Raw genomic sequence first — 57,671 nt, 5'->3', positions numbered from 1 at the left:
CCGAACTGACCGGTCGAGGTGATCGCGCCGGTCAGGAAGCCGCGGCCCAGCGGGGAGAACGGCACGACGCCGACACCGAGCTCCGCGCAGGTGGGGGCGACGGAGGCCTCGATGTCACGGGTCCAGAGCGACCACTCCGACTGCACCGCGGCCGGCGGGTGCACCGCGTGCGCGCGGCGCAGCGTGTCCGCACCGCACTCGGACAGGCCGTAGTGGCGGATCTTCCCCTCCTCGATCAGCCCCACGAGCGCGCCGACGGTCTCCTCGATCGGCGTGTCCGGGTCGACCCGGTGCTGGTAGTACAGGTCGATGTGGTCGACGCGCAGGCGCCGCAGCGACTCCTCGACGCACTGCCGCACGTAGCCGGCGTCGCCCCTGGCGCCCTGGTTGCCGTCCCCGTCGCGGGTGATGCCGAACTTCGTGGCCAGGACCACGCGGTCGCGCCGGTCGGCGATCGCGGCGCCGACGAGCTCCTCGTTGGCGCCGTCGCCGTAGACGTTCGCGGTGTCGAGCAGGGTGACGCCCAGGTCGAGGGCGCGGTGGATCGTCGCGATCGACTCGGCGCGGTCCCCGGAGCCGTAGCTCTGGCTCATGCCCATGCAGCCCAGGCCCTGGGCGGAGACGGTGAGATCGCCGAGGCGACGGGTGCCGAGGCTCATTCCGGTAGCCATGCCAACCAACCTAGACGCGAGCGGCCCCGGTCCGCAGCGGAGCGGACCGGGGCCGGCGGGCCTGCCGGGTCAGGGGATGCGACGGACCGCCCCGGTGTCGGCGCTGGTCGCCATGTGGGCGTAGGCGCGCAGCGCCTTCGACACGACCCGCTGCCGGTCCACGGGCTGCCACGGCCGCTCGGAGGACTCCATCTTGGCGCGCCGGTCGGCGAGCACCTCGGGGTCGACGAGCAGCTCCAGGGACCGGGCGCGGACGTCGAGCCGGATCCGGTCGCCGTTCTCGACCAGGCCGATCGTGCCGCCGGCGGCCGCCTCGGGGGAGACGTGGCCGACCGAGATGCCCGACGAGCCACCGGAGAACCGGCCGTCGGTGATCAGGGCGCAGACCCTGCCCAGCCCGGCGCCCTTGAGGAAAGCGGTCGGGTGCAGCATCTCCTGCATGCCCGGCCCGCCTGCGGGACCCTCGTAGCGGATGACCAGCACGTCGCCGGGCTTGATCTCCTTCTTGAGGATCGCCGAGACGGCCTCCTCCTGGCTCTCCAGCACCACGGCCGGGCCCTCGAACTCCCAGATGTCCTCGGGGATGCCCGCGGTCTTGATCACGGCGCCGTCGACCGAGAGGTTGCCGCGCAGCACGGCCAGGCCGCCGTCGGCGGAGTAGGCGTGCTCGATGTCGCGGATGCAGCCGCCCGCGGCGTCGGTGTCGAGGCTCGACCAGCGGTTCTCGGTGGAGAACGCCTGCGTGGTCCGAACCCCGCCCGGCGCGGCGTGGTAGAGCTCGATCGCGGTCTCCGACGGCGCCGACGACCGGATGTCCCACTCGGTGAGCCACTGCTCCAGCGAGGGGGAGTGCACCGAGTGCACCCCGGTGTTGAGCAGCCCGGCCCGCCACAGCTCGCCCAGCAGGGCGGGGATGCCACCGGCCCGGTGGACGTCCTCCATGTGGTAATCCGAGTTCGGCGCGACCTTGGACAGGCACGGCACCCGCCGGGAGATCGCGTCGATCGCGGCCAGGTCGAAGTCGATCTCGCCCTCCTGCGCGGCGGCCAGGATGTGCAGCACCGTGTTGGTGGAGCCGCCCATCGCGACGTCGAGGGCCATCGCGTTCTCGAACGCCTCGCGGGTGGCGATGTTGCGGGGCAGCGCGGAGGCATCGTCGTCGCGGTACCAGCGGGTCGCCAGGTCCATCACGGTGCGGCCCGCGTTCAGGAACAGCTCGCGGCGCGCGGCGTGGGTGGCGAGGGTGGAGCCGTTGCCCGGCAACGAGAGCCCGAGGGCCTCGGTGAGGCAGTTCATCGAGTTCGCGGTGAACATCCCGGAGCAGGACCCGCAGGTCGGGCAGGCCGAGCGCTCGACCTCGGCCAGGCCGGCGTCGTCCACCTCCGACGACGCGGACGCCGAGATCGCGGTGATCAGGTCGGTGGGAGCCTGCGCGACCCCGCCGACGACGACCGCCTTGCCGGCCTCCATCGGCCCACCGGAGACGAACACGGTCGGGATGTTGAGCCGCATCGCGGCGTTCAGCATGCCCGGCGTGATCTTGTCGCAGTTGGAGATGCACACCAGGGCGTCGGCGGCGTGGCCGTTGACCATGTACTCCACCGCGTCGGCGATGATCTCGCGGCTGGGCAGCGAGTAGAGCATCCCGCCGTGGCCCATCGCGATGCCGTCGTCGACGGCGATCGTGTTGAACTCCTTGGCGACCCCGCCCGCCTCCTTGATCGCGCCCGCGACGAGGTCACCCATGTCCTTGAGGTGCACGTGGCCGGGGACGAACTGGGTGTAGGAGTTGGCGATCGCGACGATCGGCTTGCCGAAGTCGTCGTCACCCATGCCGGTCGCGCGCCAGAGCGAACGCGCTCCGGCGGCGTTGCGACCGTGGGTGGTGACGCGGGAACGCAGGGCGGGCATCGGTCTTCTCCAGCCGGGTCTTCCGTGGTGGTTCGTGAGGGGACCCCGGTGGGCGCGTCGCGGAGCGTGGGCGCGAGCCGCCCGGGGTGCGGCGCGACGGCGGCGGGGCGGGTCGCGTCCCGCCGGCCGGCGGGCCGATCGCCCGCAACCGTACGCCCCGTGACGGGCGTCGGTGTCGTCAGTGACCCTCGGCCGGGTCCTCCGGCTCGCTCACCGCGGCCGGGTCGGCGAAGCGGCCGCCGCTGGCGACCGAGAGCGCCGGCAGGTCGCGTGCGTGCACCGCGGGCAGGACGAGGTCGTCGTCCTCGCCCAGCACCGCGCTGACCCGCGAGCGCGAGCCGATCCGCAGACCGCGCACGTCGTCCCAGTCCACGGTGCGGGAGGAGAACGCGCTGCGCACGGACAGCGTCTCCGGGTCCACGGTGGTGCGGACCCGCAGGATCCAGGCGATCGCCGCCACCGGCAGCACGAGCACGACCCAGAACCACAGCAGGCTGAACACCAGCGGCGTCGACCCGACGACCGCGACCAGCATGGCGAAGATGGTCAGCCGGCTCGGCTTGAACACCAGCGCGCGCGGGCCCACGCGGAGCTTGCGGCCCTCGTCGCGGACCCGTGGGGTCCACGCCAGCTCGCTGTCCACCTGCTGGGACGCCGCCGTGGCCCGCGGTGCGGCGGCGGAGGTGGTGTCGGCGGGGACGGCGTGGTCGTCGGTGCTGCTCACGACCCCAGTGTGGCAAACGTGGGCGGGGTGACGGCGGCCCGGACGGGTGGGGTCGTTTGACTCCGTCCGTGGGACGCGTGCTAGCGTCGACGCATGTTCGCCGTTCGAATTCTCGTACTTCTTGGGCGCGTCGTCGCCTGAGTTCGACCATCTCGAACGACGACGCGCTCACCCTCGCAGCGCCCGGAGCAACCGGGCGGCGGGGGTTTTTTCATGTCCAGCCCATGTCCGGCATCTGATCGACACGATCTCCAGCGAGGCAGACCCAGATGACCACCGTCCCCGCCAAGTCCGGCTCGTCCGGCCCGAAGCCGGGCCCGCCGCCCGGCCGGTCCGCCGCTCCGGCCGGCACCACGACGTCCCGTAGCTACACCTCTGCGCTCGCCGACACCGCCGTCCCCGGTCCGCGGATCGTGGACGAGCCCATGACCGGCGCCCAGTCCCTGGTGCGTTCGCTCGAGGAGATCGGCTGCGAGGTCGTCTTCGGGCTGCCCGGCGGGACGATCCTGCCCGCCTACGACCCGCTCCTGGACTCGACGAAGGTGCGTCACATCCTCGTCCGCCACGAGCAGGGCGCCGGACACGCCGCGACCGGTTACGCGCAGGCCACCGGCAAGGTCGGGGTCTGCATGGCGACGTCCGGACCGGGGGCCACGAACCTGGTCACCCCGATCGCGGACGCCCACATGGACTCGGTGCCGCTGGTGGCCATCACGGGTCAGCAGACCCGGCCGCTGATCGGCACCGACGCCTTCCAGGAGGCCGACATCACCGGCATCACCATGCCGGTGACCAAGCACAACATGCTGGTGACCGACGCGACGGAGATCCCGCGCGCGATCGCCGAGGCCTTCCACCTGGCGTCCACCGGCCGGCCCGGCCCGGTCCTGGTGGACATCCCGAAGGACGTGCTGCAGGAGCAGACCACGTTCTCCTGGCCCCCGGAGCTGCAGCTGCCCGGCTACCGGCCGACGACCCGGCCGCACGGCAAGCAGATCCGCGAGGCCGCCCGGCTCATCCGCGAGTCGGCCAAGCCGGTGCTCTACGTCGGCGGCGGCGTCCTCAAGGCCGAGGCCGCCGAGGAGCTGCGGGAGCTGGCCGAGCTGACCGGGGCGCCCGTCGTCACCACCCTGATGGCGCGCGGTGTGTTCCCCGACAGCCACCCGCTGCACCTGGGCATGCCCGGGATGCACGGCACCGTCGCCGCGGTCGCGGCGATGCAGCGCGCCGACCTGCTGGTCGCCCTAGGCTCCCGGTTCGACGACCGGGTGACCGGCAAGCTGGAGAGCTTCGCCCCCGAGGCGAAGATCATCCACGCCGACATCGACCCGGCCGAGATCTCCAAGAACCGGCGTGCCGACGTGCCGATCGTCGGGGACTGCAAGGAGGTCCTGGCCGACCTGGTCGAGGCCGTCCGTGCCGACCGCGCCGAGCACGGCGAGCCGGACCTGTCGTCCTGGTGGAAGCAGGTCGGCGGGCTGCGCGACCGCTACCCGCTCGGCTACGACGAGCCGACCGACGGCGCGCTGTCCCCGCAGTACGTGATCGAGCGGATCGGCGCGATCGCCGGGCCCGACGCGATCTACGCCGCGGGGGTCGGCCAGCACCAGATGTGGGCCGCCCAGTTCGTCAAGTACGAGAAGCCGCGGACCTGGCTGAACTCGGGCGGGCTCGGGACCATGGGCTACGCGGTCCCGGCCGCGATGGGTGCCAAGGTCGGCGAGCCGGACACCGTCGTCTGGTGCATCGACGGCGACGGCTGCTTCCAGATGACCAACCAGGAGCTCGCCACCTGCGCGATCGAGGGCATCCCGATCAAGGTCGCCGTCATCAACAACGGCAACCTCGGCATGGTCCGCCAGTGGCAGAACCTGTTCTACGGCGAGCGGTACTCCAACACCGACCTCAACACCCACAAGCTGCGCATCCCGGACTTCCCGATGCTCGCGCAGGCGATGGGCTGCGAGGGTCTGCGGGTCGAGTCCAAGGAGGACGTCGACCGGGTCATCCACCAGGCGATGGAGATCAACGACCGGCCGGTCGTCGTGGAGTTCGTCGTCGGCGCCGACGCCCAGGTGTGGCCCATGGTCGCCGCGGGGATGAGCAACGACGAGATCAACGTCCGACGCGACATCCGGCCCGAGTTCGAGCAGGACGAGCTGGCCGCCTCGGTGGACCAGGTCGCGGACGTCACCGAGCAGGCTCTGGAGGGCGAGAAGTGAGCGAGCTCCACACCCTCTCGGTCCTGGTCGAGGACAAGCCGGGCGTGCTGGCCCGGGTCTCCGGGCTGTTCTCGCGGCGCGGGTTCAACATCAACTCCCTCGCCGTGGGCCCGACCGAGCACCCTGACGTGTCCCGGATGACGATCGTCGTCGAGGTGGACGAGCTCCCGATGGAGCAGGTCACCAAGCAGCTCAACAAGCTGGTGCACGTCATCAAGATCGTCGAGCTGGAGCCGGACGCCTCGGTGCAGCGCGAGCTGCTGCTGGTCAAGGTCCGGGCCGACGCCACGGTGCGCAGCCAGGTCGTCGAGACCGTGCAGCTGTTCCGAGCCAAGGTGGTCGACGTCTCGCCGGAGGCACTGACCGTCGAGGCCACCGGCTCGGCCGACAAGCTCACCGCGCTCCTGCGCATGCTGGAGCCCTACGGGATCCGCGAGATGGTGAAGTCCGGGATGGTGGCCGTCGGCCGCGGCCCCCGGTCCATCACCGCCGCGGCCGTCCGTTAGACAGACCGCGTAGCCGACGGCTACACACCCCCTGAGAGGAACCGTCCCAGAGCCATGAGTGTCAACATCTACTACGACGCCGACGCCGACCTGTCGATCATCCAGGGCCGCAAGGTCGCCGTGATCGGCTACGGCTCCCAGGGGCACGCGCACTCGCTGTCGCTGCGTGACTCCGGGGTCGAGGTGAAGATCGGTCTGCCCGAGGGCTCCAAGTCCCGGCAGAAGGCCGCCGACGAGGGACTCGAGGTCGGCACGCCGGCCGAGGTCTCCGCCTGGGCGGACGTGATCATGGTCCTGGCGCCCGACACCAAGCAGCGCTCCATCTACGCCCAGGACATCGAGCCGAACCTGAAGGACGGCGACGCGCTGTTCTTCGGGCACGGCTTCAACATCCGCTACGAGCTGATCAAGCCCCCGGCGAACGTCGACGTCGCCATGGTCGCCCCGAAGGGCCCGGGCCACCTCGTCCGCCGCCAGTTCGTCGACGGCAAGGGCGTCCCCGCCCTGATCGCCGTCGAGCAGGACGCCTCGGGCAACGCCAAGGCGCTCGCGCTCTCCTACGCGGCCGGGATCGGCGGTGCCCGCGCGGGCGTCATCGAGACCACCTTCAAGGAGGAGACCGAGACCGACCTGTTCGGTGAGCAGGCCGTGCTCTGCGGCGGTGCCGCGGCGCTGGTCCAGACCGGTTTCGAGGTGCTGACCGAGGCCGGCTACGCCCCGGAGATCGCCTACTTCGAGTGCCTGCACGAGCTCAAGCTGATCGTCGACCTCATGTACGAGGGCGGCATCGCCAACGAGCGCTTCTCCATCTCCGACACCGCCGAGTACGGCGACCTCACCCGCGGCCCGCGCGTCATCACGCCCGCGGTCAAGGCCGAGATGCAGAAGATCCTGGGCGAGATTCAGGACGGCACCTTCGCCCGCGAGTGGGTGGCCGAGGACGAGGCCGGCCGCGGCAACTACACCAAGCTGCAGCAGCAGGGCGCCGAGCACCCGATCGAGCAGGTCGGCGAGAAGCTCCGCGGCCTGATGAGCTGGGTCGGCGAGAAGGCCAAGTGACCCTCCTGTGACCCTCTGCCGGACGCGTCCGGCAGGATGAATCCGCCCGGGCCCCAGACGGCCCGCGGATGCCCGGGTCCGGACGCACCCATCCGGACCAGGCGACGCGAAACCCCCGCACCGGCGACACCGGGCGGGGGTTTCGCGCGTTCGGGGTGTGCCGCGCGACGACCCGTCCGTCCGTCCCGGTCCGCGACGGCCCGCGCGGTCCTAGGATGGTCGACGTTCGCGCACCGACCTCGGGGAGCACTCGCACACCGTGAGCACCGCAGCCACCGACCACCGTCCCGTCGTCCTGCTCGCGGAGACTCTCGCGCCCTCCGCCGTCGAGCTGCTCGGTGACGGCGTCGAGATCCGCCGCGTCGAAGGCACCGACCGTCCGGCCCTGCTGGCGGCACTCGCCGACGCCGACGCGCTCCTGGTCCGGTCCGCCACCCGGGTCGACGCCGAGGCGCTGGCCGCGGCCGGCCGTCTGAAGGTCGTCGCGCGGGCCGGGGTCGGCCTGGACAACGTGGACGTCCCCGCCGCCACCGCGCGCGGGGTGATGGTCGTCAACGCCCCGACCTCCAACATCGTCTCCGCCGCCGAGCACGCCATCGCGCTGCTGCTGGCGACCGCGCGCCACATCCCGGCGGCGGACGCCGCGCTGCGGTCCGGTGAGTGGCGGCGCTCGGCCTACGGCGGTGTCGAACTGGGCGGCAAGACCGTCGGCATCGTCGGTCTCGGCAAGATCGGGCAGCTCGTCGCACAGCGCCTCGCCGCGTTCGGCACGACGCTGGTCGCCTACGACCCCTACATCGCGCCGTCGCGCGCCGCCCAGCTCGGCATCGAGCTGCTGAGCCTCGACGACCTGCTCCGCACCGCGGACATGATCACGGTGCACCTGCCGAAGACCCCGGAGACGCTCGGGCTCATCGGTAAGGACCAGCTCGCGCTCACCAAGCCCGGGGTGCTCCTCGTCAACGCCGCCCGCGGTGGCCTGATCGACGAGGACGCCCTGGCCGAGGCGGTCCGCTCCGGGCACGTCGCTGGCGCCGGGATCGACGTCTACGTCACCGAGCCGACCACGTCCAGCCCGCTGTTCGAGCTGGAGAACGTCGTCGTCACCCCGCACCTGGGTGCCTCCACCACCGAGGCGCAGGACCGGGCCGGGACCGACGTGGCCCGCTCGGTGCAGCTGGCGCTGGCCGGGGAGTTCGTGCCGGACGCGGTCAACGTGCAGATCCACGGCGCCGTCGGCGAGGAGGTCCGGCCCTGGCTGCCGCTGGTGCAGAAGCTGGGCACCACGCTGCACGCCGTCGCCGGGCGGACCCCGACCTCGGTCACCGTCGACGTCGCGGGCGAGCTGGCCAGCGAGGACGTCCAGGTCCTCGGGCTGGCCGCGCTGCGCGGGGTGTTCACCCACGTCGTCGAGGACCAGGTGACCTTCGTGAACGTGCCGCAGCTCGCCGAGGAGCGCGGGGTCGCCGTGGAGATCACCACCAGTCCGGAGAGCGCCAACCACCGCAGTGTGGTGCAGCTGCGCGGCGCCATGCCCGACGGCGAGAAGGTCACCGTGTCCGGCACCCTGACCGGCCGCGCGGAGGTCGAGAAGCTCGTCGAGATCAACGGACGGCACTTCGACCTGCGCGCCGAGGGCGAGGTCGTGCTGCTGGAGTACGCCGACCGTCCCGGCGTGATGGGCCGGGTCGGGTCGCTGCTGGGGGAGGCCGCGGTCAACATCGAGGCCGCCCAGATCTCGCAGACCACCGACGGCACCGACGCCATCATGCTGCTGCGGGTGGACCGCCAGATCGACCCGGCGGTGCTGGAGCCGGTCGGTGCCTCGGTCGGCGCCCGGACGATCCGGCTGATCTCCTTCGACGACTGACGTCCCGGATCGCGGGAACGGACCTGTTACGGCCGGGCCCGGCGTGGGATCGTGTCCGCCGGCCTGTCGAGAGGGAGTTCTCCAGTGAGCTGGCTGCGAGCGCTGGTGCTGGCCGGTGCGGCGATCGGCGTCGCGTGCCTGGTGCTGCTCGGCGTCGGGTTCGTCACCGGGCTGTCGCTGACCGTGCCCTACGTCGTGTCGGTGATGGCGATCGTGACCGGGCCGCCGTCGGCGACGATGACGATCGGCCCCGGCATGCTCGTGGTCCTCGCCGCGCTCGTCGGGCTGATCGAGGCGCCGGGCCGGGTGCGGGCCCGCCGGTCGCTGCCGCGCGCCGGGCACTGAGCCCGGGGCGGCCGCCCGCCGGGACGGGTCAGCCGCGCGGGGACCAGCCCAGTGCCGGTCCGAGCGCGCCGGCGATGTCGGTGACGATCTGGACGTAGTCGTCGTGCGGGAAGCCGAACGGCAGCGCGAACACCGCCTCGTCGACCTCCCGGAACCCGGCGTCGGTCCACAGACGCTCGGCGATCTCGGCGGAGGTGCCGACCAGGTCGCGGGCGAACAGCAGCCCGGCCGGGCCCTGCGGGACGCCGACCCTGGCGTCGCGTTCCCGGGCGTAGGCGGCGTAGCGCTCGCGCTGGGCAGGCGTCGCGGAGTCGGTGGGGACGACGACCAGCCCCTGCGACACCCGTCCCGCCGGGTTCGCCGCGCGGTAGGCGCGGATCTGCCGGGACTGGATCGCGGCGAAGTCGCTCTCTCCGCCGCTGCGGACCACGTTGCTCGTGAGCAGGTTGAGCCCCTGCTCCGCGGCCCAGACGGCGGAGGAGTCGCTGCCCGCGCCGTACCACATGCGTCCGGCCAGACCGGGGGAGTGCGGCTGCACCCGCTCGGAGAAGGACTCGATCCCGACCGTCCCGGAGAAGGTGCTCGCCCGCTCCCCGCGGACCAGGCGCAGCAGCCTCGACACCCGCTCGCGGCCGAAGTCCTCGACGTCGGCGGTGTCCGGGTAGAGCGCGTCCCGCACGTGCTCCCACTGCATCGGCGGCCCGACCGAGACGCCCGGGTTGAGCCGGCCGCCGGAGAGCACGTCGACGGTCGCCAGGTCCTCGGCGAGACGCAGCGGGTTCTCCCAGCCCAGCGGGACCACGGCCGTCCCGAGCTCGATCCGTGAGGTCCGCTGGGTCGCCGCGGCGAGCACCGCGACCGGCGAGGAGATGCCGAACTGCAGGTGACGGTGCCGGACGAAGGCCGAGTCGAAGCCCAGACGCTCGCCCAGGGCGATCATCTCCAGGGTCGTCTCGTGTCCGGGGCGCGGGTCGTCGCCGTCGAAGGAACCGATGGTGAGGAAGCCGAGGCGACGCAGCGGGCGATCGGGCGTGGGCACGTCCGGGGCAACGACGCCGTCGTCGCGCTTCTTCCCCCTCACCCGGACAGGTGACCGTCGCGGTCGTCGGCGTACCCCTCGACACGCGCCGGTGTCCCGGAACGGCCGTGTGTCGGGGGTACTCCGACCGCGTGCGGCGCACACCTCACCCGGACGGGACCACCCCAGTGGGTGGCCGAACGATGACCCTGCGTCGGCAGGCGGTAGCGTGCGGCCAGCAGTACGACGAGAGGACGAGGTCATGCGCCTTGCGGTCATCCCCGGTGACGGCATCGGCCCGGAAGTGATCAACGAGGCACTCAAGGTCCTGGGCGAGGTCGCCCGCGACGTGGAGACGACTGAGTACGACCTCGGTGCCGCCCGCTGGCACTCCACGGGCGAGCTGCTCCCGGAGACGGTGCTGACCGAGATCAAGCAGCACGACGCGATCCTGCTGGGCGCGGTCGGCGACCCGTCGGTGCCCAGCGGCATCCTCGAGCGCGGCCTGCTCCTGCGCCTGCGCTTCGAGCTGGACCACCACGTGAACCTGCGCCCCGCGCGGCTCTACCCGGGGGTGCGCGGCCCGCTGGCCGGCAACCCGGAGATCGACCTGGTGGTCGTGCGCGAGGGGACCGAGGGCCCGTACGTCGGCACCGGCGGCCTGCTCCGCAAGGACACCCCGCACGAGATCGCGACCGAGGTCAGCCAGAACACCGCGTTCGGCATCGACCGGGTCGTGCGCGACGCGTTCGCCCGCGCCCAGCGGCGGCCGAAGAAGCACCTGACGCTGGTCCACAAGACCAACGTCCTGACCTTCGCCGGCGCGCTGTGGTCGAGGATCGTCGAGGAGGTGTCGCTGGAGTACCCCGAGGTGTCGGTGGCCTACCAGCACGTCGACTCGACCACGATCCACCTGGTCACCGACCCGGGCCGGTACGACGTGATCGTCACCGACAACCTGTTCGGCGACATCCTCACCGACCTGGCGGCGGCGGTCACCGGCGGCATCGGCCTCGCGGCGAGCGGCAACATCGACGCCAGCCGTACCCACCCGGCGATGTTCGAGCCGGTGCACGGCTCGGCCCCGGACATCGCGGGCCAGGGCATCGCCGACCCGACGGCCGCCGTGCTGTCGGTCGCGCTGCTGCTCGACCACATGGGCGACCGCGACTCGGCCCGCCGCATCGAGGCCGCGGTCGCGTTCGACCTGGCCACCCGGGACCACGCGGCGACCGGCAACACGTCGTCGATCGGGGACCGGCTCGCCGCGCTCGTGTCGAGCCGCGAGGTCGCCACCAACTGACGCGGTACGGGTGGCCGCCGGGTCCCGGCGGCCACCCACCGGCTCAGACCTGGTTCGACGGCCCGGTCAGCAGGGTCACCCCGGCCCCGGCGAAGTTGTCGAGGTCGGCGACGGCGGCCTGGCCCTCGGGGCCGCCCATCCCGGCCTGGAACGCCGAGGCGTCCGGGAACTCCAGGACCGCCACGAGGTGGTACGGCGGCTGCGCGCCGTCCGGCCCTGGGACCGGACGGGAGATGGTGACCCGGGCCACGCCGGGGATCTTCTTTGCCAGCGGGGCGTGCACCTCGTCGTAGTGCTTGTCGAACGCGGCGGCGTCCTCGGGGTGGTTGTACAGGGCGGTCAGCTGGAACACGGGTGTTCCCTCCTGAGGGGTCGTCGTGCGGCGCCTCGCTGCGCCGCGGCAACCCCCAACCCTGGCCCATCCGCGCCCGCGTGCACCACCCCTCCGGACGGGGTCGATACGCTGGACCGACCATGAGTACTCCAGCCCAGGTCCGGGTGCGGTTCTCCCCGTCGCCCACCGGTACCCCGCACGTCGGTCTCATCCGCACCGCCCTGTTCAACTGGGCCCACGCCCGTCACCACGGTGGGGCGTTGGTGTTCCGGATCGAGGACACCGACGCCTCCCGTGACTCCGACGAGTCCTACCGGTCCCTGCTCGACGCGCTGGAGTGGCTCGGCCTCGACTGGGACGAGGGCGTCGAGAAGGGCGGTCCGCACGGGCCGTACCGGCAGAGCGAGCGCGGCGAGGTCTACGCCGACGCCCTGCGCCGGCTGATCGACGGCGGGGAGGTCTACGAGTCCTTCTCCAGCGCCGAGGAGATCGAGGCCCGGCACCGCGCCGCGGGCCGCGACCCGAAGCTCGGCTACGACAACGCCGACCGCGACCTCACCGACGAGCAGCGCGCCGCCTTCCGTGCCGAGGGCCGGGCGCCGGTCTACCGGCTGCGCATGCCCGACCACGACATCACCTTCACCGACCTCGTCCGCGGCGAGATCACGTTCAAGGCCGGGCAGGTGCCCGACTTCGTGCTGGCCCGTGGTGACGGCACGCCGCTGTACCCGCTGACCAACCCGGTCGACGACGCGCTGATGGAGATCACGCACGTCCTGCGCGGGGAGGACCTGCTGGCGTCCACCCCGCGGCAGATCGCGCTGCTGGAGGCGCTGGCCCGGGTCGGCATCGGCCACGGCCCCTTCACCTATGCCCATCTCCCGCTGGTCACCGGTGAGGGCAGCCGCAAGCTGTCCAAGCGGGACCCGCAGTCGAACCTGTTCCACTACCGCGACCGCGGGTTCGTGCCGGAGGGGCTGCTCAACTACCTCGCGTTGCTCGGCTGGTCGATCGCCGAGGACCGCGACGTGTTCTCCCTCGACGAGATGGTCGCCGCCTTCGACGTGTCCCGGGTGTCGAGCAACGCCGCCCGCTTCGACCTGAAGAAGGCCGAGGCGATCAACGCCGCGCACCTGCGCCTGCTCGCCCCCGACGACTTCGCCGAGCGGGTCGTGCCCTACCTCGCGGCCGAGGGGATCACCGACCCCGACCGCTCGGTGCTCGCCGCCGCCGCGCCGCTGGTGCAGGAGCGGAGCCAGGTCCTGTCCGACGCGGCCCGGATGCTGGCCTTCCTCTTCCGCGACGAGGAGGCCTTCGCCCCCGACGACGACGCCGCTGCGAAGAACCTCGGCTCCGACGCGGCCCCGGTGCTGGAGGCCGCGGTCGCCGGGCTCGCGGACCTGCCGGAGTGGTCGGCCTCCGCGATCGAGGAGTCGCTCAAGACCTCGCTCGTGGACGGTCTGGAGCTCAAGCCGCGGAAGGCGTTCGCCCCCGTCCGCGTCGCGATCAGCGGCCGCACGGTGTCCCCCCCTCTCTACGAGAGCATGGAGCTGCTGGGCCGCGAGCGGTCGCTCGCCCGCCTGGGGGCCGGTGTCCGACGCTCCCGGAGCATGGGTTAGAGTACTGACATCAACGGAGAGCGGGCCTCGCTCCGGAACGAGGCCCGCTTTTCGATGGGGTATGGTGTAATTGGCAGCACGACTGATTCTGGTTCAGTTAGTCTAGGTTCGAGTCCTGGTACCCCAGCGGAAATCGCGACTTCTTCGGAATGACGATTTCTGACAATCGGCACGGTCTCGTCCAAGGTCCCGTCGTCTAGCGGCCTAGGACGCCGCCCTCTCAAGGCGGTAGCGCGGGTTCAAATCCCGTCGGGACTACCACGGACTCCATGCGCAGGGGTCCGCAATCGAGACCGAGCCGACTGTCCTGGTCCCGTCGTCTAGCGGCCTAGGTGTGATGTCCATGGACGTTGTTCCAGGTTGAGCTGATGACGGCCTGTCGCTGAGACAGGCGAGGACCCCCGGTTGTGAAGTGGAGCTGTCTAGGAACCGCTTCACCAACCGGAGGCCCTTGTGACCCACGCTAACGCTGCGCTGACTCCGCGTGCCCGGCTACGGCTGGCCCGTCTGATCGTCGACCAGGACTGGACCTGCTCCACCGCGGCCAGAATGTTCATGGTCGCCCCTCGCACCGCCCGAAAGTGGGCTGACCGCTACCGCGCCGAGGGCCCGCCCGGGATGGTCGACCGCAGCTCCCGACCACGGTCGATGCCGGCCAAGACCCCGCCGAGGCTGGTGAAGCAGATCGTGCGACTGCGGTGGCACCACCGACTCGGACCAGTACAGATCGGCGGCCGACTCGCTCTCGCCGCCTCGACCGTGCACGCGGTCCTGCGCCGCTGCCGGATCAACCGGCTCTCCCACATCGACCGGGTCACCGGCGAGCCCCTACGCCGCTACGAACACCCACACCCCGGCTCGTTGATCCACGTCGACGTCACCAAGTTCGGCAACATCCCCGACGGAGGCGGACACCGCTTCGTCGGACGCCGACAAGGCGCCCTGAACAAGCGGTCCACTCCCGGACTGCCCAGGGGAACCGACTACAAGCCGCGCACCGGCAGAGCGTTCGTCCACACCGTCATCGACGACCACTCCCGCGTCGCCTACGCCGAGATCCACAGCGACGAGAAAGCCGACACCGCCACCGGTGTGCTACGCCGGGCCGTGGACTGGTTGAACGCCCGCGGCGTGACCGTCGAACGGGTCCTGTCCGACAACGGCAGCTGCTACCGCTCACACGCCTGGCGTGACACCTGCAGCGAACTGGGCATCACCCACAAGCGAACCCGGCCCTACCGGCCTCAGACCAACGGCAAGATCGAACGTTTCCACCGCACCCTCGCCGACGGGTGGGCATACGCCCGCTTCCACCCCTGCGAAACGGCTCGGCGAGACGCGCTCCCCGGCTGGCTGCACTTCTACAATCACCACCGGCCCCACAGCGCAACCAACGGCCTACCGCCGATCAGTCGCCTGACCAACCTGCCTGGACATCACACCTAGGACGCCGCCCTCTCAAGGCGGTAGCGCGGGTTCAAATCCCGTCGGGACTACTCCACGAAGGCCCCGCTCTCCGGTGCGGGGCCTTCGTCGTGTCCGGGTCGGGCCGCGTCGAGCAGCCCGGAAGCCGGTCGGTCGGTCACGACGGTGCTCCTTCCGGCCCGGCGAGCCGGGCCAGTGAACGGTCGGCGAGGGTGAGCAGGACGAACAGCGTCGAGGCGACGAGCATCACCGCGGCGAGGACCGGCAGGCCGTCGCCCGCCGTACTGCCGCCGAAGGCGATCCCGCCCGCGGCCGAGGCGGCGATGGCGCCCAGGTAGAAGAAGGTGCGCATCAGCCCGGCCGAGGAGGCGACCCGCTCCGGGTCGGCCTGCCGGTAGACCGCGTTCTGCACGGCGAGGTTGTTCAGGCCCTGTGGCAGCCCGGCGAGCAACGCGACCACGACGATGACCCAGACAGGGCTGGCCGGCCCGAGGGCGAACAGCAGGGCGGCGAGCAGCACCTGCGCCACCCCGCCGACGAGCAGCTTGCCCCGGATCGCGCGCCGCCTGCCGGTCAGCGCGGTCACCCCGATCCCGGTGACGAAGATCGGCAGCAGGACCAGCCCGGCCGTCGCGGGGGTGAGCCCGCGGTCTTGCTCCAGCCACTGGGTGAAGCCGTAGAGCACGCAGTAGGAGACGGTCGCGGTGAGCAGCGCCCGGACGAACGTCAGCAGCAGCGGCAGGTTCCCGCCGAGCACCCGCAGGTCCAGGAGCGGCTCGGGGGTCCGCAGCTCGCGCACCACCAGCGCCGCCCCGGCGGCGACGGCCACCAGTGCGGGGGCGACCGCGCCGGCGTCGGGGTGCAGCAGGGCAAGCAGCAGCGCGACGGTGGTGACCGCGAACAGCGCGATGCCCGGCGGGTCGACCCGGCGCAGCGCGGCCCGCACGCCGCGGTGGGCGACCCGGGTACGGGGGAGCCGCAGCGCACCGAGCACCAGGCACAGCAGAGCCAGCGGGATGTTCACCACGAACACCGCCCGCCAGCCCGAGACCCCGAGGAGCAGACCTCCCAGGCTCGGCCCGACGACGGCGATCGTCGACGTCGCGATCGAGAGCACCGTCAGCACGCCCTCCGGGCTGTCGGTGCCGGTGCGGTCGGCCTCGCCGCGGATCAGCGCCATCGCCGCCGGGTAGCCCGCACACGTCCCGAGCCCGATGACGACCCGCGCCGCGACCAGCCACCAGATGTCCGGGGCGAGCGCTCCGAGGGTCCCGCCGACACCGACCAGCACGGCGCCGGCCAGGTAGAGCGGCCGCGGCCCGTACAGGTCGACCAGGCGTCCGGTGACGGGCTGGCCGACCGCGGTCGCGAGGTAGAGCCCGGACACCAGCCAGGCGGTCTCGGTCGCGGGGGCCCCGAGGGCGAGCCCGATCGGCACCAGCGCGACCGCGATCAGCGACGAGTTCACCGGGTTCAGCACGGCCCCGCCGATCATGGGGAGGAGCAGCCGGCGGTCGAACGTGGACGGCCCGGTACGGCGGCCCCGGCGCGGCGTCATCGCTCGGTCACCCGTTCCAGCAGCCGCATGGCCTCGTCGACGGTGCGCAGCTCGTCGGCGCTGAGCCGGTCGGCGAGCGCCCCGGCGAGCCAGTCCTCGCCGGCGGACCGGGCGTCGGCGGTGAACCGACGGCCGAGGTCGGTGGCCGAGACGATCTGCCGGCGCCCGTCGGACGGATCCGGGCGGCGCTCGACCATGCGCCGCTCCTCCAGGGCGGCGATCGACATCGCGACCGACTGTGGGCGGACGCCCTCGGCGGCGGCGAGCGCGGCGGCGGTGCTGGGTCCACCGCGGTCGAGGCGGCCGAGCAGCGCGATCTGCGACGCCGTCAGCTGGTCGCGGTCGTAGTGCTCGCGCATGCGGCGGCGCAGCCGGCCGACGCCGATCCGGACCGCGCGGGCAGTGGAGGCGGCGGTCCCCACAGGTGGTTGCGACATGCAACCCACGATAGGTCGACAGTCCAGATTCATCAATCTGGACTGTCGATCTGTCGGTGGGATCAGGTTCCCGGCGGGCCCGGGATCCCCTCCGGCGGGTTCGGCGTCGAGCTGCTCGGCGGGGGCGGTGCCGAGGACGACGAGGACGACGAGCTCGGCGGAGGCGGAGCGGACGTCGTGGTGATGACGACCGGCGGCGGCTCGGGGATCGGCGCGTCGGTCGTCGTAGGGACGGCCTCGGTCGGCCGCTCCCGGGTCCGTTCCGGCTGCCGCACCGGCTCGTGATCGACGGTCGTCGGGGGCGGGGCCTGGGTCGTCGTCGGGATCGCCGGCAGCTCGGGGGTCGCGTTGCTGATCGTGCGGTCCTGCGGCCAGAAGAACACCGTGCCCAGCACGGCCAGCGCCGCGACGACCCCGCCGGCGCCGATGAGCAGCGCGGGGGAGCGGCGGACGGGTGCCGGCCCGGGGGCGATGGTGGTCTCGCCGTCGTCGTAACCGCCGTACCCGCCGTATCCGTGCACGGCGGTCTGGTCGTAGCCCACCGGCGGGACGACGGGGAGGCGGTCGGTGGGCGGGTCGGCGCGGGCGCTGTCCAGGTAGGCGGTGCGGTCTCCGTCGAGCTGGGTCGCGCCGCCGGTCGGCATCCGGTCGGTGACCGGGTCCGGGTTCTCCCAGGGCAGCGGGCCGGGGTCGGGGGCCAGCGCGAGACCGCTGCTCGTCGACACCGCGCCGAATCCGCCCGAGCCGGTGCCGGGCACGGGGTCGGGCCGCCCGAGTGCGACGACGGCGCCCTTCGCGATGGTGTTCTTCGGGTCCGCGTCGACCTGTACGGGACGCCCGAGGCCGGTGGACACCAGCTCGGCGACCAGCGGGACCCGCGAGGACCCGCCGACGAGCAGCACCACCGACGGCCCGGAGGCGGCCAGCCCGGCCGAGGCGATCGCGCGCTGCAACGCCTCGACCGACTCCTCCAGGCGGGGCCGGATGCGCTCCTCGAAGTCGCTGCGGTGCAGGCGCACCGTCGTGCGGACCTCGCTGAGCCACACCGGGATCGAGACCTCGGTGTCGGCCGACAGGGCCTCCTTGGCCTCGCGGCAGTCGCGGCGCAGCCGGGCCATCGCGGACAGGGCGTTCGGGTCGGTCTCGTCGAGGCCCTCGAAGGCGGCCGGGACGGCGTCGCGCACGTGGTCGACGACGGCCTGGTCGAAGTCGGCGCCGCCCAGCTGCTCGACGCCCTCGGGCCTGCCGAGCAGGGTGAACCCGCCGCCCGCGGCCTCCTTGCGGACGACGGCGGCGTCGAACGTCCCGCCGCCGAGGTCGTAGACGGCGACCGTCGCGCCGGGCTCGACCCGCTCGTTCGTCGCGTAGTGCAGGGCGGCGGCCTGCGGCTCGGTGAGGAAGGTGACGGTCAGGCCGCGCTCGGCCAGGGCGGCGGCGAACAGGTCGCACTTGTGCATGCCCCAGGACGCCGGGTGGGTCACCGCGATGCGGTCGGGGGCGCCGCCCTCGGTACGTGCGACGACGTCGACGACGTGCTCGGCCAGCAGCGCGGACAGCTGCTCGGGGGCGAAGGACTGCTCACCCAGCGGGATCGGCGTCGGGTCGCCGATGCGCCGCTTGAACTCGCGTGCGACGCGGTCCGGCTCGGTCAGGGCACGGCGTTCGGCGGCATCGCCGAACAGCAGCCCGCCGTCCGGTGCCACGTAGACCACGGACGGGATGTCGACCGAGTGGTCACCGAGCGTGACCATCTCGACGGTGCCGGCGTGGATGACCGCGGCCGCCGTCCGAGTGGTGCCGACGTCGATGCCCAGCAGGTAACCCATCGTCTCCCCGGTGTGCCGACCATGTCCGAAGGGTCCGGCCCGGTGCCGGACCACCACACGGTAGTGGAGCCCGGAACCGCGACCTCGACCGACTCGGGACGTGGCAGGGGGTGCGGCTCGGCAGGGGGCGCCCCCCTAGGTGTGATGTCCAGGCAGGTTGGTCAGGCGACTGATCGGCGGTAGGCCGTTGGTTGCGCTGTGGGGCCGGTGGTGATTGTAGAAGTGCAGCCAGCCGGGGAGCGCGTCTCGCCGAGCCGTTTCGCAGGGGTGGAAGCGGGCGTATGCCCACCCGTCGGCGAGGGTGCGGTGGAAACGTTCGATCTTGCCGTTGGTCTGAGGCCGGTAGGGCCGGGTTCGCTTGTGGGTGATGCCCAGTTCGCTGCAGGTGTCACGCCAGGCGTGTGAGCGGTAGCAGCTGCCGTTGTCGGACAGGACCCGTTCGACGGTCACGCCGCGGGCGTTCAACCAGTCCACGGCCCGGCGTAGCACACCGGTGGCGGTGTCGGCTTTCTCGTCGCTGTGGATCTCGGCGTAGGCGACGCGGGAGTGGTCGTCGATGACGGTGTGGACGAACGCTCTGCCGGTGCGCGGCTTGTAGTCGGTTCCCCTGGGCAGTCCGGGAGTGGACCGCTTGTTCAGGGCGCCTTGTCGGCGTCCGACGAAGCGGTGTCCGCCTCCGTCGGGGATGTTGCCGAACTTGGTGACGTCGACGTGGATCAACGAGCCGGGGTGTGGGTGTTCGTAGCGGCGTAGGGGCTCGCCGGTGACCCGGTCGATGTGGGAGAGCCGGTTGATCCGGCAGCGGCGCAGGACCGCGTGCACGGTCGAGGCGGCGAGAGCGAGTCGGCCGCCGATCTGTACTGGTCCGAGTCGGTGGTGCCACCGCAGTCGCACGATCTGCTTCACCAGCCTCGGCGGGGTCTTGGCCGGCATCGACCGTGGTCGGGAGCTGCGGTCGACCATCCCGGGCGGGCCCTCGGCGCGGTAGCGGTCAGCCCACTTTCGGGCGGTGCGAGGGGCGACCATGAACATTCTGGCCGCGGTGGAGCAGGTCCAGTCCTGGTCGACGATCAGACGGGCCAGCCGTAGCCGGGCACGCGGAGTCAGCGCAGCGTTAGCGTGGGTCACAAGGGCCTCCGGTTGGTGAAGCGGTTCCTAGACAGCTCCACTTCACAACCGGGGGTCCTCGCCTGTCTCAGCGACAGGCCGTCATCAGCTCAACCTGGAACAACGTCCATGGACATCACACCTAGTACTCCAGCCGCACTTCGTTAGCTGGGCTGTCTTCGTCGTCGGTAGTGGCTTTCGCGGGCTCGGTGTTGGTGACGGCGACGCCAGGTCGACCAGGCCCAGCCCACGGTGCGGGCGGGGATGTGGATCAGAGATGCCAGGAGACGTCGGATCTCGGCGAGGGTGAGCGGGATGAGCCCGCTGCCAGGTCTTTTGGGGCGATCGCCGCGGTGACCGAGAGGTAGGCGTGGGCGAGCATGGCCAGGGTGATGTGGCGGTACCAGGCGTCGTAACGCCGCACCTGGTACTGGTCGAGCCCGACCTCGTTCTTCGCGGTCTGGAAGCACTCCTCGATCGCCCACCGGGCGCCGGCGACCCGGATGAGGTCGTCGTCACTGGTGCCGGGCGGGCCTGCGCACAGGTAGTAGGCCAACTCCGGCTCGTCACCGGCGGCGATCTGGGTGTCGGTGAGGATTGACGGCGCACCAGCAGCCAGCGCCCCCACCCGGCGGGCGCCTCCGGTGGCGGAGACAGGCTGGCCACGGCCCAGTCGTAGAGCCGCTCACCCTTCGCCCCGTCCCCCGCCGAGCGGCGCTTCCACGCCTGCTCCGGCGCGCGAGCGACCAGGTCGTCGGCGCGTCGTGACCCGGCCAGCCCGGCGATGTCAGCCTCGAGCGAGAGCGGGATCGACTGACTGCGGGGCACGGCGACGACGTAGCCGATCCGGCGCTTCTCGCACCAGGAGCGGAACTTGTAGTCCTGACCGTAGGCCTCGTCCGCAGCCACCCACGACGCCGGGACACCAGCGTCGAGGGCCCGGCCGAGCATCTGCTTGGCCAGCACGGTCTTGGTGGCGAACTCGACCTCGTCGGGCACCGCCGCAGCCCGGCAACGTTCCCGATCACCGGTCCACGACCTGGGCAGGTAAAGCTCACGATCGATCAACGTGCGGCCCCTGCCGCTGGCATAGGCGCAGAACACCCCGAGCTGGCAGTTCTCCACCCGGCCCGCAGTGCCGGAGTACTGGCGCTGCACCCCGGCCGACTTGGCCCCCTTCTTCAGGAACCCGGTCTCGTCGACGATCAGCACCCCGCCGGGCTCGCCGAGGTGTTCTGTGACGTAGTCTCGCAGGTCGTCGCGCATCCCGTCGGCGTCCCAAGCCGCCGAGTTGAGCAGCCGCTGCATCCCGTCCGGCGTCGTGTCACCGGCGACCTCGGCCAGCGTCCACCCGTTCTTCCCGGCCAACGGCGCCAACAATCCACGCACATACGCCCGCGCCCGACGCCGCGGCTCCGTCCGGAAGAACCGCCCCGCCACCAGCCCGAACAACCCGTCCAGGCCGCCGGCCCACGCCTCTAGGTCCTCCTCCACCTGCACAAGATCAAAGCCTAGCGCAGACCCACATCACGAAGTGCGGCTGGAGTACTAGACGAGCCGGTGCTGCAGGGCGTCCGCGGCGGCCAGCAGGTCGGCGGCCCAGCGGACCCCCGGCCGGCGCCCGATCCGGTCCACCGGTCCCGACACCGAGACCGCGGCGACGACCTGTCCCGCCGCGTCGCGCACCGGAGCCGACACCGACGCCACACCGGCCTCCCGTTCGGCGACGCTCTGTGCCCAGCCGCGGCGGCGGACGTCGACGAGGACGCGTTCGGAGAAGCTGGCGTCGGCGAGGATGAGGCGCTGGGTGGCCGGGTCGCACCAGGCGGCGAGCACCTTGGCCCCCGAGCCCGCGGTCATCGGCAGCCGGGAGCCGACGGGCACGGTGTCGCGCAGCCCGGACGGCGGCTCGGCGTGCGCGATGCAGATCCGGTGGATCCCGTCGCGGCGGTAGAGCTGCACGCTCTCGCCGGTGATGTCGCGCAGCCGGGGCAGGACCGCGGCCGCGGCGTCGAGCAGCGGGTCCGGCCGCCCGCCGGCGAGCTGGCCGAGGGTGGGTCCGGGGTGCCAGCGCCCGTCCGGGGTGCGCAGCAGCATCCCGTGTGCCTCCAGGCCGACGGCGAGCCGGTGTGCCGTCGCCCGGGGCAGCCCGGTGCGCTCACAGAGCTCCGCCAGGCCGCACGGCCCCTCCGCCGTCGCCCGGAGAACCCCCACGGCCTTGTCGAGCACGCCGATCCCGCTAGACTGTCCCACGTTCCGATACTAACTTCCCACGATCTGGGAAGTCCACCGCGATCAGATCACAGAGGGAGGCGGGCGTGACCACCGCAGACAAGCCGCGCACGCTGGCCGAGAAGGTCTGGGACCGGCACCTCGTCCGCAAGGGCGAGGGTGACGAGCCCGATCTGCTCTACATCGACCTGCACCTGGTGCACGAGGTCACGAGTCCGCAGGCGTTCGACGGGCTCCGGCTCGCCGGCCGCCCGGTCCGGCGCCCGGACCTCACCATCGCGACCGAGGACCACAACGTCCCCACCCTCGACGTGCTCGCCCCGATCGCGGACGAGGTGTCGCGGGTTCAGGTGGAGACCCTACGGCGCAACTGCGCGGAGTTCGGCGTCCGGCTGCACCCGATGAACGACCCCGAGCAGGGGATCGTGCACGTGGTCGGCCCGCAGCTGGGGCTGACCCAGCCGGGCACCACGGTGGTCTGCGGGGACTCCCACACCTCCACCCACGGCGCGTTCGGCGCGATGGCCTTCGGCATCGGCACCTCCGAGGTCGAGCACGTGCTCGCCACCCAGACGCTGCCGCTCAAGCCGTTCCGCACGATGGCGATCGAGGTGACCAGCTCCGACGGCACGCTGCGTCCGGGCGTCACCTCCAAGGACGTCATCCTCGCGGTGATCGCGAAGATCGGCACCGGCGGTGGGCAGGGCCACGTGCTGGAGTACCGGGGCAACGTCATCGAGAACCTCTCGATGGAGGCCCGGATGACGATCTGCAACATGTCGATCGAGGCCGGTGCCCGCGCGGGCATGATCGCCCCCGACGAGACGACCCTCGCCTACCTAGCGGGCCGCGAGCACGCCCCGGCCGGCGCGGGCTGGGACGCCGCCGTCGCCGACTGGCGCACCCTGCGCACCGACGCCGGCGCAGAGTTCGACCGGGTCGTGCACATCGACGCCGACGAGCTCACTCCGTTCGTCACCTGGGGCACCAACCCCGGGCAGGGCCTGCCGCTGGGCGAGTCCGTGCCGGACCCGGCCGCCATCACCGACGACGGCGAGCGCGCCGCGGTGGAGAAGGCACTGTCCTACATGGGCCTGACCGGCGGGACCCCGCTGCGCGAGGTGCCGGTCGACGCGGTCTTCGTCGGGTCCTGCACCAACGGCCGGATCGAGGATCTCCGCTCGGTGGCCGATGTGCTGAACGGGCGCACGGTCGCGAAGGGCGTGCGGATGCTCGTCGTCCCGGGGTCGATGCGGGTCCGCTTCCAGGCCGAGGAGGAGGGGCTGGACAAGGTCTTCCTCGACGCCGGCGCGGAGTGGCGCTCGGCGGGCTGTTCGATGTGTCTGGGCATGAACCCCGACCAGCTCGCGCCCGGTGAGCGCTGTGCGTCGACCTCGAACCGCAACTTCGAGGGGCGGCAGGGCAAGGGCGGTCGTACCCACCTGGTGTCGCCGCTCGTCGCGGCCGCGACGGCCGTGCGCGGCACCCTGAGCAGCCCGGAGGACCTGGACTGATGGAGAAGTTCGAGACCCACACCGGGATCGGCGTGCCGCTGCGCCTGTCCAACGTGGACACCGACCAGATCATCCCGGCGGTCTACCTCAAGCGGGTCACCCGCACCGGCTTCGAGGACGGTCTGTTCTCGGCCTGGCGCCAGGACCCGTCGTTCGTGCTCAACACCGAGCCCTACGCCCGCGGGTCGGTCCTCGTCGCCGGACCGGACTTCGGCACCGGGTCCTCGCGCGAGCACGCCGTCTGGGCGCTGATGGACTACGGCTTCCGGGTCGTCATCTCCTCGCGGTTCGCCGACATCTTCCGCGGCAACTCGGCGAAGGCCGGTCTGGTGGCGGCCCAGGTCGCCCAGCCCGACGTCGAGCTGCTCTGGAAGAAGCTGGAGAACGAGCCCGGCACGCAGGTCACCGTCGACCTCGGCGAGAAGACCGTGCAGGCCGGCGACCTGACCGTGCCGTTCGAGATCGACGACTACGCCCGATGGCGGCTGCGCGAGGGCCTCGACGACATCGGACTCACGCTGCGGCACGAGGCCGACATCACCGCGTTCGAGGGAACCCGGCCCGCCCGGATGCCGCGCACGCTGGCCTGAACCGAACACGGGTGGTCACCATGACCTGACAGAAGTCGTGGCGATCACCCGTTCGGACCTGTACTAATGGAGGGTATGCGACCTGGACTCGCGCCCGGATCTGGTGCGCGGCAGGGCGCAGCCCTACCTTTCGTGACCATGAACAAGGCTCAGCTCGTCGACGCGCTGACCGCCCGGCTCGGAGACCGTCGTGCCGCCACGGCGGCCGTCGACGCGATGGTCGACGTGATCGTGGACGCGGTCGGCCGCGGTGAGACCGTCACCCTGACCGGGTTCGGGGTGTTCGAGCCGCGTCGACGCGCTCCTCGCACCGCCCGCAACCCGCGCACCGGGGAGACGGTGCCCGTCGGGGAGACCGTGGTGCCGTCGTTCCGGCCGGGTGCGGCCTTCAAGGAGCGGGTGGCCGCCAGCGAGGCCGCCGCCGCGAACGCGACCAGCGCCCCCCGCCGCGCCGAGCGGGCCGCGGCAGCCGCTCCGGTCGCCGCAGCCGCTCCGGTCGCCGCAGCCGCTCCGGCCGGCGCAGCCGCCCCCGGGAAGAAGGCGACCGCCCCGGCGAGGACAGCAGCTGCCCCGGAGAAGAAGCCGGCCGCTTCCGCGAAGAAGGCGGCTGCTGCGGAGAAGAAGCCGGCCCGACGGAAGACCACCGCGGAGAAGTAGCCGCGCCCCCGCGCTCCCCGCCCCGCCCGCCCAGCGCTGCCTGCGCGTGTCGATCAGTACGTGAGTGCTGATCGAGCGGGTGCGGACAGCACTCACGTACTGATCGACGGGCTTCCGGCGGTGTCCGCCCGGGGCTCGGGGTGGCCCGGCGAGCGCGCCGGTGTGGGCGGGTCGAGCTGCGTGCGGGCAACCGGGCGGCTCCAGGCCGGTGGGGTCGCGTGCGGCTCGCCCTCTGCCTCGCGGCGTTGCCCGACCGAGCCGGGGAGGTGCGGCGCGGCGACGGTGCGGGTCAGCGGGACGCGAGGCGGGTCCGTTGGGCGAGCAGGGCACGGACCGTCCCGACGGTGCGACGGGCGTTGCGGGTGAGGCCGTCGGCGGTGATCCGCAGGGTCTGCCATCCCAGCGCCGCGGTGCGGGCGTCGCGGACGCGGTCGAGCGGGTCGTCGTGCTCCGCGCCGTCGTACTCGATCGCCAGCAGGGCGTCGGGGTAGGCCAGGTCGAACCGCACCCAGGGGCGGCCCCGGTCGTCGTACAGCGGGAACTGGACCTGCGGGACCGGGAGCCCGGAGAGCACGAGCAACAGCCGTAGCCGGGTCTCGGGCGGGGACTCCGCACGCGGGTCGGCGAGCGCGACGACCCGGTCCAGCCGGGCCGAGCCCCGCCCGTGCGGGTACAGCGACCGCAGGACCAGCAGGTCGGCGGGGTCGAAGCCGGGACACGGCGCCCGCATCCGGGACAGTTTCCGCTGCTCGGGCGCCGGTGTGCCCCGCAGCGGGACGAACACCGGCCGGTCCCGTCTCCGGGCGGCGAGCGCGTCGAGGGCGACGACGGCGTCGACGAGTTCGAGGCGCCGACACAGCTCCCACGCCGTGGCGCGGGGCGAGGTGACCCGGACGCCGTCGCAGAGCCCGGGTTCGAGCGGGACACCCTGGTGGGCGAGCAGGTCCGGGCGGGGCCGGATCCGCCGTGGCGCGACGAGCTCGGCCGGTGCACCCCACGGTCCGCAGGACGCGCCGAGGATCTCGGCCGCCGAGTAGGCCGACGCCGCCCCGGGCGGCCCGGCGTAGATCGACGCGGCCCGGGCCCGGAGCACCGGCGTCACGGGGACCGCGGCGGACGCGTACACGTCGGGGAACAGGCGCACGAACCGTGGCCCGCGCAGCCGCGCCGGCGTGACGATCCCGCGCGCGACGGCGTCCGACCCCCGGAACGGCTCCTCCACCCGCGCACCCTGCACCTCTGCCCACGTCCGCCGGGCCGGAACCGGTGCGCCCGTTCGCGATCGCACAGACCGGCATCAGGAGGGCACCTCCGAGCTCCGGGGTCGATCAGCGCATCAGCGCTGTCGGTCCGGGGCCGAACAGCACTGGTGCACTGATCGACGAGTGGCGCGGCACCGGGGATGCCGGGAGGTGGGCGGAGCGGGACGGCGAGGCGGGTCAGGCGGGCGGGCGGCGGTAGTAGTCGGCCGACAGCAGGGCGCCGTCGTCGCCGAAGCCCAGGACCCAGGTGCTGGCCTTGTGCGAGGGCAGGTCGGGGTCCGGGGACCTCCCCGCGTCGGCCAGCAGGTGCCCGACGACGTCCGGGATGACCCCGCCCTGGCTGCACAGCAGCGTCACGCCGGGCTGGGCCGCGAGGGTGCGGAAACGGGCCAGGCCGTCGGCGGGCGAGACCCAGTAGCCGTGCTCGCCCAGCAGCGGCTCCACGTCCGGCTCGCCCGCACCGGACGCCCGTGCGTAGGGCTCGATCGTCTGGCCGCAGCGCAGCGGCGGGGCGGTCGTGAGCCGGTCCGGGCCGAAGCGGGCGAGGAAGTCCGCGAGCCGGTCGGCCTGGGTGAACCCGGTGCCGGAGAGGGGGCGCAGGTCGTCGTCGCCCTCCCAGGCGGTCCGGCTGCCCGCCTTGGCGTGCCGCACGAGCACCACCGTCGACGACGGCGGCCCCACCTGGTCGAGCCGGTCCAGCAGGTCGGCGTCGGCCGGGCGGCTGAGCAGCGTGGCGGCCTCGTCGCGGGGCAGCCACCGCAGCTCGTCGGTCTCGTCGGTGGCGGTGAAGCCGGGATCGCGGACGACCTCGGCGGCCCAGTAGTGCACGACCTTGTGGCCCTTGCCGGGCACGTCGTACGCGGTGTGGCCGAGCCGCGCGCCGAGGCGGCACTCCAGGTGCGCCTCCTCGACGGTCTCGCGCAGCGCGGTCGACGTCAGCGCCTCGCCCGGGTCCTGGTGGCCCTTGGGCCAGGACCAGTCGTCGTAGCGGGGGCGGTGGACCAGGGCCACCTCGACGGTTCCGTCGTCCGCGCGGCGCCACGGCACCGTCCCGGCCGCGACGACGCCGGCGATCCCCGCCGGGTCGACCTCGGCCCCGTCGGTCCGGAACTGCGCGGAGAGCATCAGTCCTCGCTCTTCCCTCGCCGGGAGTTCATCATCTCCATCTGGTGGTCGCGGACCCGGATGTTCTCCGATCCCGGCGCGGGGGACGGCGACCAGGTCCCGTCCGGGCCGAGCGTCCAGCAGCGCGTCGCCGGGTCCAGGCAGGAGTCGAACATCGCGCCGAGCTGGTCGGCGAGCTTCGGGTCGGCGACCCGCAGCATCACCTCGACCCGGCGGTCCAGGTTGCGGTGCATCATGTCCGCCGAGCCGATCCAGTACTCGTCGGCCGAGCCGAAGTGCAGCACCCGGGAGTGCTCCAGGAACGGCCCGAGGATCGACCGGACGGTGATGTTCTCGCTGAGCCCCGCCCGCCCGGGGACGATCGCGCAGATGCCGCGCACCACGATGTCGACCGGCACGCCCGCCTGCGACGCCCGGTAGCAGGCGTCGATGATCGCCTCGTCGACGAGCGAGTTCGCCTTGATCTGCACCCGCGCGCCGGCCTCGCCGGACAGGTGCGCCTCGATCTCGTCGTCGATGCGGCGGACGATGCCGCGGCGGATCCCGTACGGCGCCACGAGCAGGCTCCGGTAGGAGGTCTGCCGCGAGTAGCCGGTGAGGGAGTTGAACAGGTCGGTGAGGTCCGCGCCGATCGTCGGGTCGGCGGTGAGCACGCCGACGTCCTCGTAGAGCCGTGCGGTCTTCGGGTTGTAGTTGCCGGTGCCGATGTGGCAGTACCGGCGGATCTCCGCCCCCTCCTGGCGCACGACCAGGCAGGTCTTGCAGTGGGTCTTGAGCCCGACGAGGCCGTAGACGACGTGCACGCCGGCCTTCTCCAGCTCGCGCGCCCAGCGGATGTTGGCCTGCTCGTCGAACCGGGCCTTGATCTCCACCAGGGCGACGACCTGCTTGCCCGCCTCGGCGGCGTCGATCAGCGCGTTGACTATCGGGGAGTCGCCGGAGGTGCGGTAGAGGGTCTGCTTGATCGCGAGCACGTTCGGGTCCGCGGCGGCCTGCTCGATGAAGCGCTGCACCGAGGTGGAGAACGAGTCGTAGGGGTGGTGCACGAGCACGTCGCCCTCGCGCAGCGTCGCGAACACGCTGCGGGGGGTCTCCCGCTCGGCGAACGCGGGGTGCGTCGCGGGGCGGAACGGCTCGTCCTTCAGGTCGGGGCGGTTGACCCCGTGCACCTGCCACAGGCCGGTGAGGTCGAGCAGCCCGGGGACGGTGACGACGTCGTTGGGGTCGACGTCGAGCTCGCGCAGCAGCAGCTCCAGCACGTGCTCGGACATCGTGTCGAGCACCTCGAGGCGCACCGGCGGCCCGAACCGGCGGCGGGCGAGCTCGCGCTCCAGGGCCTGCAGGAGGTCCTCGTCGCGGTCCTCCTCGACCTCGAGGTCGGCGTTGCGGGTGACCCGGAACGGATGGACCTCGGTGACCTCCATGCCGGTGAACAGGTCACCGAGGTGCGCGGAGATCAGGTCCTCGATCGGCAGGAACGTGCACTGCCGGTTCCCGGCGCGGGTGTCGGTGTCCGGCGGGTCGACCGACACCAGCCGCGGCACGTTGTTCGGCACCTTCACCCGGGCGAAGCGTTCGGTCCGCCCCTCCGGGTCACGCACGGTCACCGCCAGGTTCAGTGACAGCCCGGAGATGTAGGGGAACGGGTGCGCCGGGTCGACCGCGAGCGGGGTGAGCACCGGGAACACCGTCTCGGTGAAGTAGTCCGACAGGCGCAGGCGCTCGGCGTCGGTCAGCTCCTCCCAGCTGCGCAGGTGGATGCCGGCCGCGTCGAGCTCGGGGCGCAGCTCGTCCATGAACACCTCGGCGTGCGCCCGCGACAGCGCGCGGCTCCGCTCGGTGATCCGGGCCAGCTGCTGGCGCGGGGTGAGGCCGTCGGCGCTGCGCACGGACAGCCCGGTCTCGTCGCGGCGCTTCAGGCCCGCGACCCGGACCATGTAGAACTCGTCGAGGTTGGAGGCGAAGATCGCGAGGAACTTCGCGCGCTCCAGCAGCGGCTGGCTGGAGTCCTCGGCCAGGGCCAGCACGCGGGCGTTGAAGTCGAGCCAGGACAGCTCGCGGTTGAGGTAGCGGTCCTCGGGGAGCAGCTCGCCCATCGTCGACGCCGGGGTGGTCGCCCCCGCGGGCGGCGCGATCGGGGCCGCCCCCTGGCTCGGCGACGGCGTGGCGGCCGGCGGGGCGGGCGGTGCCGCGGGACCCGAGGGCGCGTGCTGCTGGGCCGGGATCTCCGCGGACGGTGCCTGGTCGGCGACGCTGCGGCTCGCTGTGTGCAACCGCCGCGACGCCGGCCGCGGGGCACGGCGCGCCGCCGTCCGGGGACGGCCGCCCGGGTGCGCGGAGGTGCCGTTCCGTCCGTCCGGGGTCGCCGAGTCGTCGCTCACGTCACGATTGTTTCGTACCGCTCCGCAACCGTCCACGGGGACACGGCCCCGGCCGACGACGTCACGTACGTGGTCTGCCACACCGTCACGTACGTGGTGTGCCACACCGTCGGGCGACGGCCTCCCCCGGCGGGTGACATCCGGGTGGGCGGGGTACGGCGGGGGGTCCGTGCCGGGCGTCGACCACGGCCCGAGTCCACGCCCCCACCCCGAGTGCGACGGCGTCGTCGAGGTCGGCGGCGGTGTCGACGTCGCGGCGCAGACCGGGACGGTCACCGGGCAGCGGACGGGCCCCGGAGGCACGGTGCCGGGAGGCCGACCCGCGGCCGAAGTGCGGGTCGAGGTCCTGCCCCGGGGCGACCAGCAGCAGCGTGGTGCCCTCGCCAGGGGCGTCGGGCTGGAAGGTGCGGGTCGCGCCGCCGGCGAACAGCACGGCGGCCGCGGCGACGGCGTCGTCGAGCTCGGCCGGGCGCAGGGCGGGCAGGTCGGCCTGCAGCGCCCCCAGCGCGACGTGCGGGTCGCGCGAGCGCAGCAGCGCGGCACCGTGGCGCAGCGCGCCGTTGAGCCTGCGCCCGGGGTCGGTGACGACCTCGGCGCCGAGCGCGCCGACCTCCACCGCCACCGCCGGGTCCGAGGAGATCACCAGCACGTGCCGGACCGCCGTCGCGGCGACGGCGGCGGCCACCGTGTCGCGGGCCAGGGCCAGCGCGAGCCGCTGGTGCGCGCCGAGATCGCCGACCCCGCCGTCGGCGGCGCCACGCAACCGGGTCTTCGCGCGGGGCAGCGGCTTCACCGGCACCACCAGGTCCACCCGCAGGGTCACGGCCCCAGTCTGGCACCCCGCGTGACACCGTGGGGCCTCTGTGGGGAGACTCCACGGATCAGATCCGGATCATCCCGATCCGGGACGACCCCACGACCCGCCGCAGCGGCGGGCAGGAGGAGGCCGCCGGTGGCACGCGAGAAGGGCGGATTCTGGGTCGGTCTCGCCGTCCCGTTCTTCTACTCGATCGGCTGGCTCACCGGCCGGCCGCGCTACCAGGGCCGCGAGCACCTCCCGGCCCGCGGCGGTGCGCTGCTGGTCGGCAACCACATCTCCCACCTGGACCCGATCCACACCGGCACCTACGTCCACAGCGCGGGCCGGGTGCCGCGGTTCCTGGCCAAGAGCAGCCTGTGGAACGTGCCGGTGCTCGGCGCGGTGCTGCGCGGCTCGGGCCAGATCCCGGTGTTCCGCGACTCCGCCGACGCCCAGCAGAGCCTCGCCGCGGGCACGCAGGCGCTCGCCGACGGCAAGATCGTCATCATCTACCCGGAGGGCACCATCACCCGGGACCCCGACGGGTGGCCGATGCGCTCGCGCACCGGCGTCGCGCGGATGGCGCTGGCCTCGGGGGCGCCGGTCATCCCGATGGTGCACTGGGGGACCCGCGAGGTCCTGAACGGCTACGAGAAGAAGTTCCGCCCGCTGCCGCGCACCGACGTCGTGCTGCGCGCGGGGGACCCGGTGGACCTGAGCGCCTACCGCGGGCGCCCGCTGGACGCCCACGTCCTGCGCGAGGTCACCGACCTGATCATGGGGCGGGTGCGGGAGCTGCTCGCCGAGGTCCGCGACGAGGACGCGCCGGAGGAGTTCTACCGCCGACGTCCGGAGAGCGAGGCAGGCTGATGAGCGTCCCTGGGGTCCCGTCGTTCGGGGAGCGCCCGGTCAACGAGCCGGTGCACTCGATCCAGCGCGTCGCCGTGCTCGGCGCGGGCAGCTGGGGCACCGCGTTCGCGAAGGTCCTCGGCGACGCCGGCCGGGACGTGCGGCTGTGGGCCCGCCGCTGCGAGATCGCCGAGGCGATCAACGCCGACCGGCGCAACCCGGACTACCTGTCCGACGTCGCGCTGCCGGACACGCTGCGCGCCACCCACGACGCCGCCGAGGCCCTCGACGGCGTCGACGCGGTGATCCTCGCGGTGCCGTCGCAGTCGCTGCGCGCCAACCTGGAGCAGTGGCGCGACCTGGTCCCGGCCGGGGTCACCCTGACCAGCCTGGCCAAGGGCGTCGAGCTGGGGACGCTCAAGCGGATGACCGAGGTCATCGACGACGTCACCGGTGTCGGCGCGGACCGGCTCGCCGTCGTGTCCGGGCCGAACCTGGCCGCGGAGATCGCGCACGAGCAGCCGACGGCCACCGTCATCGCCTGCTCCGACCACGAGCGCGCGGTGGCGCTGCAGACCGCCTGCGCGACCGGCTACTTCCGCGCCTACACCAACACCGACGTCGTCGGGGCGGAGCTGGGCGGGGCGGGCAAGAACGTCATCGCGCTCGCCGTCGGCGTCGCCTCCGGGATGGGGCTGGGCGACAACTCGCGGGCGTCGCTGATCACCCGCGGGCTGGCCGAGATGTCGCGGCTCGGGATGGCGCTCGGTGCCTCTCCGCTGACCTTCGCCGGCCTGGCCGGCATGGGCGACCTGGTGGCGACGTGCAGCTCCCCGCTGTCGCGCAACCGGACCTTCGGCGAGCAGCTGGGGCGCGGCGCGAGCCTCGCCGAGGCGGAGAAGGCCAACCACGGCCAGGTCGCCGAGGGCGTGAAGTCCTGCTTGTCGATCTGCGAGCTCGGCGAGCGCGCCGGGGTCGAGCTGCCCATCGCCGACGCGGTCCGCCGGGTCTGCCACGAGGGCATGACCGCCCACCAGATGGCCAAGGAACTGATCTCCCGGGCCCCGAAACCGGAGTGAACCCCATGCTCGGAGACGGCACCCGCTGTGTGCACGGCGGGGAGCAGCACGCCCACGCCGTGGGCGACCCGATCCATCGCGGACCGGTGTTGACCAGCACGTACCACCTCGGACGCCCGGAGGAGGCCGACCAGGGCGCGGACTTCTACGCCCGCGCGGACAACCCGACGTGGCGGGAGTTCGAGGCCGCCGTCGGCGAGCTCGACGGCGGGCCGTGCACGGTGTTCCCGTCCGGGATGGCCGCGGTCGCGGCGGTCCTGCGCGCCTTCACCGGCGCCGGGCGCGGCGTGCTGCTGCCCAGCGACGGCTACTACGTCGCACGCCTGCTCGCCGACGAGGAGCTCGCCCCGCTCGGGGTGCCGGTCGCCTACTGCGCGACCGCGGGCGACTGGGCGTCGGCGATCGCCCGGCACCGGCCCGCGCTGGTGATGCTGGAGACGCCGTCGAACCCCGGCCTGGAGGTCTGTGACGTCGCCGCGGTCGCCGCCGCCGCGCACGCGGCCGGGGCGGTCGTCGCCGTCGACAACACCACGTGCACCCCCCTCGGGCAGCAGCCGCTCGCGCTGGGGGCCGACCTGGTCGTCGCCAGCGACACCAAGGCACTGTCCGGGCACGGGGACCTGCTGCTCGGGCACGTCTCCGCCGCCGACCCGGTGCACCACGAGCGGGTCCGCGCCTTCCGCACCCGCGGCGGCGCGATCGCCGGGCCGATGGAGACCTGGCTGGCGCTGCGTGGGCTCGGCACCCTGGACCTGCGGCTGGGCCGGCAGGCCGAGAACGCCCGCGCGCTCGCCGTCGCGCTGCGGGAGACCCCCGGCGTGCGTGACGTCCGCTGGCCCGGGCTGGCCGACGACCCGTCGCACCTGCTCGCCCGGACCCAGATGCGGCGCTGGAACGGCATCCTGCGGTTCACCCTGGCCGACACCCACGCCGTCTCGGACTTCCTGGCCGCCGCGACGCTGGTCGACTCGGCGACGAGCTTCGGCGGACTGCGCACCGCCGCGGACCGGCGGGCCCGGTGGGGCGACGCGGTGCCGGACGGCCTGGTGCGGCTGTCCTGCGGGGTGGAGGACACCGACGACCTCCTCGCGGACGTGATCGGCGCCCTCGGGGGGTAACGGCGGGCAGGTCCGGCACGAGCGCAGCGGTGCACGATCCGCCGCGAGACGAGGTGCCGTCCATGACCACCGACCACGCCGACCACACCGACCATGCCGAGCGCACGTCCGGCACCGGACCCGGCCGGAGCCGGCGGCGGGCGCGGTCAGGTCGTCGGGGACGAGGTCACCGCGGACCTGGCCGGAGCCGGTGTCGAAGAAGAACAGCGACTGCGTGGTGCCGGGTGCGATCTGCAGCCCCGCCGACAGCGGTGCCGGCCCGTCCGGGTCACTCCCGACCGGGCGCATGGTCACCGTGTAACGACCCGGGACGAGCCGCAGGTAGCCGGTGACGTCGCCGTACGCGGCGTCCCGGGCGACGACCTGCTCGGTCGAGCCCGCGCCCTCGGGGCCGGAGATCGTCGCGACGACGGCGCCGGTCCCCGGCGACAGGTGGCCGAGCCGCAGCTGCCCTGTCGGCTGCGCCGCGCCCGCGACCGGCGCGAACGCCAGTCCGACCGACATCGCGAGCAGGATCGTGCCCACGAGGACGGCGGCCCGTTCCCGCCCACTCCGCCCGTGCATCCCGTTCTTCGCCGCCCCGTGTCCGGCTCGGTCGCCGAGCCCGTCGCATCACTGATTGCAACGATCGCGACGGCGAGACGACCCACGAACAGGACACAGTGGCCAAGTTCGTCACTCTGCGTGCCCGGCCGCGGACGAGCGGCTCACGCGGCGGCGGTCAACCACGGTTCCCAGGCCGGCAGCGGCTCCACGGCCAGCACCAGGACCCCGGCCCCGTTGCGGGCCGGCGGTGCCGGAGTGGTGCGCAGCGTCCAGCCGATCTCCTCGATCAGCCGGTCGGCCTTGCGTGAGTTGCAGGCCTTGCAGGCGGCGACGCAGTTCTCCCAGCTGTGCGCCCCGCCGCGGCTGCGCGGCACGACGTGGTCGATCGTGTCGGCGCGTTTGCCGCAGTAGGCGCAGCGGCGGGCGTCGCGGCGCAGCACACCGGCCCGGGTCATGGGGACGACGCGGCGGTAGGGCACCCGGACGTAGCGCGACAGGCGCAGTACCGACGGGGCGGGGAGCGAGAGGGACTCGGAGCGGAACTCCGCCCCCTCGAGCGCCTCCTGGAGGCACTCGGCCTTGCCGGAGAGGAGCAGGCAGATCGCACGTTTCGACGTGACGACGGCCAGCGGTTCGAAGCTGGCGTTGAGGAGCAGGACCCGGGACCCCGCCGGGATGCGAGCCGTGGTCGGCGGCTCGGTCCCCGGTGCCGGGACGGGATCGTCGGGGAGCGGGTCGACCGCTCTCAGGTCGCCAGGGACGATCATCTCGGCACCACTGGGGACGGGTTGTCGGTACGGCACGCGACCACCTCCGGAACGCACGAGGTCCGTGATGTAGTCGACCATACGGAAGCCCGGTTACGCGAGGGTGATAACGCGGCCTCGGGGAGGTGACCGCGCGGCGCGGGCGCCCCGGGACCGCACACCCGCCCGCCGGTGCCGCACGACGGTCCTCCGGGTCCGCGCGACCGTTCGTCGGATCGGACCAGATCAGGTCAGGACGACCGCCAGCACCCGCTCCCGCTCCGGGACGGCCGTGAGGACACCGGTGAGGTCCTCGGTGCGGGTGCGCCGCGGGTCCGCGAGCGCCACGACCGCGCCGGGCCGCGCCGGGCCGGCCACCGGACCGTCGCGCAGCGCGAGTGCCTCGGTGATCCGCCGGGCGTCGGTCTCCAGGCCGGGACCGGCCGGCACCACCCGGGTGCGGTCCGGCCCCGCCCGCGGCACTGGTCGAGCAGGGCCGTACCGCCGTCGCCGCCCTCGCCGCGGCCGGCGTCGTCGGACCGGAGGTGTCCTTCGCCGAGTACGGCAGCCCGCACGGCGGCTCCTGGGTGGCCGCCCTCGCCGCGGCCGGCGCGCCGCCGGTGGCACCGGACGAACCGGCCGACGTCGTCGTCGACAACCTCGGTCTCATGCACGACGCCGACCAGGCCGCCGCCGTACGTGAGCGGGTCGCCCGGCTGCGGCCGGGCGGGACGCTGGTGATCGGGTTCCACACGCTGCGCGCGATCGTCGAGGGCGCGCAGTGGAACGCCCTGCGCCACGGTCACTTCGCCTACTACTCGACCCCGGCGCTGGTCGGGATGCTGGAGACCGTCGGCCTCGCCGCGGTCCGGGCCTGGTGGTTCCCGCTCTACGGCGGCACGGTGCTGTTCGTCGCGCGGGCGGGCGGCGAGCAGCAGGAGTCGGTGCGCACGATGGTCGCCGCCGAGGACGCCGCCGGCGTGCGCGACGCGACGGTCGCGTCACTGCAGTGGGCCGCGGACCGGTCGACGACGGGTGTGCGGGAGTTCCTGGAGGCCGAGCGCGCCGCCGGTCGCCCGGTGTGGGGCTACAGCGCGCCGTCGCGGGCGGTGGCGCTGCTGTCGCGGGCCGGGATCGGTCTGGACCTGCTGCCCGTGATCGCCGACGGCTCGGTCGCCAAGCAGGGCAGGCGCACACCGGGGACGGCGATCCCGATCGTCGCCCCGGACGCGCTCGTCGCGGCGGCGCCGCGGTCGGTGCTGCTGTTCGTCGACGATCTGCTCCCGGGGATGCGCCGCGCACTGCCGCAGGTGGAGGCGACCGGCGGCCGGTGGCTGCTCCCCGACGCGGTGCCGGTCCGGGCGTGACCCGGCCGGACCGGCGCCGGGAGGCGTTCGTGCCCCGCCTCCCGGCGGACCGTCCGGGGACGCGCAGGGATCAGCGGCGGCGCAGCAGGGCCGAGGTGAGGCGGGCGGCGCGACCGGACGACCGGCCCTCGGCGGAGCCGGTGCTGGCGTGGAAGGCGCGGCAGGAGGTGCCGCAGACACCGCAGTCGGTGCCGGCGCGGTAGTGGTCGTGGGCGTCGCGCTCGTGACCGCAGCGGCACAGGTCGACCGCGACCGAGGTGGTCGCGACGGGCGGCAGTGCGGTGTTCTCGGCAGCGGCCCGCGGAGCCGGGATCGCGGCGGCGGGGGCGGTGCTGGCGGGGGTCTCGGGCGTGACGTTCATGGTTCCTCCTCGGTGCACGAGGGCCGTGCGGCCGTGCTGCCGCTGATATCGCCCCGTCCTTCGGGACCGTCAGCACCAGCGCCGTGGGTTCCCTGCATCTGATGACACAGCACGTCCCTGTGACTGCGCTGTGTGCACACTGAAGGTCTGGCGTGCACGGTCCGGTGGCGTTGCGCACCACCGGGAGTGGGACCGTGCGGCGTCGCGTAACGCCGTCCGCGCGGACGCGACGGACCGGACGACCTCCCACGCCCGACCCAGGAGACCCGATGCGCAATGCCGTCCCCCCGACCTGGCACGACGACGTGGTGCCCGGCCTGCGTGGCGGGCGTCCCCGTCGGCGCGGGCGGCGGGTGCTGGCCGTGCTGCTGGCGCTGGTGCTCGTGCTGCTGCTCGCGGTCGGCGGCGTGGTGGCCTACCTGACCTCCAGCATCGGCGGCGGCATAGCCCGCATCCCGGACGCGTTCCGCGGGATCGACGCGGGCAGCCGTCCCGCCACGTCCGGCGGCACCACGTTCCTGCTCGTCGGCACCGACTCCCGGGCCGAGGCACCCACCACCGGCACCGACGCCGCCCCGGGGGGCGACGCCGGTTCCCAGCGGTCCGACGTGATCATGCTCGGCACCCTCGCCCCCGACGGCGAGCACGCCAGCGTCGTGTCGATCCCGCGCGACTCCTGGGTCGACGTCCCCGGCCGCGGCATGAACAAGATCAACGCCGCCTACGCCTTCGGCGGTGCGCCGCTGCTCATCGAGACCGTGGAGAAGCTGACCGGGGTGCGGGTGGACCACTTCGGTGTTGTCGACTTCGCCGGGTTCACCTCGCTCGTCGACTCGGTCGGCGGCATCGACGTGACGGTCGCGCGGGCCACCAGCAACGCCGGGGTGGACTTCCGGGCGGGGGAGAACCACCTCGACGGCGCCCAGGCCCTGGCCTACGTCCGTCAGCGCCACGGCCTCCCGAACGGCGACATCGACCGCGCCGCCCGCCAGCAGAACGCGATCAAGGCGCTGCTCGCGACGGTGCAGGAGAAGGCCACCACGGACCCGACCGCGCTCTACTCGTTCGCGACCAGTGTCGGCGACGCGGTGAGCGTGGACGACTCGCTGTCGAACACGGGGCTGGTCCAGCTGGCCCTGGAGAACCGCAACCTGCGCGGGTCGGGCGTCGCGTTCGTGACGGCGCCGGTGGCCGGGCTGGGCCGGGAGGGCGAGCAGTCGGTCGTCTACCTGGACGAGCAGCGCAGCGCGGAGCTGTGGGGAGCGGTCCGCAACGGGTCGGTGGCGCAGTACGCGGACCGCAACCCGACGGAGGCGCTGAGCTCGACGCCGTCGTGACCCGCTCGCCCGGGGGTGGGGACCGGTGGCCCTCGCCCCCGGGGCGAGCCTCGGTCAGGCCCAGATCTTCCAGGGCGCCTCACCGCGCGACCACAGGTCGTTGAGGTACTCGTAGTCCTTGAAGGTGTCCATCGCCGACCAGAAGTCCTCGTGGCGGTGCACGTTGAGCTGCCCGTCGCGGGCCAGTCGCTGCAGCGGCTCGTGCTCGAGCCAGACGCCGTCGTCGCCGGGCTCGCCGAGGTAGCTGTCGAGGAACTCGCGCCGGAAGGCGAAGAAGCCGCCGGAGACGAAGCCGGTGACCTGGGTGGGCTTCTCGTTGAACTCCACGACCCGGTCGCCCTCGACGTTCATCTCGCCGAACTTGGAGGTCGGGTGCACCCCGGTGACGGTGCCGATCTTCCCGGACTCCTCGTGCTCCTTGGCCAGGGCGGTGATGTCGACGGTGCCGACGCCGTCGCCGTAGGTGAGGAAGAAGTTCTCGGTGTCGACGTACTGCGCGATCTTCCGGACGCGCGAGCCGGTCGCGGCCTCCAGCCCGGTCTCGGCGAAGGTGATCTCCCAGTCCTCGTCGACGCTGTTGTGGAAGTCGATGCGGTGCCGGTCCGACATGGACAGGGTGAAGTCCGCGGAGCGGGCCCGGTAGTCGAGGAAGTACTCCTTGATCGCCCAGCTCTTGTAGCCCAGGCACAGGACGAATCGGCGGAAGCCGTGCTCCCGGTAGGTCTTCATGATGTGCCAGACGATCGGCCGTCCACCGATCTCGACCATCGCCTTCGGCAGGCTCTCGGAGGCCTCCCGGATGCGGGTGCCCTTGCCTCCGCAGAGGATGACGACAGGGGTCTCGGGGTCCATGAGCTGAGTATCCGTTCCTTCGTGGGGAGCGTGGTGGGCGGCGGCGCCTGTCGTACAGGGGAACCGAACACCACTACCGCACTGTTAGCCCGGACTCTTCACGGGCTGTGCCGGTGATCTCCGACCCCAACTGAAGAAAGTGCCTCGTGACCAGGTAAGACAGCGGGTGTCGAAGCCCTGTCCGCCATGGTCGAGGAGGCACTTTCCGAGTGCAGACTACAAGCACGCGCCCACCGGTCATCGTGACCGCCGACGGCGCTGGGGTGGTGTCGCACGTCGGGTCGCGTCTGCTGGCCGATGTCGCCGACCGGACCACGTTGACCAGTGAACTCTCGACCGCGCTCGCACCGCTGCGACGAGCTCGGGCGCGTCATGATCCGGGGCGGGTGCTGGTCGATCTGGCCGTCGCGGTCGCCGACGGGGCCACGAGGATCTGCGAGATCGCGGTCCTGGCCGATCAGGGCGCGGTGTTCGGGTCGGTGGCATCGGACTCGACCTGCTGGCGACTGCTCGACAAGCTCGACGAGCGCCGGTTGTCCTCGATCGCGGCGGGGCGGGCGCGGGCCCGGGAGGTGGTCTGGGCCCAGCACGCCGACGTCGATGGTCGCGCGTTTCCCGCGGCTCGGGTCGCCGGCCGCGACCTGCGCCGGCACGGCCGGGACGTGCTGGTGATCGATCTCGACGCCACGATCGTCATCGCCCACAGCGAGAAGGAACAGGCCACGCCCACGTTCAAGAAGACGTTCGGGTATCACCCGATGCTGGCGTTCTGCGACAACACCGGCGAGTTCCTCGCCGCCCGCTTGCGCCGCGGGAACGCCGGTGCGAACACCGCCGCGGATCACATCAACGTGCTCGACGACGCGCTCGCCCAGATCCCTGACGCGTTCCGTCACGGGCACCCGATCCTGGTCCGCACCGACACCGCGGGCGCCACGAAAGCCTTCCTCGCCCACATCCGAGCGCAACAAGACACAGCGGTGAGCTGTGAGTTCTCCGTCGGCTGGGCCGTCACCGACCGCGAACGCACCGTGATCAGCCTGGTCCCGAAGACGGTGTGGGCCGAGGCGGTCGACGCTGACGGCGGGCACCGTGACGGCGCCGGGCTGGCCGAGATCACCGGCTTGCTCCCCGCCTCCGCGTTGGTCGACTACCCGGCCGGGACCCGCGTTGTCGTCCGTCGCGAACGGCCGCATCCCGGCGCGCAGCTCGATGCGTTCGAGGAGCGTGACGGCTGGCGCTACACCGCGTTCGCCACCGACACCCGCGTCGGGCAGCTCGCCTTCCTCGACGCCCGCCACCGCGCCCACGCCCGGGTCGAGGACCGGATCCGCTGCGGCAAGGACACCGGCCTCAACCACTTCCCGTCCCGGTCCTTCGCCGTCAACGCGGCGTGGTTGACCGTGGTCATGCTCGCGGTCGACCTGATCACCTGGACCCAGCGCCTGCTTCTCGACGGCGACCTGGCGAAGGTCGAGCCGAAGGCGTTGCGCTACCGGTTGTTGCACACCGCCGCGCGGATCACCCGCGGGCAACGCCGAGTCTGGGTCCGTATCCAACGGTCCTGGCCCTGGGCGGTCGATCTCGCCCGCGCGTTCGCGCGGCTGTGCGCGTTGCCTGTTCCTGCTGGTTGATCTCCGAAGCCCGACACGACGAGCGGCGGGAGCTCCCGGCAGAACGCGCAGGCCGGCCCCTTCGCCATGCCCACCCATCGAACGAACCGGACCGGATCCGCCGCCAGCCGATCACGCGGTCAATCCGCAGCTCCGTGAATCACCAGGGCTAGAGCGCCGAGGGGACGAACTGACCGGCACCGTGGTGTCCGAGGTCGGCACGCCCCGGCGGACCGCGCGCTGGGCGCAGGTCGGCCTGGGTGTCCTCGACCTGCGCGAGGCGGTGACGGCGGCGGCCGGCTTCCCGTGGGAGCAGCCGCTGCGCAACTCGGTGGTCGTGCGGGAGCCGGTCGGTGTCGTCGGTGCCATCACGCCCTGGAACTACCCGCTGCACCAGATCACCGCCAAGATCGGGGCCGCACTCGTCGCGGGCTGCACGGTCGTGGTCAAGGCCAGCGAGGTCGCGCCGCTCACCGCGAACCTGCTGGCAGAGGCGGTCGACGCGGTGGGCGTGCCGGCCGGGGTGTTCAACCTCGTCCACGGGTACGGCCACGTCGCGGGGGAGGCGCTGGTGCGCCACCCCGACGTCGACATGGTCAGCTTCACCGGCTCGAACGCCGTCGGGAAGCGGATCATCGAGCTCTCCGCGGGCACCGTGAAACGGGTGTCGCTGGAGCTCGGCGGCAAGAGCGCCGCCGTGCTGCTGCCGGACCTCACCGACGAGGAGTTCGCGAAGGCGGTGCCGCACACGGTGCGGGCCTGCTACATGAACGGCGGTCAGTCCTGCAACGCGCAGACCCGCATGCTCGTCCCGCGCGAGCGCCTCGCCGTCGCGGAGGAGCTGGCGAAGCGGGCGGCCGAGCTCTACGTCCCGGGCGACCCGGCCGCGGACGCCACCAAGCTGGGCCCGCTGGTCACCGCGGACCAGCGTGACACGGTCCTCGGCTACGTCCGGACCGGCGTCGCCGAGGGCGCCCGCCTGGTCACCGGCTCGACCGAGCCGCTGGACGGGCCCGGCTACTTCGTGGCGCCCACGGTGCTCTCCGACGTCGCGCCGGACGCGACCGTGGCGCAGGAGGAGATCTTCGGGCCGGTGCTGTCGATCATCCCGTTCGACACCGAGGACGAGGCCGTCGAGATCGCGAACGGCACGATCTTCGGGATCGCGGGCGCCGTCTGGTCCACCGACACCGCCCGCGCCGAGGTCGTTGCACGGCGCATCCGGGCCACCCAGATCGAGGTCAACGGCGGCGGCTTCAACGGTGCCGCGCCCTTCGGTGGCTTCAAGCAGTCCGGGCACGGCCGCGAGGGCGGCGCGTTCGGGCTGGAGGAGTTCGTCGAGATCAAGAGCATGCAGTTCCGTCCCGCGTCCTGACCTGTCCTGACCACCCGAGAAGGACCCACCACCATGGCCGACCCCGGGCTCTACCCTGCCTTCCCCTATGACGCCGAGACCGCGGCGGGCCTGGCCCGCACCATGTTCGACCACCTGGACAACGGCACCACCGACATGGCGCCCGGCGTCCTGGAGATCGACCCGGGCGTCTACCGCGATCCGGAGCTCGCCGCCCGTGAGCGCGCCGAGCTGTTCGGCTACGTCCCGATCATCGCCGCGCACGGCACCGAGCTGCCGAAGCCGAACGACTACCTGACCGTGCAGCTGCCCAACAACGAGGTCGTGCTCGTGCGGCAGCGGGACGGGCAGGTCCGGGCGTTCGTCAACACCTGCCGACACCGCGGCGCCCGGCTGGTGAACGAGGACTCGGGCAACCGGCGCTTCTTCTCCTGCCGCTACCACGGCTGGTCCTACGGCGGCGACGGCAGCCTGCGCGCCATCGCGGACGGGTCGACCTTCGGCGAGATGGACACGACCTGCCTGGGGCTCAAGGAGGTCCCGGCCGAGGAGCGGCACGGCTTCGTCTGGGCGGTGGACTCCGCCGCCCCCGGCCGGAAGATCGACGTCGGCGAGTGGCTCGGCCCGGACCTCGACGCCTCGCTGGGCGCGATGGAGATGGACCGCTACCACTGCCACCGGGCCGGCAACTTCGATCTGGAGATCAACTGGAAGGTCCTGATGGACGCCTTCCTCGACGGGTACCACATCGCGTACGCCCACACCGGGACCGTCGCGCCGTACTTCCACAACAACGCCCAGACCTGGCAGCCGATGGGCCGCCACGGACGGATGGTCTCCGCACGCAGGAGCATCGACACGATCCGCGGCCAGGACCCGGCGACCGTGGACGTGAACCGGCACCTCACCGTCGCGCACTTCCTCATGCCCAACATGAGCGTGCTGCGCCAGCCGGACCACCTCGAGGTGCTCAACTTCGTACCCGCGCCGCACACGGCCGTCGGTACCCGGATGCAGATGCGGATCCTGACCCGCGAGCCCGCCACCACCGACGAGCTGACGGCGCGGTGGGAGAAGAACTGGACCATTCTCCAGGCGGTCCTGCAGGACGAGGACATCGTGGTCAACGAGGGCCTGCAGAAGGCCGTCTCGAACACCGACATCGGGCCGCTCCACTTCGGCCGCAACGAGATCGCCAACCAGCACTTCCACCGCTGGATGGCCGCCGCACTCGCCGACCCCCGGCACTGGGGCTGATCATGGGGTACTCGTTCCACGAGCACCGGATCCCCGGGGGGATCGGGGCCGACGACGGCTTCTGGGAGTCCCTGGAGGACGGCGAGTTCCGGCTGCCGCGCTGCGCCGGCTGCGCGGCCTGGACGTGGCCCGCGCACCACCGGTGCGCGGCGTGTGGGGGCTGGGAACAGCGCTGGGAGCCGACGGCGATGGAGGGCCGGATCTTCTCGTGGACCCGGGTCCACGCCGGGGTCGGCCGGACCCGGGAGGTCCCCTACGTCGTGGTGGTGGCCGAGCTGCCCGCCGCGGCGGGCGCCCGGGTCCTCGGGAGGCTGGCCGGACCGGACACGGCCGTCGCGATCGGAGCGCCGGTGACCGGGCACATCGACCCGCCGTCGGCGCGGACGCGGGGCTACGCCGCGCTCCGCTGGAGCCTGTCGTGCTGAGGGGGACCACGGCGGTCGTCGGGCTCGGCGACACGCCGTTCCACAAGCGTGGGACCAGTGGCGAGCCCGCACTCAAGCTGGCGCTGCGGGCGATCGTGGCCGCCGCCGAGGACGCGGGGATCGACCCGGCGGACATCGACGGGTTCGTCTCCTACGGTGCGGAACGCGCGGAGGGCCAGCGGATGATGGCCGCACTGGGTACCAGGGAGCTGCGCTTCGGTGCGCTGGCCTGGACACACGGCGGCGGGATCCCGGGTGCACTCGGGCTGGCCGCGACGGCGATCGTCACCGGCCAGGCCGAGATCGTCGCCGTCTACCGGGCGATGTCGGAGTTCCGGGGCAGCCGGGGCAACGTCGACGTCGGACAGGGGGACACCCCGGCCCAGCAGCTGGTCAACGGCATCGAGGTGCCGGCACAGATGTGCGCGCTGCGCTCCATGCGGCTCATCGAGGCCGAGGGCGTTCCCGCGCGGACCCTGCGGGACATGGCGTTGGTGTCCTACCACCACGCCCGGAACAACCCGCGGGCCGTGGGCCGCAGCGGACTGGACGCCGCGACCTACGACGCCTCGCGGTGGATCTCCGAGCCCTACCGGCTCTACGACTGCTCGCGGGAGAACGACGCCGGCTCCGCCGTGATCCTCGTGTCCGCCGAGCGGGCGAAGGACCTCCGGCCGACGCCCGCCTACCTGCTCGGCGCCCCGATGGGCGCGGCGGGGAGCTGGGGGATGCGGGAGGAGTCCGGGGATCCGTACTGGTCGGCGGGCTTCCAGGGCGTGGCGGACCGGCTCTGGCGCGAGACGGGCTACGGACCGGGGGACGTCGACGTCGCCCAGATCTACGAGAACATGACGGGGATGGGCGTGTCCGCCCTGATCGAGCACGGCTTCTGCACGCTCGAGGGGGCGGGGGAGTTCGTCACCGTCGACAACCTCGTCGCCCCGACCGGAACGCTGCCGGTCAACACCTCCGGCGGCAATCTCGCCGAGGGCTTCGTACACGGCATGAGCCTGGTCGGCGAGGCGGTGCGCCAGATCCGCGGCACCTCGTGCAACCAGGTGCCGGACGCGACCCTGTCACTGATGACGGGCGGTCCCGGGGACCCCGTCGTCTCCACCGCTCTGCTCGCCGGATCGGCGGCCCTCTGATGCGCCGCGTGGTGACGAGCGAGGGTGCCGACGGCCGCTCGTTCGTGCTCTCCGACGGCGAGGCGGCGACCGCCGAGGTCGGCACCATGGACCTCGACCTGCTGTGGCGCAACGACACCGCGCCGGCACTACCCGCGGACACCGACGTCCCGGCCGAGGTGTCCTTCCCGCCGCCGGGCGGCGTCTGGGTGATCACCTGGACCATCCCGGCGGGCACCACCGGGGAGGACCCGGAGGAGATCGTGGCGAGCACCGGGGAGCGTCCCGGCTTCCACTCGACGGAGTCCGTCGACGTGAACGTGGTGCTCGCCGGCGAGGTCGTGCTGGAGCTCGACGAGGGCGAGGTCACCCTGCGCACCGGGGACCTCGTCGTCGTCAACGGCAGCAGGCACGCCTGGCAGAACAGGTCGTCGGAGCCCGTGCGGGTGCTCTCGACGATCGTCGGGGGCACCCGCACCCTCCGCTCTCTCCCTCACTGACGAGTCCTGAGAGGACCCACCATGTCCGCTGTACGCACCGCGGGATCCCGGGCGGTCGTGCTGACCTGCCTCGCGGTCACCGTCATCGACGGCATCGACCTGCTCATGTTCGGCGCCGTGCTGCCGACACTGCTCGAGCGGGGCGAGTGGGGCATCACCGCCGTCTCCGCCGGTCTCGTCGGCAGTCTGTCGCTGTTCGGCATGATGATCGGCGCCACGGTCGCGGGCTACCTGACCGACATCGTCGGCAGGCGACCGATCGTGCTGGGCTGCGTCGCGCTGTTCTCGGTGTTCACCGGGGTCTGCGCGATCGCGCAGAGCCTGGAGATGTTCGCGATCTTCCGCTTCCTGGCCGGTCTCGGCTTCGGCGGCGCGCTGCCCACGGTCATCGCGCTGACCATGGAGTACGTCCGGATCGAGCGGCGGCAGTTCGCCAACGGGCTGATCCAGACGGGCTTCCCCGTCGGCGGCGCGATCATCTCCGTCGTCGCGATCTTCGCCATCCCCGCCTTCGGCTGGCACGCGCTGTTCGCCGCCGCCGCGGTGATCGGGCTCGTCCTGTTCGTCGTCGCCTACCGCAACCTGCCGGAGTCCATGGCGTTCCTCGTGGCCCGCGGCCGTGTGGACGAGGCCCGCGCGCTCGCCGAGCGCTACGACGTCGGCGACGGTGCGGAGTCCTCGATCGCGCTCGCGCAGGCCGACGCGGGGGCGGTCGAGCGGCGCTCGGCCCTCCGCTCGATGTTCGTGCCCGGCCTGCGGGTCGCGGTGGTCCTCTTCCCCGTGATCAGTTTCTTCGGTCTGCTCGTGTCCTACGGGATGAACACCTGGATCCCGCAGATCCTGCGCTCCACCGGCTACGACCTCGGATCGGCGCTCTCCTTCCTGCTGGCGTTCAACATCGGCAGCGCCATCGGCATGGTCGTGCTCACCGGCCTCGCGGACCGCATCGGCTCGCGGCGCGTCATCTCGTCCGGGTTCGTCCTGGGCGCGCTCGCGGTGGCGGTCCTGATCCTGGGCCCGGCACAGGCCGTCGTGTTCACGCTGGTGCTGGTCATCGGCTTCTGCGCGTCGTCGCAGACCGCGGTCTACGGGTTCGCCGGGGTGTACTTCCCGGCGTCCGCACGCGGCACCGTGCTCGGCCTCTGCACCGGCCTGGGCCGCCTCGGCGGCGTCGTCGGGCCGATCATGGTCGGTCTGATCATGTCGACGTCCGCGGGCGCGACCGGCGTGTTCTGGGCGTTCTGCGCGGTGGGCGTCGTGGCCGCCGTGCTCGTGTCCCTCGTGCCGCGGACCGGGCTGTCGGACAGGCGGACCGCGGTGGCGGGGACCGAGGTGGCCACCGCGTGACGCCCGGGGACCTCCACGACGACCTGACCCGGCGCCGCCGGCGCAGCTGACACCCGTCGTCCCGCACGACACCCTCGTCCCACCCGGGGAGCCACCACCATGCCCACGCAGACCGCCGATGTCCCGCCCGAACTCGTCGTCGACTTCGACATCACCGATCCCGCACTCGCCGTGCCGCACGAGGCACTGGCCGAGCTGCAGGAGAGGACACCCGTCGCCTGGTCGCCGCGCCACGGCGGGCACTGGATCCTGACCCGCTACGCAGACTGCTACGACGCCTGCCGGGACTGGGAGACCTTCTCGGTCGCGAACGCCCAGGTGCCGCGGATCACGACCGAGCCGTCGATCCCGAACGAGATCGACCCGCCTGCCCACAGGTCCTACCGGGAGATCCTCAACCCGCTGTTCAGCCCACGTCGGATGGCGGCACTCGAGGAGAGGATCAGGGCTACGGCGGTCGAGCTGATCACGGCCTTCGCCGCCCGCGGCACGTGCGACTTCGTGACCGAGTTCGCGCAGCCGATGACCGCGGGCACCTTCGTGGCGCTGATGGGGTGGCCCGCCGAGCACGCCGCGATGTTCGACCGCTGGACCACCGACCTGCTCGTCGGGAAGCCGGGCGGGACCCCGGAGGAGGACGCGGCGGTGCGCGGCGCAGCCGACGACGCCGTCCGCGGGTACTTCGGGGACATGATCGCCCGCCGGGACGACTCCCGCGCGGACGTGATGGCGCTGCTCTTCGCGGCCCGCTACCAGGGTGAGCGTCCGCTCACCGACGACGAGCTGCGCAAGATCCTCTGGCTCCTGATGGTCGGAGGACTGCACACCGTCCGCGGCGTGCTCTCCTTCGGCATCCTCCACCTGATCGGCGATCCGGCCCAGCGTGCGGCGCTGATCGCCGACCCCGGCCTCTCGGCCACGGCGGCCGAGGAGCTGTTGCGGATCGACTCCCCCGTCGCGCTGGGCCGGCTCGTGGTGCGACGCACCGAGCTGCGCGGGGTGACCCTCGAACCGGGCGACCGGGTGCTGCTGATGTCGTCGGCCGCGGGCCGGGACGGGGAGGTCGTCGAGAACCCGCGTGCGCTGGTGCTGGACCGGCCCGTGAACCGGCACCTGGCCTTCGGCGCGGGAGTGCACCGCTGTGTCGGGTCGCACCTGGCCCGCATCGAGATCCGGGTGGCGCTGGAGGAGATCCACCGCCTCGTGCCCGACTACGCACCGGACGGCGATCCGGTCTTCCACCACAGCCAGGTCCGGGGCCTCGAGCGCCTTCCCCTCCGCTTCACACCGGCGGGATCGTGACCGCCGCCGCGAAGCTCGACCTCGGCGGGCGCCACGCACTCGTCACCGGCGCCGCGTCGGGCATCGGCCGCGCGACGGCGCTCTGGCTGGCCGAGGCGGGCGTCGCCGGTCTGGTGCTGGTCGACACCGACGCCGACGGCCTGGCCGCCCTCGACCCGGGGTGCGAGGTGCGCCGCGAGGTCGGCGACGTCGCCGATCCGGCGCTGTGGGAACGGATCGAGGCAGGGACACCGCGGCTCGATCACGCCGTCCTGAACGCCGGGGTGCCGCCCGCGGGCGTCGCCGTCACCGACATGTCGGCGCAGCAGTGGCGCCGGGTGCTGGGCACCAACCTGGACGGTGCCTTCCACGGCCTGCGCTGCGCGTTGCGGCTCATGCGGCGCGGGGCCGGCGGCAGCGTGGTGCTGACCTCGTCGGTCGCGGGTGTCCGGCCGATGGAATCGACGGCGGACTACGGCGCGGCGAAGGCCGGTCTGACGCACCTGGCCCGGGTCGCGGCCCTGGAGAACGCCGCGCACGGGATCCGGGTCAACGTGGTCGTCCCGGGCAGCGTGGACACAGGGATCTGGGACGCACAGGACGGCTTCCGGCGGACCGTCGCCGATCATGACGGTGACCGGGCCGCGGTCGTCGCGCGGATGGGAGCGCTGAACACCCCGCGGGGGCGGTGGGCCCGGCCCGAGGAGATCGCGGACTCCATCGGCTTCCTCCTTTCCGACCTGGCCGCCAACGTGACCGGCACGTCGCTGGTCTCCGACGGTGGTATCTCCCTGGTCAGCGCGCGGAGCCGGGTGTAGCCGGTGACCGGGACCGAATCCGGGGTGGACCCCGACCTGGAACCGTTGCTGGCGCGGATGCCCACCCGTCCGCTCGGCGCCGCGACCCTCGACGCCGACCGGGCGGCGATGCGCGGGGTGTGGGCCACGACGGCGCCCCCGCCCAACGACGGCGTCGTCCGTACCGAGCGGACCGTCCCCGGCCGTGACGTGCCCGTGGTGGTCCTCGCCCCGGCCGACCGCGGGCCGCGGCCCGTGCCGGCGCTGCTGTTCGTCCACGGCGGGGGGTTCGTCGGCGGCACCGCGGACAACGGCGCGCCGTTCCACCGGCGGATCGTCGCCGAGCTGGGCATCGTCGTGGTGTCCGTCGGCTACCGGCTCGCGCCCGAACACCGCTACCCGGCGCAGGTCGAGGACTGCTACGCCGCACTGCAGTGGCTCCACGACGACGCGGCCGAGCTCGGCCTGGACCCGGCACGGATCGCGGTGGAGGGTGTGAGCGCCGGCGGGGCGCTCGCGGCGTCGCTGGCCCTGCTGGTGCGCGACCGCGGCGAGCTCTCGCTCGCGCTGCAGTCACTCGTCTACCCGATGCTCGACGACCGCCCCGCCGTGACCGAGCCGGACGGCGTGACCGGGCGGATCGCCTGGTTCCGGGAGAGCGACAGGTTCGGCTGGACCTCCCTGCTGGGCCCGGAGGTGGCCGGTGGGCCGGACGTGTCGCCCTACGCCGCCCGGCGCGCGCCGCCGACCTGACGGGCCTGCCACCCACCTATATCGGCGCCGCGGCCCTCGACCTGCTCGTCCACCAGAACCTCGACTTCGCCCGGCGGCTGATCGCGGCGGGCGTCCCGACACAGCTCGAGGTCTACCCGCGGACCTTCCACGGTTTCGACGTCGGATCCGCGCCGGTGAGCGAGACCTTCAAGCGCAACCGCCTGGCCGTGCTGCGGCGGGGCCTGGGCATCGACGGACAGGAGCACCCATGACCACCTGCGGACCCTCGTCGCCGCCGACGGATTTCGATCTCGCGGCGCTGCGGGCGAAGTACGCGGCGGAGCGGGACCGGCGGCTGCGCGAGGACGGCTCGGCGCAGTACGTCCACACCGGCGCGGGCGAGCGCACCGACTTCTGGGAGGCGGACCCGCACAGCCCCCCGGTGGACCGTGACGCGATCGCCTCCGACGTGGAGGTGCTCGTGGTCGGCGGCGGCTTCGCCGGCCTGCTGGCAGGGGCGTACCTGACCGAGGCGGGCGTGACCGACGTCCGGATCGTCGACATGGGCGGCGACTTCGGCGGGGTGTGGTACTGGAACCGGTACCCCGGCATCCAGTGCGACAACGAGGCGTACTCCTACATCCCGCTCCTCGATGAACTCGGCTACATGCCGTCCCAGCGGTTCCCGGACGGCGCCGAGATCTACGAGCACTGCCGCAACATCGGCAAGCATTTCGGGCTCTACGACGGTGCCCTGTTCGGCACGATGATCAGGGCGATCCGCCGCGACGAGGAGACGGGCCGCTGGATCGTGACCACCAACCACGACGACGAGCTGCGCGCCCGCTACGTCGTGCTGGCCACCGGTCCGTGGAGCAAGCCGAAGCTGCCGGGCATCCCCGGTCTCGACGACTTCACCGGCCACACGTTCCACTCGGCACGCTGGGACTACGGCTACACCGGTGGCAGCGTGTCCGACGTCGTCCTGGACGGGCTCGCCGACAAGCGCGTCGCGGTCATCGGGACGGGGGCCACGGCGATCCAGATCGTGCCCCACCTCGGCCGCCACGCCCAGCACGTGTACGTGTTCCAGCGCACGCCGTCGGCCGTCGACGAGCGTCGCAACCCGCCCACCGACCCGGCGTGGGCCGCCTCGCTGGAACCGGGCTGGCAGAAGCGGCGCCAGGCCGCCTTCCACGCGTTCGCCTCGGAGCCCTTCCCGACCCTGTCACCGGCCGACGACGTCGCCTGCGACTTCTTCACCGAGGTGGGCCGCAACGTCTCCGCACGGATCGCCGGCCGGTCGCTGACCCCCGACGAGCTCGCCGCGATCCGGGAGGAGGAGGACTACGCGGTCATGGAACGCGTCCGCCGCCGCGTCGACGACATCGTGCAGGACCCCGCCACGGCCGAGTCCCTCAAGCCCTACTACCGCTACCTGTGCAAGCGGCCCTGTTCGAGCAACGAGTACCTGGAGACCTTCAACCGGCCGAACGTGACCCTCGTCGACGTGTCCGGATCCCGCGGGGTCGAGCGCATGACCGCGCGCGGAGTCGTCGCCGGCGGCCGCGAGCACGAGGTCGACTGCGTGATCTTCGCGAGCGGGTTCGAGATCTCCGCCCAGGACCAGCGGCTCGCCTCCGGTATCGACGAGATCGTCGGCCGCGACGGCCTCTCGCTGCACGACCACTGGCGCGACGGCTTCCGGACCCTGCACGGCATGACCAGCCACGGGTTCCCGGGGATGTTCTTCATGGGCAACACCCAGGGCGGGGGGAACGCCAGTGTGACGGCCAACTACGTGCAGCAGGGCGGGCACATCGCCTACATCGTCGCCCAGGCGCACGCCCGCGGCGCGACCACCGTCGAGCCCACCCGGCAGGCACAGGACGACTGGGTCGCACTGATCCGCGCCGTCGCGACGCCGACGACGTTCCTGGAGCAGTGCACGCCCGGCTACTACAACAACGAGGGCGGTGGGCACGGCGGGATCCGGCCCGCGGTCGGCGACCGCTACGGACGCGGCTTCTACGAGTTCGACCGGCTGCTGCGCGACTGGCGCGACACGGGCGAGCTGCCGGGGATGACCCTGGTCGGCGCGGCAGGCGACGGGAACGACTGACCTCCCGGCGGACCTGCACCGGCACCGGGCCGCCGCCCGCGAGCGACGCACCCGGTGCGCGGTGTCAGCCGACCGGCCCGATGTGGAACACCAGGTCGCTGCGGTCGTGCTCGAACAGCAGCGGGCGGAGTGCCTCCAGCAGCGGCTCGTCGTCGTGGTCGGCGACGGCCTCGATGTCGCCGGCGCCCTGCTCCCGCAGCCGCGCCACGGCCGCGGTGACCACCGCGCCGAGCGCCGGGCGCAGGGCCTCCGGCGGGGTCCCGGTGGCGACGGTGACCCCGGTGATCTCCGCGGGTCCGCCGTCCGGACCGGGCGCGCGGACCCGGGCCGTGCCCTCGGCGACACCGATCCGGACGACGTCACGGTCGTCGGCGCGATCGGCCCGGTCCCCGGTGTGCGGACCGGTCGGCTCCCCGGCCCGCCCGGGCACGGCACCCTCGGGCGTCGCCTCCCCGGCCGGCAGGACGAGATGGTGCCGGATCGCTGCGGTGGCCACGCCGGACCGGCGCGCCAGCCGTTCGGCCGCCGGATGGCTGCCGTGCGCGACCGCGTGCAGCGTGCGCAGGCCGGTGCCGGCCCACCCGCCCTCGCCCCGGGCGCGGGTCCCGAGCTCCTCACCGACCGCGGTCGCGACGCCGATCGCCCGCCGGCGCGGGTCGACGACCAGGTCGGCGGCCCCGGTGCCGTCCCCGAGGTCCCGGATCGTCAGCACCCCGGCGAGCACGTAGGCGTCGTCGTGGTCGACGTCGTGCCGGTGCAGGCAGGTGTCGATCTCGATCACGGTGGTCGCGCCGGACGACCCGCCGCGGTCCGGCCGGGGCGGCCCGAAGCCCATCTCGGCGTCGTACCGGGCGGCCCGGTCGAGCAGGTCCCGGGCCGCGGCGGACGGCGCCGTCGTCCGCCGCAGCCGGACCAGGTCCGCTCCGAGTGCGCTCGTGGTCATCCCGCGTCCGGCTCGGTGCGGACCAGCCGGTCGAGCTCCCGGCGGAACAGGTGGTTCCCCAGCTCGTTGCGGCCCAGCAGCATCGTCCCGGCATCCTGGCTGCGCATCGCGGCCTGCGATCCCTCCAGGATGGGGAAGTCCTCGTCGTGGATGATCGAGATCATGATCTTCCAGTTCTTCGCCCAGAGGGTGTCCCACTTCTCCTGATCCATCCCGAGCGCCTCGGTGGTGGGAGCCATGATCCGCATCTCCATCACCGAGTTCTCCGGGTCGGCGCCGTAGGGCCGGAACGTCAGCAGCTCGACGTGCGTGGCGTGCTTGAGCAGCATGCTGTTCGGCGCCATGAAGCAGCTCTCGATTGTGTGCCTGCCGATGTCGGCGCCGGCCGGGTCCTCGTCGCCGATGAAGCGGTCGATGCTCTTGCGCGCGGCAAGGAACCAGAAGTGCCTGCCGAAGTCCTCCAGCGCCAGCTTGTTGGTGTGCAGGACCTTCCCGGCGGTGTTCGGGTGGGCGTACTTGACGTGGTAGTTGTCGAGGAAGCCGTCCTGCATGATCTTCCAGTTGGTCGGCCGGTCGAAGGTCTGCGGCGTGACGCTGACCAGGTCCTCGATCTTGTAGCCGGCCAGGATCGCGTCCATCTCGGGCCCGAGCCAGCTCTCGACGTCGATCTCGCGCTTCGCGTTGTCGATCATCCAGAGGAAGCCGTGGCGCTCCTGCACGGGCAGCTCGACCAGGCCGTGCTTCGAGCGGTCGAAGTCGCCGAAGGTATCGTCGAGGGTCACCGTGCGCAGCTCGCCGCTGGGGTCGTAGGACCAGCGGTGGTACGGGCAGGAGAAGAGCCGGCAGCGGCCGGACTCCTCCTCGACCAGCTGCGCCCCGCGGTGGCGGCAGGCGTTGACGAAGGCCTTCACGCCGCCGTCGCGCTGGCGGATGACGATCGCGTTGTTGCGCGGCAGTCTGCGGGTGAGGAACTCGTTCGGCTTCGCGATCTCGGAGCCGTGCCCGACGATGAAGGGCACCTCGCCGAACACCCGGTCGCGCTCCAGCGCGGCGAGCTCGGTGTCCCGGTACTCCACCGCCTCGGACGGTGCGATCTCGCCGAACTCGTCGGTCGTCTCCTTCTCGACGTGCCGGAGCATGGTGCGGAACGCGCGGTCCCGGCGGTCGGTGGCACTGGTCTCGTCGACGGTCATGTCGGTCCTCCTCGTCGTCGTCCGGGTCGGTTCAGGCGGGCAGCGGCGTGCGGCCGTGCCGCCGGTGGGTGTCCGGGATGTCGGTGTGCCGGGTGCGGATCGCCGCCTTGTCGATCTTCATGCTCGGTGTCCGCGGCAGCGGGTCGTCGACGAGGACGACGTAGCGGGGCATCTTGTAGGAGGCGAGACGTGCCCGGCAGTGCTCCAGCACCGCCTCCTCGGTGACCGGTCCGGCGGTCCGCAGGAGGAGCGCGGGGGTCTCGCCGAACTCGTCGTCGGCGACGCCGATGACGGCGACCTCCACGACGTCCGGCAGGGTGAGCGCCGCGCGCTCGACCTCGGCGGCGTAGACGTTCATCCCGCCACTGATGATCATGTCCTTCAGCCGGCCGACGATCCGCAGCGCACCGTGGTCGTCGACGACGCCGACGTCACCGGTCCGCAGCCACCCGTCGCCGAACGTCTCGGTGGTGCGCGCCTCGTCGTCCCAGTACCCGGCGGCGACCCCCGGCCCGGAGATCCGGATCTCGCCGGGCTCGCCCGCCGGCAGCGGGGCACCGTGCGGGTCGGTGACGGCGACCCGCGTGAGGATGCCGCCCTCGCCGACGGACTCGGGGCTGCGGACCGCCATCTCCACGGTGGGGAAGGTGACGTTCGACAGCGACTCGGTCAGGCCGTAGGCCTGGCGCAGCCCGACGCCCTTGGCCGACCACGCCTCGATCAGCTCGGTGGTGACGGGGTTGCCGCCGGTGAAGGCGACGGTCAGCGACGACAGGTCGGCGTCGGCGAACTCGGGCAGGCGCGCCATCTGCTCGTAGAAGATCGTGGTGGCGGCGAAGGTCGTGATCCGCTCGTCGCGGATCAGCCGCAGTGCGGTGCCGGCGTCCCAGCGGGGGAGCAGCACGACGCTGCCGCCGAGGACCAGCGGGCCCAGGAATCCGTTGAGCAGGCCCGCCGCGAACGAGAACGCGCTGACGTTGAGGGCCCGCCCGCGGAGCAGCTCCGGTGCCTGCAGGGTCCACTCGAAGAACGCGCCGAGCAGGGACTCGTGGGTGTAGACGACGCCCTTCGGGTGTCCCGTCGAACCGGAGGTCGGGATGATCGAGACCGGCCGGGACGGGTCGCGGGGCAGGTCCGGGAGCTCAGCAGTCGAGGCAGCCGAGGCGGCCGAGCCGCCCGCGCCGACCTCGCCGAGCGTGCGGACCGTGGGCGCGCCCTCGCCGATCCCGTCCAGCACCGGCCGGTGCCCGTCGTCGGCGAGCACCAGGACCGGGTCGATCCGCGCGAACACCTCGGAGAGCTCGAACGCCCCGAGCCGCTCGTTGAGCGGGCAGAGCACGGCGCCGGCGCGGAGCACGCCGAGCGCGGCGACGGCCCAGTCCACCGAGAGCGGCCCCAGGACGCCGACCCGGTCACCGGGGCGGACCCCGGCATCGACCAGGGTGCGGGCGGCCGCGTCCTGTGCCTCGACGAGCGAGCTCCAGGACAGGGCGCGGTCGGGGTCCTGCAGGGCGGGCGCCTCCGGGCGGCGCCTCGACCAGGCGTACAGGGCGTCGAGAACGGTGGTGTTGCGCATCGTCGGGCATCCTCCGTCGTGGTGGGTGGGGTGGTCGTACGCTCGGCTCAGCGAGCGAGAGGGTGGGGATGGGGCGCAGGCCGCTCATCACGCGGGACGGTGCAGCGCGCGCCGCGCTGGAGATCGTCGATGAGGGCGGGCCGGCGGCGTTGAGCCTGGAGCGGCTCGCCGCGGCCCTGAGCGTCCGCGCGCCCTCGCTCTACAACCACTTCACGGACAAGGCCGAGATCCTCGCCGAGGTCGCGCGGATCATCGTGCTCGACACCCCGCGCGTCCCGGACCCCGAGCCGGGCCGGTGGCAGGAGTGGCTGGTCGAGGAGACGACGCTGTTCCGCCGGTCGCTGCTGCAGCACCCGCGCGCCGTCCCGCTCGTGGTGGAGCACCTCCCGCAGCCCCTGCTCGTACGGCTCTACCAGCAGTACTCGCGCCTGCTCGCGGCTCACGGCGTCCCGGAGCGGATGCATCTCTTCCTCCTCGAGGCGGCACACCGGATGGCGATCGGGTCGGCGATCAGCACGGCGAACGGCCGGGCCGCCCTGCAGAGCCTCGACCCCGGATCCGGGGACGGGCCGCCGGTCGCGCCGGACGAGGAGGACGAGCGACGGTTCGTCGAGATGGTCCGCACCTTCCTGCGCGGGGTCGACCGGGAGATCTGAGGTCTCCCGGTACCACCAGTTGCGCCCTTGTTCGTCCCAAATAAGCTAACAGCTTTAGTAAATGCTGGTCAAGGAGGCGCCACGGAGGACTGATTGCGCCGGTCGCCGGCGGCGCGGCCGGTCCGGGAGCGGCGTGCCGGTGGTGCTTCGTTACATATGACGGATAGTGTCCGGTGATCGCCACCACGGCTCGACGCCGCCCGCCCGGGCCGTCGGCCGGTCCGGAGTCCAGCACTCGAGGAGACAGATGAGCACCACGACCGAGCAGGACCGCACGGCGTCCGGCGACCAGGCCGAGCGCGAGGTGCGCTGTCCGGCGGACGGACGCGTCGTCGGGTCGGTCCCGCGGCAGGGGGCGGCCGACGTCTCGGCGGCGGCGCGCGCCCTGCGGGCGGCGCAGCCCGCGTGGGAGGCACTGGGGCCGAAGGAGCGCAGCAGGCACCTCCGCCGGTGGCTGGACTGGCTGCTCGACAACGAGCAGCGGGTCATCGGCCTGGTCCAGGCGGAGACCGGCAAGTCGTGGTCGGACTCCGCGGTCGAGATGCAGGTGGCGCTCGACGTCATCAACTACTTCACGGCCAACGCGGAGAGGTTCCTCGCCGACAGGAAGGTCGCGTCGGCGGGTCTGCCCAACAAGGTCCGCACGCTGCGGGTCCAGGTGCGCCCGTACCAGCTGGTCGGCCTGATCACGCCGTGGAACGGCCCGCTGGCCGGTCCGATGATGGACGTCGTGGGCGCCCTGGTGGCCGGTGCCGCGGTGCTGAGCAAGCCGTCCGAGGTGACGCCGCTGACCTGGGCCGCCGCCGTCGAGGGATGGAACGAGATCGGTGCGCCGCCGGTGCTCGCCTGCCTCACCGGCGACGGCGAGGCCGGTGCCGCGGTCGTCGAGGAGGTGGACATGGTCATGTTCACCGGCTCGGTCCGGACCGGACGGAGGGTCGCCGCGCGCGCCGGCGAGCGGCTCATCCCGTGCAGCCTCGAGCTGGGCGGCAAGGATGCGATGATCGTCCTGGCGGACGCCGACGTCGAGCGGGCCGCGGGCGGTGCCGTCTGGGGCGCGATGATGAACGGCGGCCAGGCGTGCATCTCGGTCGAGCGGGTCTACGTCGAGGCCCCCGTGTACGACGAGTTCGTCGCGAAGGTCGTCGAGAAGATGCGTGCCGTCCGCCAGGGCATGGACGCGCCGGGGGCCTACGCCACCGAGATCGGCGCGATGGTCACCCCCTCCCAGCTGGAGATCGTCGAGCGGCACGTCGCCGACGCGGAGGCCAAGGGTGCGCGGGTCCTCGTCGGCGGGAAGCGGGGAGCCGCCGGAGACGCCTACTTCGAGCCGACCGTGCTCGTCGACGTCGACCACTCGATGGCCTGCATGCGTGAGGAGACCTTCGGGCCGACCCTGCCCATCATGAAGGTCGCCGACGAGCACGAGGCGCTGCGGCTCGCGAACGACTCCGACTTCGGCCTTTCGTCCAGCCTCTGGACCCGCGACCGGCGCAAGGCCGACCGGCTCTCCCGGCTGATCGAGGCGGGCTCGGTCTCGATCAACAACGCGCTCGTCGCCGTGTTCCAGCTCCCGGTGCCGATGGGCGGCTGGAAGCAGTCGGGCCTCGGGACCCGGTTCGGCGGGGCGAACGGCGTGCTGAAGTACTGCCGCCAGCAGTCGGTCGTGTCGGAGCGGATGGCGCTGAAGGCGGAGCCGAACTGGTACCCGATCGTCCCCTCGCGCAGCGAGTTCATGGCGAAGGTCGTGCGGTTCCTGGGCGCCCACGACTGGAAGCGCCGGCTGGGCCGCTGACGTCCCCCCGCCGGGCAGTCCTGCGGCCGTCCGGCGGGTCCGGTGCGACGAGATCGGTGTGGGCGGACGACCCGGTCGGCGATACACTGGACACATCATGTCTCGTGTTGAACGGCACCGGATCTGCCCGCTCTGCGAGGCGACCTGCGGCCTGCTGATGGAGTTCGACGGCCGGGTCGCACGGTCGGTCCGCCCGAACCCGGACGACCGGTTCAGCCGCG

General features: G+C 72.7%; 51 protein-coding genes, 2 tRNA genes and 3 pseudogenes (1 of these 56 cut by a window edge). 33 read left to right on the top strand and 23 right to left on the bottom strand.

Annotation, left to right across the window (positions count from 1 at the left end; genetic code table 11):
* The 3 genes from XF36_RS18950 to XF36_RS18940 all read right to left on the bottom strand — a co-directional run.
* On the bottom strand, positions 1–671 hold the 5' portion of the coding sequence (locus XF36_RS18950) for an aldo/keto reductase (RefSeq protein WP_238588961.1). The gene continues 325 nt to the left of window position 1, outside the view; the window shows 671 of its 996 coding nt (coding positions 1–671); its start codon is at positions 669–671; the stop codon falls past the left edge of the window.
* 69 nt (positions 672–740) lie between these two features.
* Positions 741–2,582 carry a dihydroxy-acid dehydratase gene (ilvD, locus tag XF36_RS18945; protein WP_060712996.1) on the bottom strand — a complete coding sequence of 614 codons (1,842 nt, stop codon included), beginning with the start codon at positions 2,580–2,582 and terminating at the stop codon, positions 741–743.
* Between the two features lie 178 nt (positions 2,583–2,760).
* Entirely contained in the window at positions 2,761–3,306 is a 546-nt protein-coding gene (locus tag XF36_RS18940) for a PH domain-containing protein (RefSeq protein WP_060712995.1), read from the bottom strand.
* A gap of 425 nt (positions 3,307–3,731) precedes the next feature.
* On the opposite strand from XF36_RS18940, the gene XF36_RS18935 reads away from it, so the two are divergent.
* From XF36_RS18935 to XF36_RS18915, 5 genes are all read left to right on the top strand, one after another.
* Positions 3,732–5,528 carry an acetolactate synthase large subunit gene (locus XF36_RS18935; RefSeq protein WP_060714815.1) on the top strand — a complete coding sequence of 599 codons (1,797 nt, stop codon included), beginning with the start codon at positions 3,732–3,734 and terminating at the stop codon, positions 5,526–5,528.
* On the top strand, positions 5,525–6,034 hold the full coding sequence (gene ilvN / locus XF36_RS18930; protein WP_060712994.1) for an acetolactate synthase small subunit: 510 nt from the start codon (positions 5,525–5,527) through the stop codon (positions 6,032–6,034). The genes XF36_RS18935 and ilvN overlap by 4 nt, the downstream gene beginning before the upstream one ends.
* 54 nt (positions 6,035–6,088) lie before the next feature.
* Positions 6,089–7,093: a ketol-acid reductoisomerase gene (ilvC, locus tag XF36_RS18925; RefSeq protein ID WP_060712993.1), complete on the top strand. Its 1,005-nt coding sequence runs from the start codon at positions 6,089–6,091 to the stop codon at positions 7,091–7,093.
* A gap of 259 nt (positions 7,094–7,352) precedes the next feature.
* Positions 7,353–8,963 carry a phosphoglycerate dehydrogenase gene (gene serA / locus XF36_RS18920; RefSeq protein ID WP_060712992.1) on the top strand — a complete coding sequence of 537 codons (1,611 nt, stop codon included), beginning with the start codon at positions 7,353–7,355 and terminating at the stop codon, positions 8,961–8,963.
* 84 nt (positions 8,964–9,047) lie between these two features.
* Positions 9,048–9,308 (top strand): hypothetical protein, encoded by a 261-nt coding sequence (locus tag XF36_RS18915; protein ID WP_020627336.1) that lies wholly within the window; start codon positions 9,048–9,050, stop codon positions 9,306–9,308.
* Positions 9,309–9,336: 28 nt separating this feature from the next.
* Here the strand turns inward: XF36_RS18915 and XF36_RS18910 are convergent, their stop codons facing one another.
* Positions 9,337–10,347, bottom strand: a complete 1,011-nt coding sequence (locus tag XF36_RS18910) for an LLM class flavin-dependent oxidoreductase (protein WP_060714814.1) — start codon at positions 10,345–10,347, stop codon at positions 9,337–9,339.
* 241 nt (positions 10,348–10,588) lie between these two features.
* On the opposite strand from XF36_RS18910, the gene XF36_RS18905 reads away from it, so the two are divergent.
* Positions 10,589–11,629, top strand: coding sequence for a 3-isopropylmalate dehydrogenase (locus tag XF36_RS18905; RefSeq protein WP_020625276.1), 1,041 nt, complete (start codon positions 10,589–10,591; stop codon positions 11,627–11,629).
* A gap of 43 nt (positions 11,630–11,672) precedes the next feature.
* On the opposite strand, the gene XF36_RS18900 is transcribed toward XF36_RS18905, so the two are convergent.
* Positions 11,673–11,981, bottom strand: coding sequence for an EthD family reductase (locus tag XF36_RS18900; RefSeq protein ID WP_060712991.1), 309 nt, complete (start codon positions 11,979–11,981; stop codon positions 11,673–11,675).
* Positions 11,982–12,103: 122 nt separating this feature from the next.
* Here XF36_RS18900 and gltX point away from each other — a divergent pair, with 122 nt between their 5' ends.
* The 4 genes from gltX to XF36_RS18880 all read left to right on the top strand — a co-directional run bounded on the left by gltX (position 12,104) and on the right by XF36_RS18880 (position 15,028).
* Entirely contained in the window at positions 12,104–13,582 is a 1,479-nt protein-coding gene (gene gltX / locus XF36_RS18895; RefSeq protein WP_060712990.1) for a glutamate--tRNA ligase, read from the top strand.
* A 55-nt stretch (positions 13,583–13,637) separates the two neighbouring features.
* A tRNA-Gln gene (locus XF36_RS18890) sits at positions 13,638–13,709 on the top strand.
* Positions 13,710–13,767: 58 nt separating this feature from the next.
* A tRNA-Glu gene (locus tag XF36_RS18885) sits at positions 13,768–13,843 on the top strand.
* Between the two features lie 192 nt (positions 13,844–14,035).
* Complete coding sequence (locus tag XF36_RS18880) at positions 14,036–15,028, top strand: IS481 family transposase (RefSeq protein ID WP_082375268.1); 993 nt, start codon at positions 14,036–14,038, stop codon at positions 15,026–15,028.
* Positions 15,029–15,164: 136 nt separating this feature from the next.
* Here XF36_RS18880 and XF36_RS18875 read toward each other — a convergent pair whose 3' ends face one another.
* The 6 genes and pseudogenes from XF36_RS18875 to XF36_RS18850 form a co-directional block, all read right to left on the bottom strand.
* Positions 15,165–16,565: an MFS transporter gene (locus XF36_RS18875; protein WP_060712989.1), complete on the bottom strand. Its 1,401-nt coding sequence runs from the start codon at positions 16,563–16,565 to the stop codon at positions 15,165–15,167.
* The gene (locus XF36_RS18870) at positions 16,562–17,002 is read right to left on the bottom strand and encodes a MarR family winged helix-turn-helix transcriptional regulator (protein ID WP_060712988.1); all 441 of its coding nucleotides are present in this window, start codon (positions 17,000–17,002) and stop codon (positions 16,562–16,564) included. Before XF36_RS18870 ends, XF36_RS18875 begins: the two co-directional genes overlap by 4 nt.
* A 62-nt stretch (positions 17,003–17,064) precedes the next feature.
* On the bottom strand, positions 17,065–18,828 hold the full coding sequence (locus tag XF36_RS18865; protein WP_064485646.1) for an Hsp70 family protein: 1,764 nt from the start codon (positions 18,826–18,828) through the stop codon (positions 17,065–17,067).
* Between the two features lie 135 nt (positions 18,829–18,963).
* A complete protein-coding gene (locus tag XF36_RS18860; protein ID WP_082375268.1) occupies positions 18,964–19,956 on the bottom strand; it encodes an IS481 family transposase in 993 nt (330 codons plus the stop codon).
* 250 nt (positions 19,957–20,206) lie between these two features.
* Positions 20,207–21,429, bottom strand: a pseudogene (locus XF36_RS18855) (IS701 family transposase).
* Between the two features lie 54 nt (positions 21,430–21,483).
* Positions 21,484–22,188: an IclR family transcriptional regulator gene (locus XF36_RS18850; RefSeq protein WP_051050238.1), complete on the bottom strand. Its 705-nt coding sequence runs from the start codon at positions 22,186–22,188 to the stop codon at positions 21,484–21,486.
* A gap of 65 nt (positions 22,189–22,253) precedes the next feature.
* Between XF36_RS18850 and leuC the strand changes: the two genes are divergently transcribed.
* The 3 genes from leuC (at position 22,254) to XF36_RS18835 (ending at position 24,928) form a co-directional block, all read left to right on the top strand.
* Entirely contained in the window at positions 22,254–23,681 is a 1,428-nt protein-coding gene (leuC, locus tag XF36_RS18845) for a 3-isopropylmalate dehydratase large subunit (RefSeq protein WP_060712986.1), read from the top strand.
* Complete coding sequence (leuD, locus tag XF36_RS18840) at positions 23,681–24,271, top strand: 3-isopropylmalate dehydratase small subunit (protein ID WP_020625107.1); 591 nt, start codon at positions 23,681–23,683, stop codon at positions 24,269–24,271. Before leuC ends, leuD begins: the two co-directional genes overlap by 1 nt.
* Before the next feature lie 138 nt (positions 24,272–24,409).
* On the top strand, positions 24,410–24,928 hold the full coding sequence (locus tag XF36_RS18835; RefSeq protein ID WP_060714813.1) for an HU family DNA-binding protein: 519 nt from the start codon (positions 24,410–24,412) through the stop codon (positions 24,926–24,928).
* Between the two features lie 289 nt (positions 24,929–25,217).
* Here XF36_RS18835 and XF36_RS18830 read toward each other — a convergent pair whose 3' ends face one another.
* The 4 genes from XF36_RS18830 to cofC all read right to left on the bottom strand — a co-directional run bounded on the left by XF36_RS18830 (position 25,218) and on the right by cofC (position 30,519).
* Complete coding sequence (locus tag XF36_RS18830; RefSeq protein ID WP_060712985.1) at positions 25,218–26,150, bottom strand: endonuclease domain-containing protein; 933 nt, start codon at positions 26,148–26,150, stop codon at positions 25,218–25,220.
* A gap of 217 nt (positions 26,151–26,367) precedes the next feature.
* Positions 26,368–27,315 (bottom strand): NUDIX hydrolase, encoded by a 948-nt coding sequence (locus XF36_RS18820; protein WP_060712983.1) that lies wholly within the window; start codon positions 27,313–27,315, stop codon positions 26,368–26,370.
* The gene (locus XF36_RS18815; RefSeq protein WP_238588960.1) at positions 27,315–29,696 is read right to left on the bottom strand and encodes an RNA degradosome polyphosphate kinase; all 2,382 of its coding nucleotides are present in this window, start codon (positions 29,694–29,696) and stop codon (positions 27,315–27,317) included. The genes XF36_RS18820 and XF36_RS18815 overlap by 1 nt, the downstream gene beginning before the upstream one ends.
* 85 nt (positions 29,697–29,781) lie before the next feature.
* The gene (gene cofC / locus XF36_RS18810) at positions 29,782–30,519 is read right to left on the bottom strand and encodes a 2-phospho-L-lactate guanylyltransferase (RefSeq protein WP_064485458.1); all 738 of its coding nucleotides are present in this window, start codon (positions 30,517–30,519) and stop codon (positions 29,782–29,784) included.
* A gap of 129 nt (positions 30,520–30,648) precedes the next feature.
* Here cofC and XF36_RS18805 point away from each other — a divergent pair, with 129 nt between their 5' ends.
* From XF36_RS18805 to XF36_RS18795, 3 genes are read left to right on the top strand one after another with little or no spacing between them, the layout of a single operon-like run.
* Complete coding sequence (locus tag XF36_RS18805) at positions 30,649–31,365, top strand: lysophospholipid acyltransferase family protein (RefSeq protein WP_060712982.1); 717 nt, start codon at positions 30,649–30,651, stop codon at positions 31,363–31,365.
* Entirely contained in the window at positions 31,365–32,423 is a 1,059-nt protein-coding gene (locus XF36_RS18800) for an NAD(P)H-dependent glycerol-3-phosphate dehydrogenase (RefSeq protein ID WP_060712981.1), read from the top strand. Before XF36_RS18805 ends, XF36_RS18800 begins: the two co-directional genes overlap by 1 nt.
* Before the next feature lie 5 nt (positions 32,424–32,428).
* Positions 32,429–33,541 (top strand): cystathionine gamma-lyase, encoded by a 1,113-nt coding sequence (locus XF36_RS18795; RefSeq protein WP_060714811.1) that lies wholly within the window; start codon positions 32,429–32,431, stop codon positions 33,539–33,541.
* A 168-nt stretch (positions 33,542–33,709) separates the two neighbouring features.
* Here the strand turns inward: XF36_RS18795 and XF36_RS35735 are convergent.
* From XF36_RS35735 to XF36_RS18785, 3 genes and pseudogenes are all read right to left on the bottom strand, one after another.
* Positions 33,710–34,045 (bottom strand): annotated as a pseudogene (locus XF36_RS35735) (DUF4397 domain-containing protein); the annotation flags it as partial.
* Positions 34,046–34,248: 203 nt separating this feature from the next.
* Positions 34,249–34,890, bottom strand: a complete 642-nt coding sequence (locus XF36_RS18790) for an HNH endonuclease (RefSeq protein ID WP_369804849.1) — start codon at positions 34,888–34,890, stop codon at positions 34,249–34,251.
* A gap of 189 nt (positions 34,891–35,079) precedes the next feature.
* The gene (locus XF36_RS18785) at positions 35,080–35,286 is read right to left on the bottom strand and encodes a hypothetical protein (protein ID WP_145981419.1); all 207 of its coding nucleotides are present in this window, start codon (positions 35,284–35,286) and stop codon (positions 35,080–35,082) included.
* Positions 35,287–35,378: 92 nt separating this feature from the next.
* Here XF36_RS18785 and XF36_RS18780 point away from each other — a divergent pair, with 92 nt between their 5' ends.
* Positions 35,379–36,200 (top strand): hypothetical protein, encoded by an 822-nt coding sequence (locus XF36_RS18780; RefSeq protein WP_060712979.1) that lies wholly within the window; start codon positions 35,379–35,381, stop codon positions 36,198–36,200.
* A gap of 70 nt (positions 36,201–36,270) precedes the next feature.
* Here the strand turns inward: XF36_RS18780 and XF36_RS18775 are convergent, their stop codons facing one another.
* Complete coding sequence (locus XF36_RS18775) at positions 36,271–36,561, bottom strand: hypothetical protein (RefSeq protein WP_060712978.1); 291 nt, start codon at positions 36,559–36,561, stop codon at positions 36,271–36,273.
* A gap of 269 nt (positions 36,562–36,830) precedes the next feature.
* Between XF36_RS18775 and XF36_RS18770 the strand changes: the two genes are divergently transcribed.
* Positions 36,831–37,898 carry an LCP family protein gene (locus tag XF36_RS18770; RefSeq protein WP_060712977.1) on the top strand — a complete coding sequence of 356 codons (1,068 nt, stop codon included), beginning with the start codon at positions 36,831–36,833 and terminating at the stop codon, positions 37,896–37,898.
* 54 nt (positions 37,899–37,952) lie between these two features.
* Here the strand turns inward: XF36_RS18770 and XF36_RS18765 are convergent, their stop codons facing one another.
* A complete protein-coding gene (locus XF36_RS18765) occupies positions 37,953–38,750 on the bottom strand; it encodes a glucose-1-phosphate cytidylyltransferase (protein WP_020628449.1) in 798 nt (265 codons plus the stop codon).
* 209 nt (positions 38,751–38,959) lie between these two features.
* Between XF36_RS18765 and XF36_RS18760 the strand changes: the two genes are divergently transcribed.
* The 12 genes from XF36_RS18760 (at position 38,960) to XF36_RS18710 (ending at position 51,287) form a co-directional block, all read left to right on the top strand.
* Positions 38,960–40,384, top strand: a complete 1,425-nt coding sequence (locus tag XF36_RS18760; RefSeq protein WP_060710764.1) for an IS1380 family transposase — start codon at positions 38,960–38,962, stop codon at positions 40,382–40,384.
* A 184-nt stretch (positions 40,385–40,568) separates the two neighbouring features.
* Positions 40,569–41,738: an aldehyde dehydrogenase family protein gene (locus tag XF36_RS18755; RefSeq protein WP_202968422.1), complete on the top strand. Its 1,170-nt coding sequence runs from the start codon at positions 40,569–40,571 to the stop codon at positions 41,736–41,738.
* 33 nt (positions 41,739–41,771) lie between these two features.
* Entirely contained in the window at positions 41,772–42,974 is a 1,203-nt protein-coding gene (locus XF36_RS18750) for an aromatic ring-hydroxylating oxygenase subunit alpha (RefSeq protein ID WP_060712976.1), read from the top strand.
* A 2-nt stretch (positions 42,975–42,976) separates the two neighbouring features.
* Positions 42,977–43,399, top strand: a complete 423-nt coding sequence (locus tag XF36_RS18745) for a Zn-ribbon domain-containing OB-fold protein (RefSeq protein ID WP_060712975.1) — start codon at positions 42,977–42,979, stop codon at positions 43,397–43,399.
* Entirely contained in the window at positions 43,393–44,547 is a 1,155-nt protein-coding gene (locus tag XF36_RS18740) for a thiolase C-terminal domain-containing protein (protein ID WP_060712974.1), read from the top strand. The genes XF36_RS18745 and XF36_RS18740 overlap by 7 nt, the downstream gene beginning before the upstream one ends.
* 8 nt (positions 44,548–44,555) lie before the next feature.
* Positions 44,556–45,026 carry a cupin domain-containing protein gene (locus XF36_RS18735; RefSeq protein WP_202968421.1) on the top strand — a complete coding sequence of 157 codons (471 nt, stop codon included), beginning with the start codon at positions 44,556–44,558 and terminating at the stop codon, positions 45,024–45,026.
* Between the two features lie 21 nt (positions 45,027–45,047).
* Positions 45,048–46,373, top strand: coding sequence for an MFS transporter (locus XF36_RS18730; RefSeq protein WP_060712972.1), 1,326 nt, complete (start codon positions 45,048–45,050; stop codon positions 46,371–46,373).
* Between the two features lie 99 nt (positions 46,374–46,472).
* Positions 46,473–47,675, top strand: coding sequence for a cytochrome P450 (locus XF36_RS18725; protein WP_060712971.1), 1,203 nt, complete (start codon positions 46,473–46,475; stop codon positions 47,673–47,675).
* Entirely contained in the window at positions 47,672–48,472 is an 801-nt protein-coding gene (locus XF36_RS18720) for an SDR family NAD(P)-dependent oxidoreductase (RefSeq protein ID WP_060712970.1), read from the top strand. The genes XF36_RS18725 and XF36_RS18720 overlap by 4 nt, the downstream gene beginning before the upstream one ends.
* Before the next feature lie 3 nt (positions 48,473–48,475).
* Positions 48,476–49,204 (top strand): alpha/beta hydrolase fold domain-containing protein, encoded by a 729-nt coding sequence (locus XF36_RS18715; RefSeq protein WP_202968420.1) that lies wholly within the window; start codon positions 48,476–48,478, stop codon positions 49,202–49,204.
* On the top strand, positions 49,096–49,437 hold the full coding sequence (locus XF36_RS35730) for an alpha/beta hydrolase fold domain-containing protein (protein ID WP_202968586.1): 342 nt from the start codon (positions 49,096–49,098) through the stop codon (positions 49,435–49,437). Before XF36_RS18715 ends, XF36_RS35730 begins: the two co-directional genes overlap by 109 nt.
* Complete coding sequence (locus XF36_RS18710; protein WP_060712969.1) at positions 49,434–51,287, top strand: flavin-containing monooxygenase; 1,854 nt, start codon at positions 49,434–49,436, stop codon at positions 51,285–51,287. The genes XF36_RS35730 and XF36_RS18710 overlap by 4 nt, the downstream gene beginning before the upstream one ends.
* 64 nt (positions 51,288–51,351) lie before the next feature.
* Here the strand turns inward: XF36_RS18710 and XF36_RS18705 are convergent, their stop codons facing one another.
* The 3 genes from XF36_RS18705 to XF36_RS18695 are packed head-to-tail and all read right to left on the bottom strand — an operon-like array spanning position 51,352 to position 54,999.
* Positions 51,352–52,230 (bottom strand): hypothetical protein, encoded by an 879-nt coding sequence (locus XF36_RS18705; protein ID WP_060712968.1) that lies wholly within the window; start codon positions 52,228–52,230, stop codon positions 51,352–51,354.
* Positions 52,227–53,423 carry an aromatic ring-hydroxylating oxygenase subunit alpha gene (locus XF36_RS18700; RefSeq protein WP_060712967.1) on the bottom strand — a complete coding sequence of 399 codons (1,197 nt, stop codon included), beginning with the start codon at positions 53,421–53,423 and terminating at the stop codon, positions 52,227–52,229. The genes XF36_RS18705 and XF36_RS18700 overlap by 4 nt, the downstream gene beginning before the upstream one ends.
* A gap of 31 nt (positions 53,424–53,454) precedes the next feature.
* The gene (locus tag XF36_RS18695) at positions 53,455–54,999 is read right to left on the bottom strand and encodes a class I adenylate-forming enzyme family protein (RefSeq protein ID WP_060712966.1); all 1,545 of its coding nucleotides are present in this window, start codon (positions 54,997–54,999) and stop codon (positions 53,455–53,457) included.
* A 68-nt stretch (positions 55,000–55,067) separates the two neighbouring features.
* On the opposite strand from XF36_RS18695, the gene XF36_RS18690 reads away from it, so the two are divergent.
* The 3 genes and pseudogenes from XF36_RS18690 to XF36_RS35270 all read left to right on the top strand — a co-directional run.
* The gene (locus XF36_RS18690; RefSeq protein ID WP_060573806.1) at positions 55,068–55,655 is read left to right on the top strand and encodes a TetR/AcrR family transcriptional regulator; all 588 of its coding nucleotides are present in this window, start codon (positions 55,068–55,070) and stop codon (positions 55,653–55,655) included.
* A 247-nt stretch (positions 55,656–55,902) separates the two neighbouring features.
* Positions 55,903–57,450, top strand: a complete 1,548-nt coding sequence (locus XF36_RS18685; RefSeq protein WP_060712965.1) for an aldehyde dehydrogenase family protein — start codon at positions 55,903–55,905, stop codon at positions 57,448–57,450.
* Between the two features lie 97 nt (positions 57,451–57,547).
* Positions 57,548–57,640, top strand: a pseudogene (locus tag XF36_RS35270) (hypothetical protein); the annotation flags it as partial.
* Positions 57,641–57,671: the final 31 nt, after the last annotated feature.

This window comes from Pseudonocardia sp. HH130629-09, assembly GCF_001294645.1.
GTDB lineage: Bacteria > Actinomycetota > Actinomycetes > Mycobacteriales > Pseudonocardiaceae > Pseudonocardia.
The sequence above is the reverse complement of the archived record's forward strand: the minus strand, read 5'-3'. Positions and strand labels throughout refer to the sequence as shown.

Coding starts and splice junctions, on each gene's coding strand:
- ilvD (WP_060712996.1), bottom strand. CDS start 2,582: ATGCCCGCCCTGCGTTCCCGCGTCACCACCCACGGTCGCAACGCCGCC.
- XF36_RS18935 (WP_060714815.1), top strand. CDS start 3,732: ATGACCGGCGCCCAGTCCCTGGTGCGTTCGCTCGAGGAGATCGGCTGC.
- ilvC (WP_060712993.1), top strand. CDS start 6,089: ATGAGTGTCAACATCTACTACGACGCCGACGCCGACCTGTCGATCATC.
- XF36_RS18905 (WP_020625276.1), top strand. CDS start 10,589: ATGCGCCTTGCGGTCATCCCCGGTGACGGCATCGGCCCGGAAGTGATC.
- gltX (WP_060712990.1), top strand. CDS start 12,104: ATGAGTACTCCAGCCCAGGTCCGGGTGCGGTTCTCCCCGTCGCCCACC.
- XF36_RS18875 (WP_060712989.1), bottom strand. CDS start 16,565: ATGACGCCGCGCCGGGGCCGCCGTACCGGGCCGTCCACGTTCGACCGC.
- XF36_RS18870 (WP_060712988.1), bottom strand. CDS start 17,002: ATGTCGCAACCACCTGTGGGGACCGCCGCCTCCACTGCCCGCGCGGTC.
- XF36_RS18865 (WP_064485646.1), bottom strand. CDS start 18,828: ATGGGTTACCTGCTGGGCATCGACGTCGGCACCACTCGGACGGCGGCC.
- leuD (WP_020625107.1), top strand. CDS start 23,681: ATGGAGAAGTTCGAGACCCACACCGGGATCGGCGTGCCGCTGCGCCTG.
- XF36_RS18835 (WP_060714813.1), top strand. CDS start 24,410: ATGAACAAGGCTCAGCTCGTCGACGCGCTGACCGCCCGGCTCGGAGAC.
- XF36_RS18820 (WP_060712983.1), bottom strand. CDS start 27,315: ATGCTCTCCGCGCAGTTCCGGACCGACGGGGCCGAGGTCGACCCGGCG.
- XF36_RS18800 (WP_060712981.1), top strand. CDS start 31,365: ATGAGCGTCCCTGGGGTCCCGTCGTTCGGGGAGCGCCCGGTCAACGAG.
- XF36_RS18795 (WP_060714811.1), top strand. CDS start 32,429: ATGCTCGGAGACGGCACCCGCTGTGTGCACGGCGGGGAGCAGCACGCC.
- XF36_RS18775 (WP_060712978.1), bottom strand. CDS start 36,561: ATGAACGTCACGCCCGAGACCCCCGCCAGCACCGCCCCCGCCGCCGCG.
- XF36_RS18770 (WP_060712977.1), top strand. CDS start 36,831: ATGCGCAATGCCGTCCCCCCGACCTGGCACGACGACGTGGTGCCCGGC.
- XF36_RS18765 (WP_020628449.1), bottom strand. CDS start 38,750: ATGGACCCCGAGACCCCTGTCGTCATCCTCTGCGGAGGCAAGGGCACC.
- XF36_RS18750 (WP_060712976.1), top strand. CDS start 41,772: ATGGCCGACCCCGGGCTCTACCCTGCCTTCCCCTATGACGCCGAGACC.
- XF36_RS18745 (WP_060712975.1), top strand. CDS start 42,977: ATGGGGTACTCGTTCCACGAGCACCGGATCCCCGGGGGGATCGGGGCC.
- XF36_RS18730 (WP_060712972.1), top strand. CDS start 45,048: ATGTCCGCTGTACGCACCGCGGGATCCCGGGCGGTCGTGCTGACCTGC.
- XF36_RS18725 (WP_060712971.1), top strand. CDS start 46,473: ATGCCCACGCAGACCGCCGATGTCCCGCCCGAACTCGTCGTCGACTTC.
- XF36_RS18710 (WP_060712969.1), top strand. CDS start 49,434: ATGACCACCTGCGGACCCTCGTCGCCGCCGACGGATTTCGATCTCGCG.
- XF36_RS18705 (WP_060712968.1), bottom strand. CDS start 52,230: ATGACCACGAGCGCACTCGGAGCGGACCTGGTCCGGCTGCGGCGGACG.
- XF36_RS18700 (WP_060712967.1), bottom strand. CDS start 53,423: ATGACCGTCGACGAGACCAGTGCCACCGACCGCCGGGACCGCGCGTTC.
- XF36_RS18695 (WP_060712966.1), bottom strand. CDS start 54,999: ATGCGCAACACCACCGTTCTCGACGCCCTGTACGCCTGGTCGAGGCGC.
- XF36_RS18690 (WP_060573806.1), top strand. CDS start 55,068: ATGGGGCGCAGGCCGCTCATCACGCGGGACGGTGCAGCGCGCGCCGCG.
- XF36_RS18685 (WP_060712965.1), top strand. CDS start 55,903: ATGAGCACCACGACCGAGCAGGACCGCACGGCGTCCGGCGACCAGGCC.